Source organism: Fibrobacter sp. UWS1, from assembly GCF_002300445.1.
In the GTDB taxonomy this organism is placed as follows: domain Bacteria; phylum Fibrobacterota; class Fibrobacteria; order Fibrobacterales; family Fibrobacteraceae; genus Hallerella; species Hallerella intestinalis.
This window is the reverse complement of record NZ_NSGW01000001.1, coordinates 230,687-288,357: the sequence shown is the minus strand read 5'-3', so window position 1 is coordinate 288,357 and position 57,671 is coordinate 230,687. Positions and strand designations below refer to the sequence as shown.

Sequence of the window (57,671 nt, the reverse complement as noted above, 5' to 3'; positions counted from 1 at the left end):
GGGGGCGAGTCTAAAATAATTCCCGGCGACCCGTCGTGTATGATAGAATCGGTGGAGAGTCTTTTAAAATTCTCCGATAAAGTTCAAATACTTTATTGGCTTGGAAGCGCCTATTTGTAAATCGGAATGATTTTGTGAAATTTTATATTTGAAAGGAAAAGGAGTTTGCAAAAAATGACAAGTATTCATCAAAGAGAGCACCTGCAATCTCAGATTTGGAAAATAGCCAACGAAGTTCGAGGAGCCGTGGATGGCTGGGATTTCAAGCAGTTCGTTTTGGGAACCTTATTCTACCGTTTCATTAGCGAGAATTTTGCGGACTACATAAAAGGCGGCGACGATAGTATTGACTACGCTTCGTTAAAAGACAGCGTGATAACGCCGGAAATCAAAGATGATGCGATAAAGACAAAAGGGTATTTCATCTATCCGAAGCCAGCTGTTTGTCAATGTGGTCAAAAATGCCAATGCCAATCCGAATCTGAATACGGACTTGAAAGCCATCTTTGATTCCATAGAAAGCTCTGCCAATGGCTATGCCTCTGAAAAGAATATCAAAGGACTGTTTGCCGATTTCGACACCACAAGTACGAGGCTCGGCAATACGGTGGAAAGTAAGAACAGCCGTTTGGCTGCCGTCCTAAAAGGCGTAGAAGGATTGAACTTTGGAAATTTCGAAACGCATGAAATAGACCTTTTCGGCGACGCATACGAGTTTCTGATAAACAATTATGCAGCCAATGCTGGAAAGTCTGGAGGCGAGTTCTTCACGCCGCAGAATGTATCAAAGCTCATTTCCCGGCTTGCCATGCACAAGCAGGAGACTGTCAATAAAATCTACGACCCTGCCGCAGGTTCCGGCTCGTTGCTTTTGCAGGCAAAGAAACAATTTGAAAATCGCATCATTGAAGATGGATTCTTTGGCCAGGAAATCAATCATACGACATACAACCTGGCTCGTATGAATATGTTCCTGCACAACATCAACTACGACAAGTTCAACATCGCGCTTGGCAATACGCTTACCGAACCGCAATTTGGAGACGAGAAACCTTTTGATGCCATTGTCTCCAACCCGCCCTATTCGGTAAATTGGATTGGCACGGACGACCCGACGCTCATCAACGACGACCGCTTTGCTCCAGCCGGAGTTCTAGCTCCGAAATCAAAAGCCGATTTCGCCTTTGTTCTCCATGCGTTGCATTATCTTTCCGGAAAAGGTCGTGCTGCCATCGTTTGCTTCCCGGGCATCTTTTATCGCGGCGGTGCAGAGCAGAAAATCCGAAAGTATCTGGTGGATGGCAACTATGTGGAAACGATTATTTCCTTGCCCGCCAATCTTTTTTATGGTACTTCCATAGCGGTGAATATCCTTGTCCTTTCCAAGCACAAGACGGATACGAAAATCCAGTTTATCGACGCAAGCGGTGAAGGATTCTTTACAAAGGAAACCAACAACAATGTGCTGGAAGACAAGCACATCGAGAGAATTATTGATATTTTCGATAAGAAGGAAGATGTAGATTATATCGCGAAATCTGTAAATCAGGAAGCAGTTATTGCAAATGATTACAATTTGTCGGTAAGTAGTTATATAGAAGTTGAAGATACACGTCCAAAGACCGATATCAGGGAACTGAACGAGCGCATACGCCGTATCGTGGCGAAAGAGAACGAGCTGCGTGCTGAGATAGACAAGATAGTCGCGGAATTGGAGGAGGACTAGCGATGAGTGAAATGGCAATTCCCAAAGATAAATTTCTCGGTGATATCCGGGAGATTATAAATTCTGCCCGGGTGCAGGCTGTGAAGAGTGTGGATTTTTGCAGGGTACAGATGTACTGGCAGCTTGGTAAACGCATATTTGAAGAAGAGCAGCAAGGAAAAGAACGTGCTGATTATGGGACATACCTTATCAAGAACCTGGCTAAACAACTGGAGCCAGAATACGGCAGCGGCTTTTCCGTGCGCCAATTGGAACGCAGCAGGCAGTTCTACCGGATTTATCCGATTGCGACCGCACTGCGGACGCAATTGAACTGGTCGCAATATAAAATGTTGATAAGTATCGACAATCCCGAAAAGCGTGAATATTATGAGCTGGAAGCCGTGAATAACGCTTGGACCGGTCGGGAACTTGTCCCGAAAAGCGTGAATATTATGAGCTGGAAGCCGTGAATAACGCTTGGACCGGTCGGGAACTTGAAAGGCAAATCAATTCGCAGCTTTACGAGCGTCTGTTGCTGAGCAATGACAAGGAAGCCGTCCTTGCAGTTGCCCGTAAGGAACGTATTCCGCAGTCTCCTTTGGAAACCATCAAAGATCCAATGTATCTGGAGTTCTTAGGCTTGGAACGGAGACCATCATATTATGAAAGAGATTTAGAGCAGGCCATCATATCACATTTGGCTGATTTTCTGCTTGAGATGGGGAACGGTTTTACTTTTGTGGCACGGCAGAAACGTATCTTGCTGGAAGATGACGAGTTCTTTGCAGATCTTGTGCTTTACAACCGTCTGCTTCATTGTTTCGTAATAATTGAATTGAAGACCGAAAAGTTGACGCATCAGGATTTGGGACAATTGCAGATGTATGTAAACTATTATGACAGATGCGAAAAACTTCCGGATGAGAATCCGACCATAGGGATCTTGCTTGGAACAAGCAAAAATGATACAGCGGTAAGAATGACCCTGCCTGAAAATAATACAACAATACTCACAAGTGAGTACAAATTGTATTTGCCGACTCAATCGCAGCTTATCAAAGAAATTAACAGTGTGCGCCAGTCGTTCACTAAAGAAATGGAGGATGAACAATGAGCAAATTACAGGAACTGATACAGGAACTTTGTCCTGATGGGGTGGAATACAAGACGCTGGGGGAAGTGTCTTCTGTTATTCGTGGAGAAAGAATCACAAAAAATGATTTAATTGAAAACGGAGAATTTCCTGTAATGAGTGGAGGAACCTCATTTTTTGGAAGATATAACAATTGGAATAGAGAAGCAAATACCATAACTATTGCACAATACGGAAGTGCTGGATATGTTGATTTTATAACAGAGAGATTTTGGGCAAATGATGTTTGCTATTCGGTTTTGCCCGATGATTTTATTGACAAGAAGTTTTTGTATTATGTTCTTTGTAATAATCAAAAATTGCTTTATAAACTCACAACAAAAGCAATCCCGGATTGCTTACCAAAGGAACGTTTAGAATCAATCCAAATCCCCGTTCCACCTCTTCCTGTACAGGAAGAAATCGTGCGCATACTCGACAAATTTACGTCGCTTACAGCGGAGCTTACAGCGGAGCTTACAGCGGAGCTTACAGCGCGCCGCAAGCAGTATGAGTACTACCGCGACGCGCTTCTAACGCCTCCGTTCAGTTCGACAGGCTCTCTGACCGAAGCACGGTTGCAGAGCGAAGTCGAAGGCACCTATTCAACAGAAGTTGTTTACAAAAAGCTTGGGGAGATTGCGACAATTACACGAGGCGGCAATTTTCAAAAGAAAGATTTTGTCGAAAATGGCTTGCCATGCATTCATTATGGACAGATGTACACGCATTTCGGAACGTGGACAGACAAAACGCTCACCTTTGTTTCAAAAGAAGTTTTTGAAAAGTCCAAAAAGGCTGACACAAATGACATCGTGATGGCAGTTACAAGCGAAAATGTCGAAGATGTTTGCAAATGCACGGCATGGATTGGAAACGAGCCAATTGCTGTAAGCGGACATACGGCAATTATCCATCACAATCAAAATGCAAAATACTTATCATATTATTTTCAATCCTCAAGTTTTTACAGCCAGAAAGTAAAACTTGCACACGGAACAAAGGTGATTGAAGTTACGCCCGACAAATTGAAAGACATCGCCATCCCCCTTCCTCCTCTCCCCGTTCAAGAACGCATCGTGAACGTCCTCGACAACTTCGACGCCATCTGCTCCGACCTGAAAATCGGGCTTCCGGCGGAAATCGAGGCACGCAAAAAACAATATGAATATTACCGTGATTTGCTTCTGAATTTTGAGCCGCTTGGCACGGTTCTTGCGCAAGCAAGCAAGCAAGCAAGCAAGCAAGCAAGCAAGCAAGCAAGCAAGCAATAATTAGCCTCTATCAGTATGTGTTCGGGTATGTTTTTCTTCCTTTGAGTGACATTTCCGCGATGTTTCGTGGCGAGTACATTACAAAGAAAAATGCGCATGAGGGCAGTGTGCCTGTTGTTCTTGGTGGGCAGGAACCGGCATACTATATTGACAAATCCAACCATGACGGAGAAATCGTTGTTATCGCCCGAAGCGGTGCTTCTGCGGGCTTTGTTTCGTATTGGAATCAGCCCATTTTCGTGACAGACGGCTTTGGCTATGAAAACATTGAAGGACTGACTTTAGCAAAATATCTCTACTATGTTTTGAAGAATATCGAAGTGGATTTGAATGCGATGAAGCGCGGAGCAGGCGTTCCTCATGTAAGTGGTGAGGCTCTGGGAAAAATCATACTTCCCGTTCCCCCTCTCGCCGAACAGGAACGCATTGTCAAAATCCTCGACCGGTTCGACGCCCTGTGCAACGACATCAGCACAGGGCTTCCCGCCGAAATCGAGGCACGCAAAAGGCAGTATGAATATTACAGAGACAAACTGCTCTCGTTCCGCACTTGAGCGGTTTCCCCCTCATTGCGAGCAGTACGTCCTTGCGAGGAGCGTCAAAGACATAGCAATTCATACGGACTCTTCGTCATTGCGAGGAGCAAAGCGATGAAGCAATCTTGGCTGGCTTCCCGTCCTTGCGAGGCGCGATAGCACCGTGGCAATCTGTGCGGGTTTCCCGTCATTGCGAGCAAAGCGAAGCAATCTTGTCAGCAGGAAAGGATTGCTTCACCCCTTCGGGGTTCGCAATGACGAATACCACCAGTCCCCCCGAAGAGTGCAAGCACCACTCGTCCTTGCGAGGCGCGATAGCACCGTGGCAATCTTGGCTGGCCCCCCGTCATTGCGAGGCGCGCTAGCACCGTGGCAATCTTGTCAGCAGGAAAGGATTGCTTCACCCCTTCGGGTTCGCAATGACGAATACCACCAGTCGCCCCGAAGAGTGCAAGCACCACTCGTCCTTGCGAGGAACGTCAAAGATATAGCAATTCATACGGACTCTTCGTCATTGCGAGGAGCAAAGCAACGAAGCAATCTTGGCTGGCTTCCCGTCCTTGCGAGGCGCGATAGCACCGTGGCAATCTTGGCTGGCCCCCCGTCATTGCGAGGCGCGATAGCACCGTGGCAATCTGTGCGGGTTTCCCGTCATTGCGAGCAAAGCGAAGCAATCTTGTCAGCAGGAAAGGATTGCTTCACCCCTTCGGGGTTCGCAATGACGAATACCACCAGTCGCCCCGAAGAGTGCAAGCACCACTCGTCCTTGCGAGGAGCGTCAAAGACATAGCAATTCATACGGACTCTTCGTCATTGCGAGGAGCAAAGCAACGAAGCAATCTTGGCTGGCTTCCCGTCCTTGCGAGGAGCAAAGCAACGAAGCAATCTTGGCTGGCTTCCCGTCCTTGCGAGGCGCGATAGCACCGTGGCAATCTGTGCGGGTTTCCCGTCATTGCGAGCAAAGCGAAGCAATCTTGTCAGCAGGAAAGGATTGCTTCACCCCTTCGGGGTTCGCAATGACGAATACCACCAGTCGCCCCGAAGAGCGCTAGCACCACTCGTCCTTGCGAGGAGCGTCAAAGACATAGCAATTCATACGGACTCTTCGTCATTGCGAGGAGCAAAGCAACGAAGCAATCTTGGCTGGCTTCCCGTCCTTGCGAGGCGCGCTAGCACCGTGGCAATCTTGGCTGGCCCCCCGTCATTGCGAGCAAAGCGAAGCAATCTTGTCAGCAGGAAAGGATTGCTTCACCCCTTCGGGGTTCGCAATGACGAATACCACCAGTCGCCTCGAAGAGCGCTAGCACCTCTCGTCCTTGCGAGGAGCGTCAAAGACATAGCAATTCATACGGACTCTTCGTCATTGCGAGGAGCAAAGCGATGAAGCAATCTTGGCTGGCTTCTCGTCATTGCGAGGAGCAAAACAACGAAGCAATCTTGGCTGGCTTCCCGTCCTTGCGAGGCGCGATAGCACCGTGGCAATCTGTGCGGGTTTCCCGTCATTGCGAGCAAAGCGAAGCAATCTTGTCAGCAGGAAAGGATTGCTTCACCCCTTCGGGGTTCGCAATGACGAATACCACCAGTCCCCCCGAAGAGCGCTAGCACCTCTCGTCCTTGCGAGGAGCGTCAAAGACATAGCAATTCATACGGACTCTTCGTCATTGCGAGGAGCAAAGCAACGAAGCAATCTTGGCTGGCTTCTCGTCCTTGCGAGGAGCAAAGCAACGAAGCAATCTTGGCAGGCTTCCCGTCCTTGCGAGGCGCGATAGCACCGTGGCAATCTGTGCGGGTTTCCCGTCATTGCGAGCAAAGCGAAGCAATCTTGTCAGCAGGAAAGGATTGCTTCACCCCTTCGGGGTTCGCAATGACGAATACCACCAGTCGCCCCGAAGAGTGCTAGCACCTCTCGTCCTTGCGAGGAGCGTCAAAGACATGGCAATTCATACGGACTCTTCGTCATTGCGAGGAGCAAAGCAACGAAGCAATCTTGGCTGCTTTCAAACGCCAGGCGCAATGGCGGAAAAAATCGCTAAACCTAGCGAAGGTGAACGTCAGAATGGTCTTACATTGCCTATATTGGTACCATTCTAAAAATGTGGGAAACATCAAAAGGAGGAACGAATGAGCAAAAAGTCTTTCGTTTACATTATGACAAATTTTACCAATACCGTATTGTATGTCGGCGTTACAAATGACCTTGTCCGTAGAGCCTATGAGCACAAAAATAAACTGTTTGAGGGATTTACAAAACGCTATAATGTGACAAAGCTTGTGTATTTCGAAATCTTCGATGATATCACGCTGGCCATTCAGCGAGAAAAGCAATTAAAGGCCGGCTCCCGGCAAAAGAAAATCGAATTGATTGAAAAAAACAATGCAGAATGGAAGGATTTATACGAAAGCATTGTTCAATGACGGCAACCCTCAAGAAAGATTGCCGCGCTCCGCTCGCAATGACGAATACCACCAGTCCCCCCGAAGAGTGCAAGCACCACTCGTCCTTGCGAGGAACGTCAGCGACACGGCAATCTCACCTGCCCCCGTCCTTGCGAGGAACGTCAGCGACACGGCAATCTCACCTGCCCCCGTCCTTGCGAGGAACGTCAGCGACACGGCAATCTCACCCGCCCCCGTCCTTGCGAGGAACGTCAGCGACACGGCAATCTCACCCGCCCCCCGTCCTTGCGAGGAACGTCAGCGACACGGCAATCTCACCCGCCCCCCGTCCTTGCGAGGAACGTCAGCGACACGGCAATCTCACCCTCCCCCCGTCATTGCGAGGAGCGTAGCGACGTGGCAATCTTACCCTCAAAAAAAAGGATTGCTTCACCCTTTCGGGGTTCGCAATGACGGCAGCATTCAAGAAAGCCGAGATATCAACCGATCGAACAGGAATTCACATTCTTTTTTGGATATTATTGTATCTTTAAAGAAGATGAATTTGTTTTTATTGTCACAAAGGTGAATGATGAGCACAGCAACAAAAGAACCCATAACCGAAGCGTCCGATATAAAAAAACGCCAATCGATATATTCCAAGGCGGGTATTGCTGCTTACAAGAAGGCTCTCTCAAGCGGGGTTCCAGTCTGTTTTACTGAAGGGACTGTTATCTATAAAATGTTCCCGAACGGAAGAAAATTGAATATCGGTCAAGTAAACCCACCGGTGAAACTTGCTCAAAAAAAATTCTCCATATGACAAAGAAGCGTTTTAGAGTATTTGCAGGGCCTAATGGCTCCGGTAAGTCCAGTTTGTACGATTTTCTCGTGAAAAAGAAGTATTTCACAGAACGACTAGGTGTCAATGCGGATCAAGTCTATTGTTTTGACAATTCGGAATCGGGTCTGACCTCTTATCAAAATTTTGCCGAATGTCGGAATGGCAAAATAACAATAGAGATCGATGAAGTCCCCGAATGGTTTGATACTTATGTTCTTAAAAAACTGGAAAATCGATAGATTTGCACGTTCCGGCTGATTTGAGAGGTTCGGCTGCCTGTTAAAGAATCTCGCATAGTCTGCTTTGGCGACTTTGTTTGAGAAATTTCCGTCACCCCGAGGAGTGAAAGTCATCCCGAACACGGTCTGAAATTTTCTTGACGGGTCGTTTTCGCATGTACACGAGCCGAAACTTTCCGCGGCAGCCAATGTTCAGATGTACACGAGCCGAAACTTTCCGCGGCAGCCAATGTTCAAATGTACACGAGCCGAAACTTTCCGCGGCAGCCAATGTTCAGATGTACACGGGCCGAAACTTTCCGCGGCGGCCAATGTTCAGATGTACACGGGCCGAAACTTTCCGCGGCGGCCAATGTTCAGATGTACACGGGCCGAAACTTTCCGCGGCGGCCAATGTCATCCTGCACAAAGCGTTTTTGTTGCTGGATGGGAATGGTTTATTGCCGGGGCGTTGCTGTTTTTGTGAAAAATCCTCAATTTCTGTGTGAATTATACAAATTTGTTTAAAATTTTACATACAAATTTTTCCTGAATGTTGAAATAGATTTTAATTTGTGCGAGTCCTAAAATGGGACATTAAACTTCAATGGAGGATAAATGAATAAAATAAAAGCTGCAGTTCGAGTCGCGGAAATCGCCGGGCTTTCGGACACTTTGTTAAGGACTTTCCGTGCCGATGCCGGCGCACAGAGTGATGCCTATTTGCCCAAGATAATGGCAGAACTCGAGTCGCTGTTCGGGAATATCACCACGGCGATTCTGCAAGATAAAGTCCTGTCCACTCTGGACGAGGCGGATTCCGCGCGGGACGAAGCGATAAAATCGCTTTTTGCCGTGGTGGCGGGCTATGCGGCCATGCCGATCGAGGCGAAAAAGGCGAGTGCCGCTCCGCTCAAGCTGATTTGTGATAAATATGCCAAAGCGTCTATCACCAAGGTGAATTACACCAGTGAATCTTCGATGATAGAAAGCTTGTTGCAGGATCTGGCCGTAGAGGATTTGAAGGCGAACATCAAAGAATTGGAAGGGGTTGGGCCCGCCATCGAATGGATTCGCCATACGCAAAATGCCTTTACCCAGGCAAATGACATTTATATAAAGGCGATGGACAGCAAGGGCGAAAGCGCCACGAACTGTAAAAAGCAAATCCTGTCGCTCATTAACGATAAAATCGTTCTGTATCTGGAAACCATGAAGGTGCTGGGGAACGAATCGCTCCTTGAATTTTACAGGGTTGCCGACGCCGAAATTAATCGAATGAACGATGCCGTCGATAAGCGCAGAAAGAAGGACGGTAAGATCCCCGAAGAATTGCCGGATTCCCCGCAGTAACTGTTTTGCTGCTTCCCTTTACGGCTGAATCTCGAAAGTTGCGGCTAATTTTCGGGGTTCAGTTCAAAGTCGTGCAATAGAGTGGGGGAAATAGGTGAAACAATCGGTTATTCCTCGTCATTTTCCGAGTTGAATGTTTTGTCGGAACATTGACCACTTATCTTTACGTTGAAATTTTTTTTGAATTTGTATGTGTGAGTTTCTTTAAAAGACCACTTTGGATGTTTTGTTATTTCAAGAATGAACCTCCCTTCTAATTCTCGCCCATCAATTTGCTTTTCACTGGTTGTACAATTATGTGAAACGCCTTTTGAGAGGGGAGATTTTTTCTTGTTTTTAAAAAAATCTTGGACTTCTTCGCACGTTTTGACATACCAAAGAGGCACGAGAGTAGTACAATTCCACTCTTCAGGGAAATCAACTTCATAGATCTCGTATAAGTCTATTTGGGGGTTCCACTTGTCTTCACATTCTGTATGTTTCGCTATTTCGGACAAAGGCAATTCGATATCTACATTATGTTTGATTTTCAAGTCAAGAGAATTGTCTTTTGCAATATGATAACAGAACTCCGCCGTATTTTCTACCGCAGAAATTTTTGCAGCTCCGACGCTAGCCGAAAAAAAACATATCAAGATTATTGTAGATACATTCTTTATCACTTTACAACCTCGCAACCAGTTAAATCATAGTTCTTGTTTAGCAACGTTTCCTTTGTTGGACATGTCAATGTTGCGGCGTAACCCGGTCCTCCAGGGCCATCGTTATGAGAATATTCGCTGTGATACCATCCGCACATTTTTTGCCATAAATTATTATTGTAATCAACCAATTTATTTGTCCCCGTTTCTTTCTGTTCTTCTAACGCGGATCTAATGATTGATGCGAACCCTTTCAAAACATTATTTTTGTCGCATTTGAAATCTTTTTCGCATATATTTTCCATTTCAAAAACATATTGGGTCTTGAACATGTTATTCTTTTCAAGGCACAAATACGATTCCTTATGTCCTTTTTCATGACGTTCTCCGGCATTGTAATCTTCTTCTGTAACATAGTTGTCGCCCAGTTTATACCCTACAGGAGCCACGTAATACTCGTTCCCCCTCATTATCGTTGTAGTAGCAGAGATTTTAAAAGTAATCGTATATTTGGGATTGTTTTCACCACAAAATCCTATTTGCTCTTTATTTGTAATTTCTACTCTAGTAAATCCGTTTTCCACATTCAATTTTGTACAAGGGTATCCGCAATAAACCCCTATATCATTTCCTACGCCATAGTCCTTCCCTAATTCTCCACATATATAAATGGGACAAGTAGCACCTGCTTTGGCCAAAATATTTCGAGAAATCCCTAAATTTTCTATGGGAATATTAATTACGCTCCCTATATCAAATGTGGAATTTAACGAAGATGTGTTTTTTGTTTTGTTAGTTGTGAATGTAATTTGATGCAGGCGTTTTATTCCATTGAGACGACGCCCCAACACATCAAAAGTTTTGGGAATTGGAGAAAAACCATTTGTATAATTCGTTGATTCATAGTTATTTTCAGTTTCTGACATAGCGGATTTTTTAAATATAAATTCATCTGGACATTGCCCATCAAAATTTTCATTTTCAAACGGATTGTAGCAGTCAACTTCTTCATACCACCAGCCAATATTGTACGTTCCAAAGCTGTCTCCCGTCCAAAGCCAGTCGTAAGAACAATCAACATTGTTGTTTTCTGATTTACATCTGTAACATTTCCCATTGTATGCTATGCATGCCCGTTCTGGGTAATTCGGAAGATTTTCCATTGGGAATCCGGGACACTGGCCTATCCTATTGTCATCCCTGCGTTCTCCGCTTTCACAATCGATTTCAGTGAAAAAATACTTATCCGGGGTGTAGGGATAAATCCACATCCAGTCCTTATCGCATTCATCTGCTCGACGGGCAACATTACATCTATAGCATTTACCATTGCTTTCAAAGCAGGTATTCTTCGGATCATTGGGAATATAGCCAAACGGAAGAGATTTGCACAGACCATATTCGCTAGATGAGCTTAGCTCCTCGGACGATGAAGATTCTTCGGAACTAGAAGTATCCTCTTCCAAGGAACTTGAATATGACTCCAACTTACTTGAACTACTTGATTCTTCGGAAGACGAATTAAATTGGCTAGAAGAAGATTTTATAGAATTATAGTACTTCAATTCGCTTACGCATCTTTCAAAACTAGAAACAATTTCACTTCTGTTCAGTAAATCATAAAAGTTAAAATTGACTCTATCCATAAAACTGTGTCATTCACCACCAAGCATCATTTGAAAAATGATGTAAATTGAGGAACTATGATGACACACGAAGAATATAAAGAGATGATCAAAAAAGCAGCATCTCAGTTCAAAACAGGAAAGCCAATTTTTGGCAAAGACGGAGCATTTCACCAAGTATTGGAAGATTTTTTGAATGCTGCATTAGAAGCGGAAATGGATGTTCATTTGGAAAAAACAAAGCCCGAAAATCGAGAAAATCGGCGCAATGGGAAAATGCCGAAAGAGATAAAAACGGCATACGGAGCAGTCCAAATAAACACGCCTAGAGACCGCGAAGGAAGCTTTAATCCTGAGATTGTGAAGAAACGTCAAACCGTGCTTGCCGAAGGTCTTGCAGACCGAATTATCGGCCTTTACGGACTCGGACAAAGTATGCGCGATATTCAAAAATATTTGGAAGATGATTTTGGCGAATACATTTCAGCCGATACCATTAGCAACATCACAGAACGCGTGTGGCCAGAGATTAACGAATGGAGAACGAGACGTTTAGAAACGGTTTATCCCATCGTTTGGATGGACGCAATTCATTACAAAGTAAAAGATGAATCAGGCATCGTAACAACGCGAGCAATTTACAATGTCATCGGTGTTGATTCAAATGGTTACAAAGATTTGCTAGGCATGTATGTGTCGCAAAGCGAGGGTGCAAAATTCTGGATGCAAGTCCTTTCCGATTTGAAAAATCGCGGAGTGGAAGACATTCTCATCGCTTGTGTAGACGGACTTTCAGGCTTTCCGGACGCAATAGAATCCGTGTTTCCAAAGACCAATGTTCAGTTGTGTGTAGTGCATCAAATTCGAAATTCACTCAAGTACATTAACGCAAAATCACAAAAAGAATTTTTGAAAGAACTGAAGTTAGTTTATGCGGCATCGACCAAAACGGAAGCCGAAATTGCACTAAAAAAATTAGAAGAAAATTGGGCAAAAAAATATCCAATCGTCATTCAATCTTGGAAAGAAAAATGGGATAAACTTTCGTGTTATTTTGATTATCCAAGTGAAATTCGTCGCATTATTTATACGACAAATACTGTCGAAGGTTATCATCGCCAAATTCGAAAAGTGACAAAAACAAAAGGTCTGTTTCCAAATGATGACTCGCTTGTAAAACTCGTGTACTTGGCGTATCGAAATATCAAAAAGAAGTGGAAAAAGCCATTGCAAAACTGGACAACTTGCGTACAAAAATTATCGATTCTTTTTGGTCAAAGATTTAATCCACTCAACTTAAATCAAATTCCAAAATGAATTTTCTCCGCCCCCAAACGGAAACACAAAAACTTTAATTGGATGATTTTTTTTCAAACAAGGAATGATAATTTTATCATTTCTTGTTATATTTGAATTGCTTCAAAAGGAGAAATTTGAAGTTGTCGCAAAGACAAAATCGAGTTGAAAAAACATCGCTTTGATTTTGCTTTTCGCTTCTTCAATTTTGAAATTTCAAAGCTCTTTTTTTAGCTAACAAAAACTAAATGACACAGTTTATTTGACAGAACCTTAAAATTTGCAGGAAGTTGATCTGCATTTGCACCTGCAAGCCAACTCAAATCACTCAACGTGGACGCTTCTGTCACTCCTAGACCCCAAAATACCATTCCATAACTATCATTATCTGTATTCTTCGTTACTGAGCACCCTTTTGCAGGATCAACCGAGACTGTATAATTTAAGGAATTCGCCCTGCAATTATAAATAGTCGGTATTTTTACATACGTAACATAATTACTGTTCCAATTTTGTTTACAGGTCTCAATATCGTTAAAACAATAAGCAATAGCATTGTTTGTGACTGTGACATAGGGTAGATTTGTTTTTATCATTATAGTTGGATTGCTTTGCCGCACAAAACACAATAAAGAGTATTCCAACTGCCCATAATAATTAGGCCTTTTCGTAAAGAATTTTATCCTCGTAGTATTTGAATTATAACATTTGCAGAAGCCTGTTTCCTTACAATAATTGCCGTCCAAATTAAAATAGGAGGTAGCTTCAGTTGGGCACAAATGCAACCCTTCTGTGTAGCCAAAAAGATTATTAGCTATACTAGATGATGATGCTTTAGACGAAGAACTCTTTGTTTTGAAAGAACTTGATGAAGAGCATACTTGAGATGAAGAACTCTTAAGTTCGGATGAACTTGATGACTCTTCGCAGCCAGGAAGAGTGTGATCATTTAAACCACAAGACTCCCTAGATCCATTCAACGTGCTTCCCCAAGAATTCAAAGTTGTCATACAAGTCATCATAGCAGTTTTGCAAATTTTATTGCAATATTTTTTATTCTCTTCCAGTTCTTCTTTCATTTCTAAAGAATTGCAAGTGTTGCATGAAACTCTCAAAACAAATGCGTTCTCAGCAAATGCCCCATCACATGTATTATTAGAAGGACTTTCAGAGACCGAATAAGAAAACTCTCCTCCACCGCCACCATAGCTTTCACAACTTTCTCGATACGCCTCTACACCTTCATTAGCGTATTCTTTAGATTCATAAAGCAAACAATCTGCAAACACCAAATGGCAAAAAACAATAAAACCGCAAATAATATCTTCATTATCTCTCTTCTTCTGCAAATTTTATATTTGGATATTTGGCTTTAACACAGCCCTTGTAATCTTCTGTTCCTACTTTGAATTTTGCTTTGCATTCACTAAAATCATAAAGACCTTTAGTCACAGGCCTAGGAGGAATCCCTTTAACATTACCTAAAGGGTTATTAAATCCCTTCTGGGAACGGTCAAAATCCTTTTCAGATGGAAGGGTTTTACTTTCCGAACAAGCAAGAACAAAGGCTGTCAAAATAAATAGAAGCAGAGCTTTTTTCATATCGCATTAATATAATCCTTGTTCTAAAAAATGCGTGTAAGATAATGTTAAATTTACATCAATTTTAAATATAGGACGGAAAAGTCCCGGTGAAAGGGAACTGAATCTCGAAAGTTTTTTGGAGATTCGTTGAAAAACGGCCCCTGGATTGAATCCGGGGGCTTTTTGATTGCTATATTCTCGGTAAAAATTCAGCCATATCGCAGAGGGTTTTGCATGCAGTATAACACCATCGCAGAAACAAACCATTTTATCGTTCTTGACGACTATACCAAGCATAGCGAGCTGCACGAACCGTCTGTTGCATACCAGACCGAAGCGAATCTTGAAAAAGAGTTTATCCAGGATTTAGTAAGTCAAGGCTACGAATACCGCAAGGACATTTCGACTCCCGAAGCTTTGCTCTCGAATGCCCGGGTGCAGATTCAGTCCCTTAATGATATGGCGTTTACCGATAAGGAATGGAATCGGTTTGTGGAGGAATATCTGGACAAGCCGGGAGATTCGCTGATTGATAAAACCCGCAAGATTCACGATAACCACATTTACGATTTTGTCTTTGACGATGGGCATATTCAAAACATCTATATCGCCGACAAGCAAAATATTGCCCGAAATAAAGTGCAAGTCATCAACCAGTTTGAGCAAGTTGGAACGCAGGCGAATCGCTACGACGTGACGATTTTGGTGAATGGCTTGCCGCTTGTCCAAGTGGAATTGAAAAAACGCGGCGTCGCTATCCGCGAGGCTTTCAATCAGGTGCATCGCTATAGCAAGGAAAGTTTCAATGCGGAACATTCGCTTTTCAAGTATCTTCAGGTGTTTGTCATTTCAAACGGCACGGACAGCCGCTATTTTGCCAATACCGTGGAGCGCAACAAGAACAGCTTCGACTTCACGATGAACTGGGCAAGGGCTAATAATGCGCCGATAAAAGACCTGAAGGATTTTACGGAAACCTTTTTTCAAAAAAACACGCTGCTGAATGTGATTTTCACCTATTCGGTGTTCGATGTAAACAATACCCTGCTGATTATGCGCCCTTACCAGATTGCCGCGGTGGAGCGGATGCTCTGGAAAATCCAAAGTTCTTTTATGGCAAAAATATGGAGCAAGCCGGAGAGCGGTGGATTTGTTTGGCATACTACAGGTTCCGGAAAAACGCTTACCAGCTTTAAGGCGGCAAGGTTGGCTACACGCTTGGATTTTATCGATAAGGTTTTCTTTGTCGTGGATCGCAAGGATTTGGATTACCAGACGATGAAGGAATACCAGCGGTTTTCGCCCGACAGCGTAAACGGATCGGAAAGCACGGCGGGTTTAAAACGCAATATCGAAAAAGACGACAACAAGATTATCGTCACCACGATTCAGAAGTTGAACAACCTGATGAAGAGCGAAGACAATTTGCCGGTCTATCAAAAGCAAGTCGTTTTCATTTTCGATGAATGCCATCGCTCCCAATTCGGCGAAGCGCAAAAAAATCTAAAGAAGAAATTCAAAAAATTCTATCAGTTCGGTTTTACGGGAACGCCGATATTTCCGGAGAACGCTCTCGGTGCAGAAACGACAGCCAGCGTGTTTGGCCGTGAATTGCATTCGTATGTCATTACCGATGCCATACGCGACGAGAAAGTGTTGAAGTTCAAGGTCGATTACAATAATGTGCGTCCGCGATTCAAGGATGTTGAAACGGAGCAGGACGAAAAGAAACTGACCGCTGCCGAAAATAAATTGGCCCTGTTGCATCCTGCCCGCATTCAGGAAATTTCACAATACATTCTGCAAAATTTCAGAATCAAGACGCACCGGAACCAAGGCGATAGCAAAGGATTTAACGCCATGTTCGCCGTGAGCAGCGTCGATGCCGCCAAATGCTATTACGAAGAACTGAACCGCTTGCAGGTGGGCTTGGAAAGACCGCTGAAGATAGCGACCATATTTTCTTTTGCCGCAAACGAAGAACAGAATGCCGTAGGCGACATTCCCGATGAAACTTTTGAAGTGTCGGCAATGGATTCTAGCGCCAAGGAGTTTTTGGCAAAAGCGATTGGTGATTACAATGGAATGTTTGGCACAAGCTTTGGCGTAGATGGCAAAGAATTTCAGAATTATTACCGCGATCTTGCCAAGAAAGTGAAAAATAGGGAAGTGGATTTGCTGATTGTGGTGGGAATGTTCCTGACTGGTTTTGATGCGCCTACATTGAACACTTTATTTGTGGATAAAAACTTGCGTTATCACGGATTGCTCCAGGCTTTTTCAAGAACCAACCGCATTTATGACGCCACCAAGACTTTCGGCAATATCGTCACTTTCCGCGATCTTGAAAAGCACACCATCGACGCCATTACTTTATTCGGCGACGAAAGTACCGCCAATGTCGTGCTGGAAAAGAGTTACAAAGAATATCTGGAAGGTTTCAAAGATCTTGTTTCGGGCGAAGTGCGTAAAGGCTATGTCGATATCGTCAAGGAATTGAAAGAAAAATTCCCGGATACAGATAACATCGTGAAGGAAAAGGATAAAAAGGAATTTGTCAAGCTGTTTGGCGAATACTTGCGCGCAGAAAATGTGTTGCAGAATTATGACGAATTTACAGCTCTTCGGGATTTCCAAAAGATAGATGCCAATAATTCGGAAGCCGTTGAAGCTTTCAAGGCGGCGCATTTTGTGACGGATGAAGACATTGAAAAAATGCAAAAAATAGAAATGCTCCCGGAAAGAGTCGTTCAGGATTACAAGTCCGCTTACAACGATATTCGGGAATGGATTCGCCGGGAACAGCGTGGAAATGATTCTGAAAAATCAAAAATAAATTGGAATGATGTCGTATTTGAAGTCGATCTGCTGAAATCGCAAGAAATCAATTTGGATTATATTCTGGAACTGATTTTTGAACACAACAAAAAGAAAATGGACAAGTCTTCGCTTATCGAAGAAATCCGTCGCATGATTCGTTCAAGCGTTGGCAATCGCGCCAAGGAAAGTCTGATTGTGGATTTTATCAACGATACCAATCTGGATTCCATTGGCGACAAAACGGAAATTATAAAAGCGTTTTTTGAATATGCGCAAAAGGAACAGCAAAAAGAAGCGGCGGATTTGATTGAAAGTGAAAAATTGAATGAAAGGGAAGCAAAGCATTTTCTGAAAATTTCTTTAAAGCGGGAATACGCAAGCGATAACGGAACGGATTTCAATAGCATTTTGCCTAAGATGAGCCCGCTAAATCCGCAATACCTGACAAAGAAGCAGACGGTGCTACAGAAAATTGTGGATTTTGTCGAAAAATTTAAAGGTGTCGGCGGGGAGGTTTAACGGGGGCATTTTCCCGCCCGCAAATCCTTTTGGTCGGGCTGTTTCATGAATGTAATTTTCTATATTCTCGCCGAGGTTTGTATGAAAAAAATTCTTTTATTGCTTTTGCTTGCGCTTTCCGTTTCCTTTGCGGAAAATTTGACCATTCAAGGGAAACTGACGGAAATCCCGGGCAAGATGCCGCCGAACGATTTGTACAATTACGTCTATATTTTGAAGTATAAAGTCACGAAAGTGCTCGAAGGGAAATTTGCCGGCAAGGAAATTCTGGTGGGCGTCTATAATCCGCTGACTCCGCGCGGAGCATCTGCCGATAAAATGGCCAAGCTTTTCCAAGGGGATGTGCGGGCGTTCAAGGCGGGCGATTCCCACGTTTTGAAACTGCTCCCTCTGGAGGGCAATTATTCGGGTGCGGTCGAAGACGAATATTTTGACGACGAATCGGAACGCTATTTGGCTGTCGAAGTTTTAAAGGCGAAGTAATTTGGTTTTCTCGTCCCAGATTTTCCTTTTCTACTTTCTCCCGCTTTTTTTCGCCGGCTATTATTTTTTGCTCTGGCGAAAGGCGAAGCATTCCACGCTGAATTTTTTCATCACCGTATTCAGTTACATTTTTTACGGGTGGATGGAGCCGCGGCTCGTCCTGCTGATGTTCGGGACGACTCTTTTGAATTATGTCGCTGGCAAATGGATTTCTGCGCCGGGAGCTTCGTCTTTGAAGCGCAACTCTTCCTTGACGATTTCGATTCTGGTGAATTTGGGAACTCTCGGCTTTTTCAAGTATTATATGTTTGCGATGGGCGGGGTCAATGCGGTCGTCCAATCTTTGGGCGGGGAGCCGTTTACCGTTCTGCGGGTTCTGTTGCCGGTGGGCATTTCCTTTTACACTTTCCAGGCGATGAGCTATACGGTGGATGTCTGGCGCGGGGATGCGCCCCCGGTCAAAAATTTTGCGACTTTCGCCTGCTATGTTTCGCTTTTTCCGCAGCTGGTCGCCGGGCCGATTGTCCGCTATAACACTGTCGCCGAAGAGCTGGATTCCCGAAAGCATTCGTGGGAAAATTGGATGCGGGGCATGACCTATTTCTGCCTGGGGTTCGCTAAAAAAATTTTGATTGCGAATCAGGTCGGGGTGATTGCCGACCGTGTGTTTGAAGCGGATTCTCCCGGCATTTTGAATGCCTGGTGGGGCTCTCTCGCCTACATGATGCAGATTTACTTTGATTTTTCCGCTTATTCCGATATGGCCGTGGGACTGGGACTCATGCTGGGTTTCCATTTCCCGCGGAATTTCAACGGGCCGTATCGTTCGGGGAGCATTTCCGAATTCTGGAGCCGCTGGCACATTTCGCTAACGACGTGGCTTAAGGACTATCTCTATATTCCGCTTGGAGGAAATCGGGTCGCTCGCTGGCGGGTCTATCTGAATCTTTTTTTGGTGATGTTCGCATCGGGAGTCTGGCATGGGGCGGCGATGACGTTTATCTGCTGGGGACTTTATCATGCGTTCTTTATGATTGTGGAACGCGTCAATGGAAAACGCGCTCTCTATTTCAAATTCCCGCGCCTTGCGCAAGTTCTTTTGACGCAGGTTATCGTGCTGTTTGGCTGGGTGCTTTTCCGCGCTGCCGACATTTCGTCGGCGTTGAAAATGTGGAAATCCATGCTGGGGCTTTCCGCTGTGAATCCGGCGGATCCGATTCTTTTTGCCGAAGTGTTCACGCCGACTTCCGTCGTGTTTATGCTGTTGGCTCTTGTCTATGCGTTTTCGCCGATTCGGGCTTTTGAATGGTGCCAAAAAATCAGCGTTCCCCGGTTGGTGACGGCGTTTGCCCTATTTGCGTTTGCCGTTCTCGCCCTGTTTACGCAGACTTATAATCCGTTCCTGTATTTTCAGTTCTGAACCCGTTTGAGAATGCAGCGGTAATCGGCTTTTTGCAGAAAATCTTCCTGGTGCTCGATGGCGATGACGGTATGTCCGTTTTGGCAGAGTTCCTGAATGAGGGCGAGCATTTTGTCGATATCGCTTTTGTGCAGTCCTCGCGCGGGTTCGTCAAAGAGAAAAAGGGTGTTCGGGAATTTGGCGCGGGCAAGTGCCTGCGAAAGTTTGAGGCGAGCCGCTTCTCCGCCGGAAAGGTTTGTGGTGGGCTGCCCCAATCGCAAGTAGCCAAGCCCGGTTCGGATAAGCGGGGAAAGCTTGTCGGTGAATTTGTTTGCAAAATGGAAAATCGTGGCGGCTTTTTCGATGGTCAGGTCCAGAACGTCGGCATAGGAAAGGGTTTTGAACCGGATTTCCAGAATCTCGTCGCGGAAGCGTTTTCCTTGGCAGACGGGGCAGACGCTTTCTTCGTAACCGGACGGGTCGCGAATGACGCCTTCGCCCTTGCAGGTTTCGCAACGCCCGCCGGGAATTGCCGTGCTGAATCGGGACGGGGAATATCCCTTGATTTTGCTTTCGGGAAGTTGGGCGAAGAGGTCGCGAAAAAGCGGTGCGATGCCGATGGCGCTCGCGATGGTGCTGCGTCGATTTTTGAAGAATCCGCGAGAGCTCAACAAGGAAATGTTTTGAATCCCCAGAGTTTTAAATTCGCCGCGAAAAAATCGCGGAAGAATGTTCTGGAATAAAAGAGTACTTTTGCCGCTGCCGCTTTCTCCGGAAATGACGCTGAACTTGCCTATGGGAAAGTCGGCGGATACGGGCAGCATGTCGTAAAGGCGGAAGTTCTGGACGGCGATGCGGGATGGGGATTTGCCAGCGTTTTTCGTCGCTTGCGTTTTTTTCGCCAGTTCCCGCAACCATTTTCCCGTGGGGGAATCCGCTTGGCGAATCAGTTCTTGGGGCGTTCCTTGAAAAAGAATTTCGCCGCCGAGTTCGCCGGACCCTGGACCCATTTCAATCACTTTGTCCGCTTTGCCGATCAAGTAGGGATTGTGTTCGATAAGGACCAGCGTGTTGCCTCGGTCGCGGATTTCTTCAAAGATTTTCCACAGCTTTTCGACATCGGTTTTGAAAAGCCCGCAAGAAGGTTCGTCCAGACAAATGCACATCCCGTCCAAGTGTCCCGTCGCCAAAGGGGAAAGTCGCAAGCGGCTGAGTTCGCCTCCGGAAAGGGTGCTGCCGATGCGTCCCGCTCCCAAATAGCCTAGCCCGATTTTATTTACGGCTCGAATGCGGGCGAGCAGCGTTTCGGCGGTGCTCTTTAGGTATTCCGGCAGAAGGCCTTCAAAAAGATTTTGAAAACGCGATTCCAACTCCGAAAAGGAGGATTCCAAAATTTGCTTCCAGCTCGTTTCGCGAATGCTGGAGGCGAGGATTTGCGGTTGCAGGCGGAGCCCGTGGCAGTCCGGGCAAAGGATTTGCACATGTTCTTTGTTTTCTCCCTGCTCGCTTTCGATTTCGCCGTCTCCATGGCAAGTCGGGCATTTGTATCGCGGAGAATGCGGGGACAGGTCGGCGGGATCGATGGGCGCAGAAGTCGTGTGGTGTTCGGCGCAATAAGGCACCGTGCTGAAAATCTCTCGGTTCTTGCCGTTGTCCAAAATCACTTGTGTGCGGGAAAAACGCAAAGTGGCATCTACCGCTTCGGCGATGCGGGTCCGGACTCCTTCGCGGATAACGACGCGGTCCAGTACGACAAAGATTTCTTGCGGTTTTAAAAGACGTTCGGCGGAGGTCAGGTCGCCCAGGGAATAGTTCACCCCGTCGGCGATAATCCGGGCGTAACCTTGCGAGAGAAGAGTTGCGGAAAGGGCGTCCAGCGTCAGCCCTGCGGATTCGATTTTGGCCAGAAATTGCAGCCGACTGCCCGGTTCGCTCTGGCAAATTTTGACGATGATTTCTTCGCGGGAAAAACTTCGCATCGGCTTTCCGCATACAGGGCAGGCGGGACTTGCCAAAGCCGCCCAGAGGATTCGCAAGGGAAGGCCGCACTCGGAAAGGGAAAGCGGGCTGGACTTTGCCGAAGCTTCGCCGCGGGATGCCGAAATGGCGATGCTCGGGTGAAGCCCGTCGGCGCTGTCGAGGGGAATGCTGGTTTTTCCGCCCAGGATCCGGATGGCAAAAGGACTGAGCGTTTCCAGATAGCGCCTTCGGCTTTCGCCATGGAGAACGTCCATGACCAGAGTCGATTTTCCACAGCCGGAGGGACCGCAGACGACAGAAATTTTTCCCAGAGGAAAATCCACATCCAGATTTTTCAGATTGCGGAGGTGGGCTCCGCGCAGGGAAATCGGGCGTTCTTCGGCGGGCTTCAGAATTCGCTCCAGTTGATAAAGACGGCTCCGAAGGGCGTATTGAAATCGCCGTTGGAAAAACCGTCTTCGGAAATGCCCAGGAAGAATCGATAACCGCCGCCGATACCGATTTCGAGGGTACGGGTGATTTTATAGTTGAAGTGCAGAGCGGCGTCGCCCATAAAAAATCCATCGTCCGCTTTGGAATTTTCGGAACCCTGCTTGCTGATGTTTGTGAATCCCGCACCGGCGGTCAGTGGAACGGAAATCGAAAAATCGTTGTAGGCAAAGGGTTTCAGCTCGGTAAAAATGCCCAGCGATTTGTAATCCACCGAAATTTTTTTCCCGCCTTTTTGCAGATTGACGTCATTTGCGACCGTAGAGGCGTATAATCCCAAGCGAAAGAGCGGATGGAAAGAAACGCCGCCGTGGATGGAAAAAGCAATCGATCCGTCTTCGAGAAGCAGGATGTTGTTCGCTTCAAATCCGACAAATGTCTTGACCGTTTTTTCGGAACGCGCCACTTCGTCCGTGTCGGTGAGAACGGTGATTTCGGCATTTGCCGTGGAAATGCCTAACGCTAGAGCTAGAATCCAGAATGTTTTTTTCATAGGTTCCCTTCGGTTTTCACCCAGTTCCATTTTTTGGAACCCGATTTCGGCCAGGAATAGATGGTCCACACCAGACAGTTCCCGTAGAGCATGATTGCCCAAAAACCAAAGGCAAAGAGCAGCACGAGCGGAATGAATGCCAGCGACCCGTAAAACAGCGACATCCTGCTGACCAGATTTTTTTGCAGCATGATGAGGATGATCAAATAACCGCAGGTGCAGACCCAAATGCCGAGGCTCACGACCAGCGATGGCCAAAAAAGTTTTTTATACGAATAGTGGCCTTTCCGGTAGGGGAGCAGGTAGAGGGCGAAAAAAATGAGAGCGACAAAAATCACGTTCATCGTAAACGTCCAAAAAGTGCTCATGATTTGCGGAACGGTTTCGGCGGTTAGAAACTTTCCGTTGTGCGCGATATCCAAAAGCCCGATTTTCAGATGATTGACGAACATGGCGAAAAAGGCGAAGCCTAGAGCGGCGATTAAAAGCAGCGGCGTGTAGGCGACAAATTGCTTGAAGAACGGCCTGGATGTCTGGTTTTCCCAGACGACGTTCATATTGACTTCCAGATTGCCAATGGCAAAGATGTAAGTGATGAACAGCGATATGGAACCGATGGCGCCCAGGGTCTGCAAATGGATGTGCTCGGTATTTTCCAGAAGCGGCATGATGTCGTCCAGTGGAAGCCCGAGCGAAAAGAACTGGTCCAGAACGGGCAGGTAGGTGTTGAAAAAAGAACCCAGCCCCAAAGAAAGCGAAATCGCGGTGAGCAAAATCAGAAAAGGAATGACGGCGAGAAAAGACGTGTATGTCATCGCCGCAGCCCGGATGGTGCCGTGATGAAAAAGAAACGCCTTTGTCGAAACGATGATCACGCGAAGCGGAATGGGCCATTTATGGGTGATTCTGTCAATCTTCTGTTCAAGAGGCATTTCGCAGGATTCCTAAAATCTGAAAAGTAAATATTAGCAAAGTTTGTTATACTTGTTGTGTGAAAATTCGAGTTTTTTCCTGCTTGCTGCCTGTTGTATTTCTTTTCGCCTGTGGTGGAGAATGGGTCGCTGAAGAATCGTCGAAAGTTTCTTGTGATATTTCGGATGTGCCTTTTTCGACCGCACAAAAAATTTCCCTTTCGGCGGATGGAGAAAAGCTTTATATTTTGGATCGTTACGGCCATGCCTACGCGTATTCGCGGAACGAGGCGAGAACTTGCGCTTATGAATTGGACAGGACTCCGGAAAATCCCGACGGCGAAATTCCGGTATCGATGGCGGAGAATATCGAAAAGGTCGGATCGTTCCTGTATTATTACGACGGCATTTCCGTTTTGCGCTATGACGATGCGGAGTTTTCTTGCGATATTTCTTTGAATGCTTTTGCGCTGACTCCTTCCTTTGTTTACTATGCGCCCTCTGCGGGACTGGGAAAAAATCGCATCACGGCGACGGGCTGCGTCAAAACAAATGTTTCCTTTTCTGCCGCGCGGGTGATGGCTTTGGACGCTTCTGCGGACAGGATTGTCACCGTGGAAACTTCTGGAGCCTTGTCGGATCCGCCACAGCGTCTGGTGATTTATGATGAAGATGGGAATGCGCTCGCGCGTTCCGCTTTGGCTGCGGACGATGTGAATAATTCCCTGCATTTTTGTTCGGCGACCCGGGTGCGTTTTGGCGCGGCTTTTGTGGCGCTTCTCGATGTGAAATGCGGCTATCTCGGCGTTTTTAGTTTGGACGGAGAATTGATGCATCGTCTGGATCTTTCGGAAATGGGAATTCGCAACGCTGTGGATATGGACATTGCCCGGGACGATCTTTTCCTTTTGACTTCCAGCTCGGTCTATCCGCTTTATTTTTTGGATTTCTCGTCGTTCGCTTTTGGCGAAGAAAGAATGTAGATTGTGACTATATGCTCAAGTTCAGCTTTTTAATCAATCCGATTAGCGGAGGCGGACAAGGAAAATCCATTCTCAAGTTCGTTCCCGAAATTATGCATTCCATGGATTTTGACGATGCGGAATGGAAAGCGGAATTGACAGAGGGGAGTCGCCTGCGGGAACAGATCCGGGAATGCGCGGAAGAAACGGAAACGCTGATAGCGGTTGGTGGCGACGGCACGATGTCCACGATTTTATCCGTCATGCTGGAATCGGGACTTGCCGATAAAGTGCGGCTCGGCTTGATTCCGCTGGGTACCGGAAACGATTTGGCGCGAGTCTTGAATTTATACGAAACCTTTGTCAATAAGGGACTTCTTTTTTTGGTGAGGAAGCTTGTGCAGGCAAGGCACAGGCCTTTCGATATTTGGAAAGTCAATGGGAAATTTGTGCTGGCGAATTATTTTTCGAGCGGAATCGACGCCCGGATTGCGCACGATTTCAATGCGGACAGGGCTTCCGGAAAAATTTCCAGCTCGTCGGTTCTGGCAAATAAAATGCACTATGTGAAACGATTTTTTGCGGACCGGCGGCATTGCCTGGGCGAAGCGGAGCTCCGTTTTTGCGACAAAGAAGGCTGTTGGAAATTCCGGGATGTGTCCGGTTTTCGGACGGTGATTGTCGGCAATATCCCGAGTTTTGCTTCGGGGGCGAATCCTTTTGACGGCGGCGATATGGCGGACGGGCTTTTGGAAGTCGTTCCCGTTCCCAACATGAATTCTTTTTTCGGCGCTTTGGCTCTAGGAACCTTTCCGCTCATCGGAAAACTTTACAAGCGTTTCTTTTTGAAAACCTATCATGCGAAAGAAATCATTTTGCGGACTTCTCAACAGGAATTTCACCAGCTCGACGGCGACGATTTGACGCACCGCGTCGGCTCGGAGATTCGCATTGAATATGGATGCCGCGTGCAAATGCTGACTCTGGAACCGGGAAACCGCTTTCCTTCGAGTAGAGAAAACAGGGCTGTTTTATGAAAATGACGACGGCGGAAACTCTGGCCAATTGGCTCGGCACGAAAATCGAATACCAGCAAAGTCCAACGAATTTTGCGATTTCGGGATTTGCCCCGCTTTCCATGGCTCAAAAAAATCAGGTTTCGTTCTGGACGGGAAAATCGGTGGCGGGGGAATTGCGCAATACTGAAGCAGGACTCCTTCTGGTTCCTAAGGATTTTGCGGGTGCGCCTTCTGTCGGCGCTTTGGCGCGGGTGGAAAATCCCTATGCGGCGATGGTTCGTGTGGTCGAATTTCTCCATGAAGAAGAAGCGTTGCCGCGTTGCGTGCCCGCTTCGGCAAAAGTACACGAGTCTGCGGTCGTCGAGGGCGTTGTCGAAGAAAATGTGCAAATCGGGCCGCATTGCGTGGTCATGCGAGGCGCAAAAATCGGGCGGGGAACGGTTTTAGAGGCCAATGTGACTGTTTACGGAAATGTGCAAATCGGAGAAAATTGCGTTTTGCAGGCGGGGGTTGTCATCGGTTCGCGCGGCTTTGGATTTTACACGGATACGGATGGCGTGCGAAAAATGGTTCCTCACCGGAGCGGAGTCCGCATTGGAAATTTTTGTGAATTTGGAGCCAATTCTGTTGTGGCGGCGGGTTTTCTGTCTCCGACAACCATTGGAAACCATTGCCATTTCGATTCCTTTGTGCAAATCGGGCACAATTGCCGGGTGGGAAACAATGTGTATATGGCGTCCCAGTCGGGGCTTGGCGGGACGACGCTTGTGGAAGACGATTGCGAATTTGCCGGGGGAGCGCAAATTGCGGGGCATTTGACTATTGGGCGCGGGGCGGTTATCGCGGCAAAAGCCGGAGTGACCAAAAGTGTTCCTGCGGGGGCGTTTTATGCGGGTTTTCCTGCCGAACCGGTTGATCGGTGGCGCAGGGGAATTGTCGCCGTCCGTCGTCTAGCGGAAAAGAAATAGGGATTAGGGGTTAGTGCCCTTCGGCTAGTTCGACAAGCAGTTGGAAGTTGGAACTGAGAATTGAGAATTGAGAACTAAGAACTAAGAACTAATTTTCCCTTGTGAAAAGAAATTCTCGTTTTGAAGAAAAAATTTAACGGCGAGTATTTCGTGGAGGATTGTATATAGTCAGCCCTTAAAAAGGCCACTTTGCGAGCGCAGGATAAGGAGGTTCGCCGTTTTTATTCACCCCTTCCCGGCAAAGGAAGCAACAGTATAGCCATTCCAACAGAACAAAAAAGCGCCTCATGACCCTCTTGAAGTTGAACGCTGCTGCTGCAAGCTTTGCGTTGAGCATGTCGCCAAAGATTCCCTTGTAGAAGTTGCGACCCATGCGGTGGTCGCTTTTCAAGTGACCATTGATTGGTTCGATGCCAGCCCTCTTGCAAAAAAGCTTGTGAGCCTTTTTCTTCTGGTAGTAAGTCGCGTTTTTCTTCGGAACGTCCGGTATCACGATCTTTGTCGTGCCGGATTCCTTTTGTCCGCGGTAGCCTCGGTCGCATGCAGCCCGGCTAGGCCTGAAACCGAGCATTTGTTCAACATGGTCAAGCGTATCGTCTATCGTATGTCCGTCATACTCGTCCCTGAACGCGACCGCGCCGACAATGATGCCGCTGTAGCTCCGGGCGATTGACACCTTGTTGCCGAACTCGTATTTCTTGTGTTCCTTGCCCTTGCCGATGCATTTTACTTCGGGCTCGTGTAGCGAATAGACCTTGTCCTTGTCGCACCTCTTCTGCTCCAAAACTTTTTTGAAAAGCTCGATTTTTCCTTTGTACGTACCCGACAGATTTTTCTTCGAAAGATTCCGTTCCATTTCGCGGACGAGCCGACCCGCGATGGTTTTCAGTCTGCGGAAGGCCGTGTTCTTCCACTATTTTCTGTACCTGTTCTATTATCTTGTTTGTAAGTTTGGCGTCTGTAGGGAACGTGATGTTCTTTTCCTGCACGGTCGTGTCAAGAAAGACCGTGCCGCATCCTGTCGGTCCTTGTTTATCGTGGTCATCGTTGACACGGATACTTTCCTTGAGGATCATGTCCATGCCCGCTTCGCCAATCATGTGCCGGAAGTGAACAAGTTCGCTCGGGTCGCAGGGTTGCTCCGTCGAGAAGAACCGTTCTCCGCAAAAATACTGGTAATAGGCGTTTTCCTGAAACTGCTCCACGACGGACTCGTCCGATACGTTGCGGATGTGCTTCAGGATGATGAGCCCGGTCATGAGACGGATCGGCTTGTTTGGCGCACCCATTTTGTCGTCAAACCGTTTCGAAAACTCGGTCTCGAACTTGTTCCAGTCAATCTTGTTCGCGAGAACGTAGAGGGAATGCTTGTGGTTCAACTGCTCCTCAAGGGAACAGAAAAGGCTTGTCTGTGCGTGGGATTTTGGCGGTCTGTACATGGGAAAAATTGCAAGGTTTTCAGTCATATTTTAGAAACCCTTGCAATATTTTCACAGGGTAGAAATCAGTTTTTCCCAATAGTTATGCGGGCTGGGCGGGATTTTAAGGGATGACTAAATATACTCTAAAGGGGTCATAAAGTCAAGCCTTTTTCGAGGCCTGTTGTTCAGTTTATCCTGTATCCAGCGAACTTTCCGGGGAGAGATTCCCTTGAACGACTCCTTCTTGGGAAGATATTGGCGTATTAGACCGTTCATGTTCTCGTTGGCACCGCGCTCCCAGGAGTGGTACGGGTTCGCAAAGTAGTAATCCGCCTTCATAGCTTTCGCTATTTCTGCGTGACAGGCGAACTCCTTCCCGTTGTCCGAAGTGATTGTGAGAATCTTGACTTCGAACGTTTTCTCAAAGTCCTTCAGCGCCCTCACAAGCGTTCTCTTCAGGTCTTTCGCGTTCTTCGTCGGAAGATACCTTATCAGGCTGTAATTCGTCATCCTGTCGTTGATCGTGAGCAGGTTCGCGTCATGGTCCGCGCTGTTTATCAGGTCTATCTCGATGTCGCCTACGCGTGATTTCTCGTCCACGATTGCCGGACGTTCCTCGATGGGCACGCGGCCTACAATCTGGCCTCTCTTGTCCTTCTTCTCCCCGCGCTTACGGTATGGTTTCTTGCCGTGCCGCAAGTGCTTCTTCAGGTCCTCGTCCTTGTTCACATGCCTGTATATCGTGGCGACGCTAGGGACACCCATCCCATCGAGTTTCGCGCGTCCGTTCACCTGTTCGGGAGAGTAGTCTTCCTTGATTTTCCCGTCCACGATTTTCCAGTCGTCCTCGTCGTAGTCGTAATGCAGGTGACTTGTCGCGGCAAGGAGGTCTGCCCGTTCCTGCGACTTGACCGGGTCGTAATGCTGGCGGCCGCCGCCCCTGTTTAGTTCCCTGTAGATTGTGGATTTGTGGACCTTCAGCTGCAAGGCTATGTTTTTCGGGGGGATCTTTGCCGCATTGAGCGCTCGTATTTCGTATCTTTGTGCTTGGTTGAGACTCACCGCCATGTCCTTTTTTGGTAGAATCGGCAAGGTAGAAAAGTTTCGGCCAGGTTCCCCAGGGGCTAGCCCTAGGGAACTTTTTTTCTTCCCGATTCAACCTATATCAGTCGCATTGACGGTGAAAATTCGCGTGGTTCATGTTGTTGGTGTTCCTGCTGGCGGGGCTTATGCGCACCATCAAGGAGCCTGTGCTGGCCGCCTGGATGAACGACCATGTGGATGAGAAAATGCGCGCCACAGTCTTTTCCACCAGCGGACAGCTGGACTCTTTCGGGCAGATCATCGGCGGGCCTATTGTGGGGCTGGTAGCCCAGCAGGTGTCCATACCCTGGGGGCTGGTCTGTACCGCTTTCCTGCTGTTGCCCGCGCTGTTCTTAGTGCCGGTGGCGGGAAAGAAGCGGGATTGATATGGCATAGTTAAGTTTACTGACGAGCGGGAGATTACTTCCGCTCGTCTTCATTTAGTAGCGCAAAATTTGAGGACTCTTTATTTCCTTATTCGGTATAGCGGAGGCGGCTGCCGTTTTTCCTATGAACCCTAACAACTGACAACTAGCCACTATCTACGGACTTCTCTTCCTCTTTGCTCTTCGGAGAGCGGAAATCCTCGTTTTCAACAATCTGCCTCCCGAACTTATTCCATGTTTTCTTTTCGGAATTTTATTTTTGTGGCGTCTTTAAGGGCAATTAAGGTAAACGCTGTATGTCAAAGATCGAATCCCATCCATTAGAACCCTTTTTGCCGCAAGGCACGAAATTGCTGATGCTCGGCAGTTTTCCGCCTCCGCAGAATCGCTGGTGCATGCCCTTTTACTACCCGAATTTCAACAATGATATGTGGCGGATTTTGGGAAAGGTCTTTTTTGACGAACGCGAACATTTTGTGCTGCCCGCCAAAAAATGTTTTGACAAGTCTTTAATCGAAAGTTTTCTGAAAAAAGTCGGCATCGGTATTTTTGACACGGCTTCTGCGGTCATTCGGGAAAAGGGAAATGCTTCGGACGCATTTCTTCAGGTGGTGACGCCGACGGATGTGCGCTCTATGCTTTTGAAAATTCCACATTGTCTGGCGGTCAATACGACGGGGACTTTGGCGACCGAAACGGTTTGTGCGCATTTTGGAATCGAGGTTCCGCGCGTGGGGGAAAAGGTGCAGTTCTTTCTTGGCGAACGCAAACTTTTCCTTTATCGGACGCCGAGTTCTAGCCGCGCCTATCCGCTCGCATTGGAAAAGAAAGCGGCTGCTTACCGGAAAATGTTCGAAGAACTCGGAATGCTTGCGCTTTAGACAACCTATCAATTTACCCAAGCCGTTTTTAAGCCGCCATCAATCGTCGGCTTAAAATTGGAAATAGATGAACGGCGGCGAGTCGGCACTGGAAAACTGGTAAATGATGACGCAAGAAATGACCGCGCAGACGATAATCGCCCAAAGGGGAAGTTTGCAGAATACAATCCGGTAGAATCGTTTAAATCGGTCGGGAAGCCAATGGATGAGCATTCCCAACGCAAAAACCAGAATAATGGAAAGGTGGGAGTACGCCATTTGCGGGAGGAGCGAAAGGTCCCACGGGCTTCCGATTTGGTGAATCATATTGCGGGCGGTTTCCCAGGCGACTTGATTCGCTTCGGCAGGGTCGAGATTGGAACCGGCTCGGAAGAACAGGCGCGTCGAAGTGATGAAGATGAATGTCAGAATGACGTTCCAAGCAAAGCGCAGGCGGGGGAGCGCTTTTTGGAAAAAAAGTCCGTAGAGCAGCTTGGCGTAAATACCTGCAAAAATGAGTCCGCTCCAGACGGCGACAATTCCCCAAAGCGGCGTGTAATGCCATTTGCAGGCAATGGCCGCGATGGCGGCGATAAAGAACATCAGGATGGCGCGCACTTCGATTTTCTGCTTGCTCCATTGCGTGTTCGCTATCATCCCGAGTCCGTTCAGTCCGCCCCAGATGATGAAATTCCAGCTGGCGCCGTGCCAGAGTCCGCCGATAAGCTGCGTAATCATGGCGTTCATGTGTTTGGCGATTGTCTTGCGGGAGTCCTTTTTGAAGAATGCGCTCAGACCGAGAATCAGGTAAAGAATCCCCAGGGCGAGAGCGACCCAGACGCTTCCCGAAAGCATAATCGCAATGGCGGAAATGATTGCCGTCCAAAAGAACGTGCCGAATCCTGCGCCCCGGTTTCCGCCGAGAGGAATATACACGTAATCGCGTAGCCAGCGGGAAAGGGACATGTGCCAGCGATGCCAAAATTCCGAAGGCTTGTCCGCCTTGTAGGGGCTGTTGAAGTTCTGCGGCAGATGAAATCCCATGAGAAGGGCGACTCCCGTGGCGATGTCCGTGTAACCGGAAAAATCCGCATAGACTTGCAGCGAATAGGCGAAGAGGGCGAGCAGATTTTCAAAACCGGTGAAGAGCAGCGGCGTTTCAAAAACCTTGTCCACAAATTGCGTGGCGAGAAAATCGCTCAGGATGATTTTTTTGGCGAGCCCGTTCAGAATCCAGAAAACGGCGATGCCGAAAGCATGGTGCGAAAGGAAAAATTTTCGGTGCAGCTGGGGAATGAATTTGTCGGCGCGGATGATGGGACCGGCGACGAGTTGCGGAAAGAAGGTCAGGTAAAATCCGAAGTCAAAGAGATTGGAAATCGGTTTGACGGTCTTTTTAAAGACATCGACGCAATAGCTTATCGCCTGGAAAGTAAAGAACGAAATGCCCACGGGCAAAATAATCTGATCGACGAGAGAATGGGCATGGAAAAAGTGATTTCCAGCGGCGGCAAAGAAATTATAGACTTTCAGGTCGATGCCGAAAAGTTCCCGAAGGACGTCCAGAAAAAAGTAGGCATATTTAAAATAGCCGAGAGTCAGCAGATTGATGATGACAAGGACGACCAGCGAAAAGATTTTTTTCCCGCGGTGATCAATCCGGTAAAGAATGTGCCCGCCGATAAAATTGGCCAAAACGCAGAAGGCGAGCAACACCAGATAGCTGCCGCTGGTTTTGTAGTAGAAAAAGAGGCTCGCAAAAAAGAGGAAGGCGTTGCGAAGCAGAATCTTGCTGTGCACCAGGGCGAACAGCGCAAAGACGACGGCAAAAAATGCCCAAAAATAAAACTGCGTAAAAATCAGCGGTTTAGAGGGATCGAACAGGAACAGGCTTTGAAGAAGGCTTATCGGATCCATCATTTTTTGACCTTCTTGGGTACGGTTCGTTTGGATTTGGTTTTCGTGCCTTTCATTTTTTTGGCGGGGGAATTGGCCGTTGGCAAATTCCCGATAGCGGGAAGATTCTGGGGAATTTGCGTGACTTTCGGGGATTCCGGAAGCAAGATCTCCTTGATGGCATCGTAAAAAAGATCGCCCAGAAGTTCATAACCCGCATTTTTGAAATGCACACGGTCTTTTTTGGCGTAGTCCGCAAGCTGCCAGATTTCCATGGATTTGAAACCGCCCATGATGCCGTATAAATCCCAGAAACCGCCTTTGTATTTTTGCGCCAGTTCGCGCATCGCCTGGGCGACGAGAACGCTGTTCAAGTTGGGCTGATTGGAAGACGTCAGATAGCAGTCGTTGTTCGATACGAAGAGGAAGGCGGCGTGGGGCGAGACCGATTGGATGCGCGAGAGGAGAGTGTCGTAATGCGCCTTGAAAAGGTCGGGATTAAAGATATTGACATTCGCGTCGTTGATGCCGATGGCCAAAATGACCAGGTCGGGCTTGGAATATTGCAAATCCCGTTCCAAATTTTCCAAGGAGAGATAGGCGTTCAAGTCCGCGCCATTGACGCCGATGGAGTTATAGGTGAGGCCTGGAAGCGTGTCGCTCAGAAGAATTCCCGTCAGGGTAAAGGAAACCGGAGCCGAAAAAAAGAATGACGAATCCGCAAACAGGGAGTCCACCTGCGGGGACGTGAGGTTCGCGAAAATTTTTCGGAAGTTTTTTTCCTTCTCGGCATTTTCCCAAGGGAAGGTGAGAATCAGCGAATCGGCGCGTCGGGGGAGCGAAAAAACGAAACTGCTGGACGTGGAGTCGTATTTGGGCTTGTACTTTTTTCCGTTTTCGGCCAATTGCAGAACCGGTTCCGTAGAATCGGTCGAAGTGCCAAAGACCCGAACCTGCGTAAAATTCCAAAAATCTTCGCCCGGAATTCGCGTGTTGAGGACGATACGGATTTCGGCGTCCGGGTCGATGGTGGTGACTTCAAACCCCATAAGCCCCAAGGGATGCGGACGCTCCTTGAAAACGCTGCGTTTCCATTTGAAGTGGCCCTTTTTTCGGGAAACGTAACTGATGGGGGTGTTGGAATTGGCCGCCGTATAAGGAAATACGAATCCTCTTCCGGCGGCGGGAATCTGGAGGTCTTTGACCAGTCTTGCGCGAACCCGGTTCGAAATGACATCCGCTTGGATGTGGGACCCGCCGAGATGCAATATGTTGATGTTGCCTTGACCGGTGTAATTCAGGGAATCCAGTTTGTGGAGAAATGGGGCAAGGGCGGCGTTGCCTGCCGGAAATTCAATATGGTTCAGACTGGTGTCTATCGGCAGATTTACCGTTTTGACAGAGAGCGAATCCGCCCAGATGCAGGTGGCGAAAAAAAGCAGCGATACGAGAAAAGGCGTCGCTCGCAAAATCATGGTTCGCTTTCTCCGACGTTATCCAAGGAATCTTCAGTGGAAATTTGATGGATGGGTGTCAGAATCAGCGTGTCGTTTTGCGCGATCAGCGTGTCGGCTTTTGCCGTTTCTTTTTTTAACTGCTGGATTTCTTTGAGCTGGTCGTTTCCGATGTCGTGCTTCTTGCGGAACTGGTAATAGTCAAAGTGGAGCTTGATCGCATTGTAGAAAAGTTCGCCCATGCGCGCTGCGCCGTTGCGGGTGAAGTGGATGTAGTCCGGACCACCGAGCTTTTGCTGGACCCAGGATTTCATCGAATTGTGCCCGCCCATGACGCGATACATATCCCAGTAGGCGCATCCGTTTTTGAGGGCGATTTCCCGGATTTTTTCGACGGTCATTTTCAGGCTTGGAAAGCTGGTCCATTTGCCATTGATTTTTTTGGACATGTCCGCCGGACCGATGAAGAGAATGTCGGCATCGGGTGCCGCTTTGCGAATGGCTTGGATTTGCTTTTCCAGAATGCGTTCCACCCAGTCCAGATTGCTCGAATTGACGCTGGGAACCAGATTGCCTCCGTATTCCAAAAGAATCAGTTTGGCGTTCATCGCTTTCAGTCCAGTCCCCAGAAGCGCATTGTCCATTTTGGTAAAGATGGTTCCGGAGCTGCCGCGCATCGCCACGTTATCGACGGCGATTCCGGATTCCGCGTCCAGAGCGATAGTGTAAAGTTCCGCGTTGCCGGAAACGGTGAGGGTGAGCGATTCGGTTTCGTGCTGCAGATTCCAGGTGTAAACGGACATTCCGGGAAGCGTCGTGATTTCCGGGTCGTTCGCCTGGAATTTCCGCTTCTTTTCGCGCACAAGAGGCGGGAGCGTGTCCTGCGGAATCGTGTCGGAGACAACGGCGGAGTAAATCAGTTTGGTTTTCAGATTGGCCTTGTTGGCGAGCAGGCGAACCTTTTGGAATCGTCCCGCTTGAGGGAAGCCTTTTTGGTGCAGACTCTTTTTGAACGAAAAGGAGGCGCTTCCGTGCAAGTCCGTGACCTGCGCCAGGGGACCATATTTGTTGTGGCGGGCGTGTTCCTTTTCAGGGCCGAAAATGCGGTGTCTTTGTAGGCTGCCCACGCTGTGACTTCCGATGACGAACGTCGGGATGTCGGCGAGGGGCGGAAGCATTCCCGGGCCGGAGCCGCCCCAAAGGGTTTGTGCAGATTCTCGGATGCTCGAAGTGATGCGGTCGCCTTCCAGCTGGGAATCGCCGTAGTGGACAATCCGGACGACTTCTCCGGAGTCTTTCGCTTTGGACACGCGGTCAAAGAAACGGTCGAACCAGCCGGGATTGCTGTCGGGAAAATCGAATCTTGTGGGACCGTTGTTGAAAAAGTCTTCGTAAAAAGCCAGCGAGTCCGCGTATTCGGCGAATTTTCGTGCGCGGGTTTCGGCGAGCATTTGCCGGATCTGCTCTTCCGGATCCACTTGGAGGGAATCTTCCGATGGGTTTTGCGGAAGATTTTCGATTAGGGACGGAAAGCGGAGCGTCAAAGAACCCACGGAAATGCCATTGCTCGGGAAAAAAAGCGAAATGAGCCCCAGCAAGGCAAAAACGGCAAGGATGGCAAAAAGGGTGCGAAAAGGCGACATGCGTCTTTTGCCCTATTTGACAAGCTGCGTGATTTCGTGGATGGAGCCCGCGCCGGAAGTTCCCGATGCGAGAATCTTGTATTCGAATCCGCCTTCGGGAGCCTTGTCGCCATCGACATAGACGACGATTTTGGCGCCTTGGGCATTGGCCTGTTCCATCTGTTTGCCGAGCTTTGCCGCGGAAAGCGGATGATTGACGTTGAATCCCAGATTGCGGAGCTTGCTCGCTACGGCAAAAATCTTGTCCAGATCGTTGGTGAAGCTTGCCACGAAAAAATCGACGGATTGCTTGGAAGAGGGGAGAAGGCCGCGTTCTTCGAGGAGATTGGCCAGCACGACGTCGCCCATGCCAAAGCCGACCCCGGGGACTTTCTGCCCGCCGAGTTTTTCCGTGAGGCTGTCGTAACGTCCACCGCCGGCGATTGCCCGCATGGATTTGCCCTTGTCAAAAACTTCAAAAACGATCCCGGTGTAATAGGCGAGTCCGCGGACAATGGAAAGGTCGAGGGCGACCGAGTTTCCCGCTCCAGAAACTTCGAGGGTGTGGAAGAGCTGCCGGATTTCGTCGAGCGCGGCTTTCGATTCGTCGCTTTGAATTTTGGCGGCGACGTCGTCGATGCTTTTGCAGTCCATCAGGGAGTCGAGCTTGCTTGTCTGCTCGTCGGAAAGCCCCGCGTCGGCAAGTTCCGCGTAAAAATCCTTCTTTTCGATTTTCAGGCGGCGATCCAGAACGGGATAGACTTTGGAAACGTCGGCGACTCCGATTTCGGAAAGGTAGGCGTTCAGCAGTTTTCGGCTGGAAACGCCAATGCAAAAGTCGTCGTCTTTGAGACCGAAATCCTTGAGCATGGAGGCGATCGCCGAGAGCAGGTCCGCTTCCGCATAAATGCTTTCTGTGCCGATAATGTCCAGATTCAGCTGGAAGAATTCCCGCAGACGTCCTTTCTGGGCGCGTTCGTAACGGAAAAGGCGGGGCATGCTGAACCATTTGAACGGCTTTCGGAGGGAGTTGCCCTTTTGAATGACCAGACGGGCAAGAGTCGGCGTCATTTCGGGGCGGAGCGCGATATGGCGGTCGCCTTTGTCTTTAAAATCGTAGAGCTGGCTAACGATTTCTTCGCCGGATTTTCCGGTGTAAAGTTCCAGATGCTCGAACATGGGACCTTCGTATTCTTCGTAGCCAAAACGGAGAGCGGCTTTGCGCCAAGTGTCAAAGATATAGTTTTGAATCCGCATGGATTCGGGATAAAAATCGCGCGTTCCTTTGGGAAGCGGTGGAGTCTGCATCTTGAGGTTGTTCATACGCACGCAAATGTAGAATTTTTCTACATTTAATGCGCAATGGCTACAAATGCGAAACCAGAAATTTTACTTGTAAACGATGACGGATACACAAGCGCCTATCTCGAACGATTTGCGCGAGCGCTTTCGGAAGTGGCTAAAGTCTATGTCGTCGCTCCCAAGACGGAACAGAGCGGCGTTTCGCATTCCTTTCAAGGTTTTGCAGGGCATTCGCTGGAAAAAATTCCGGGCAAAATCCCGGCGGATTTTTATGCGCTGGACGGATCGCCGGCGGACTGCACCAAGTTCGGCTTGCAGGAGCTTTTCAAGGATCGCCCTATCGAGTGCGTTTTTTCGGGACCCAACCACGGGGAGAACGCGGGGGTTTCGTCGCTGTATTCGGGAACGGTCGCCGGAGCTCGGGAAGCGGCGCTTTGGGGTGTCCCTGCGGTTGCGCTCTCGCTCTGTTTCGGGGCGACTTCCGTTATGGAAAACGAGGCCGCGCGGTTTGCGCAAAAAATCATCGAGGAACGGCTCTATCGCACGATGCCCGCCCATTCTTTCTGGAACGTGAATTTCCCCGACGAAAAGAAGGCCCCTTTTGCCGGCTACCGGGTGGCGAGGCAGAGCGTTTCCATGTTCACGGACCATTACGAAAAAAAAGACGGCAAATTCTTTTTGGATGGCTGCAAATTGCCCGAAACCTTTGCCGCCAATTCGGACGATCTGGCTTTGCACAGGGGATATGCGTCTATCACGCCGATGACGGTGGATCAGACCCTGGAAAGCGACCTCTCCCCGCTATTTCGGCTTGTTCAACAGAATTTTTAAGACAAAAATCGAGGAAAATCAATGGCTGATGAAAAAATAAAATTGACTCCGGGAATGCATTACGATTCCCTCATCGAACGCGAAATGCAGGACTGCTACCTGCGTTATTCCATGAGCGTGATCGTTGCTCGTGCGCTGCCGGACGTTCGCGACGGACTGAAGCCGGTGCACCGCCGGGTGCTGTTCGCCATGCACAAGCTGGGACTGACTGCGGACAAGGCGACCATGAAGTCGGCGCGTATTGTCGGTGAAGTCATCGGTAAATACCACCCGCACGGGGACGCCGCCGCTTACGATACGCTGGTCCGGATGGCCCAGGATTTTTCGTTGCGCTATCCGCTGGTTCGCGGGCAGGGCAACTTCGGTTCTGTCGATGGCGACAGTGCTGCCGCTATGCGTTACACCGAAGCCAAGATGACCCGAGTCGGCGAATTGATGCTGGACGACTTGGACAAAGAAACCGTGGACATGGGCAAGAACTACGACGAGACTCTCGACGAGCCGCTGGTTCTTCCTGCTGCGTTGCCGAACTTGCTCGTGAACGGCTCTTCGGGAATTGCCGTCGGTATGGCGACGAACATCCCCCCGCACAATTTGCGCGAAGTCACGCGGGCGATTCATGCCTATTGCGAAAACAACGACATTACCGGCGAAGAACTTTTGAATTACGTCTCGGGACCGGATTTTCCGACGGGCGGCATTATTTGCGGTCGAGCGGGTATTCGCGATGCTTATCTGACGGGGCGTGGAAGGGTTCGTGTTCGCGCCCGTGTCGAAATTGAAAAGGACGCCAAAGGCCGGGAACGTTTGATTATCAGCGAAATCCCGTATATGGTGAACAAGGCCCTCCTTGTCAAGAACATGGCGGATCTGGTTCGCGACAAGCGAATCGATGGCATCAGCGACATCCGCGACGAGTCCGACCGGGAAGGGATGCGCGTCGTCGTCGATATCAAGCGGGATTTCCAGGGCGACATCGTCCTGAACAACCTGTACAAGTACACCCAGCTTGAAGACACGTTCAGCATTTACAACCTCGCTCTGGTGAACCGGACGCAGCCGACCCTTCTTCCGTTGAAGGACATGATTCGCTACTATGTGGATCACCGCTTGGAAGTCATCCTTCGCCGGACGCAATTCGATCTGAAAAAGGCGCAGGCCAGAATGCACATTTTGGAAGCGCTCCGCGTGGCGTGCAGCAATGTCGATGAAGTCGTTGCGATTATCAAAAATTCAAAGAGCACCGAAGATGCCAAGCTGAATTTGAAAGACAGATATGCGTTTGACGACATCCAGGCGCAGGCCATTGTGGATATGCAGCTCAAGCGTATCACGGGGCTGGAAATCGAAAAGCTCGAAAACGAATACCAGCAGCTGGTCATTACGGTCCAGGATTTGGAAGACATCATCGCCCGCAAGGAACGCCGGGTGCAGATTCTTTTGGAAACCCTCGATGCGATTACCGAGAAATTCGGGGACGAACGTCGTACTTCGATAGAAAACGCCGTGCAGGACTACGATTCCGAAGACTTGATCCCGGAAGAGGAGCAGGTGATCACTTTGAGCCGAGAAGGCTACGTGAAGCGGCTTCCCATCGGGACTTTCAAGGCGCAGAATCGCGGCGGCAAGGGAATCATCGGTGCAGGCCTTAAGGACGAAGACAATATCCAGTCGATTTTCACGGCGAGCACCCACAGCTACCTTCTCGTGTTTACGAATAAAGGTCGGGTCTATTGGACAAAAGTGTACAACCTGCCGGAAGGTTCGCGGAACGGCAAGGGCAGACCGATTGTCAATTTTGTCAATCTGACTACGGGCGAAAAAGTTTCGGCGATTGTCCCCGTGCGCAAATTCGGCGGCTATAATTGCCTCGTTTTCGCCACTAAAAATGGCGTTATCAACAAGATGGATTTGAAGGTTTTCTCGAATCCGCGCCGTTCGGGAGTCAATGCGATTACTCTGGACGAGGGTGACGAACTGGTGAAGGTCCTCTTGGTGGGCGTCACCGCCGAAGAAATGGAAGCTTCTGCCCGCGGCGAAGACATCGACGACGATGCGAATGTTGCCGAAGTGGAAGAATCCGATGTGGAATCCGCCGACGAACCGGTGGACAGCTCGAATATGGCGAAGGACTTGTTGATGCTGGCGACAAAGAACGGCCAGGCGATTACCTTCCCGATTTCGAGCTTGCGCACCATGGGACGCGGGACGCATGGTGTTCGGGGCATCCGTTTGATGGACGCTGACGAAGTGATAGCCCTGTTGTGGCTTAAATCCGAGCGCAAGGTTCTGACCATTAGCGAAAACGGCTATGGCAAACGTTCTGAGCCGGCGGCGTATCGCATTACGCGTCGTGGCGGCAAGGGAGTTCGCAATCTGAACATCACCGAAAAAACGGGCAGTGCCGTATTTGTCGATAGCGTTGCCGACGACTACGATTTGATTATCACCAGTCGTGAAGGGCAAGTGATTCGCATTCCTGTAGAAAGCATCCGTTTGACCGGGCGTGTTTCTCAAGGCGTAAAAGCGATTACCTTGGCAGAAAATGACAAGGTTCAAGACGCGACAGCATTGCCGAGCGATGACGATATCGAACAGGAAAGTGCCGAGGCGCAAGCAGGAGCGGAAAGTTCGGAAGGAGAATCGCCGGTAGAAATCGCCGAAGATGCTCCTGATGCGGAAAATCCTGCGGACGGCGAATCCGAAAACTAAAGCGCATTTTTTTTGAAATCCTGTGCACGACTTCAGCGGGGCTATCCGCTGCCGGAATGCATGGGATTTTTTGTTTTATAGATGTAGATTCAAGGCGGCACAGAAACGAAATTACGCCTTTGGGATGCAACAGTTTTCTCCCCATTTTAACTTATATTTCCCTTGTATGTCTATCCATTTTATCCATCCAAAAAAGTCCGTCAATTCCGCATTTTTGAAAATTCCCGTGTCCGTTGAAAATATGGAGCGGTTCAGTGCGTCCCTCGTGAACTTGTACAAGAAACGCAATCCCGAGCGCGATGAAGAATATCACAAAGGGGAAATTTGGAAATTCCTACGGGGACTTTTCGATCCGGATTATTCGGTGCAGGTGAAGCGTCCCATCGATTTGGCGATTTTCAATGGGAACGATACCAATGCAAAACCCGCCGTGATCATCGAAGTGAAATCCCCGACGAATGCAGCGGAAATGTTCAGCGCGTCAAAGCCCAACGTGAAGTCTTTGCAAGAGCTGGTGTATTACTTTATGCTGGAATACATCCGTTTTGGCAATCGCGAAATCAAACATCTGGTCATCACGAATTTTGACGAATGGTTCTTTTTTGACGTGAAGGATTTTGTGCGCTATTTTGCGTCCAAGTCGAACCCGGTTTATGAGCAGTTTCAAAAGTTTGAAGCCAATCAGATGAGCGGAAACAAGACTTCCGATTTTTACAACGAAATTGCAAAACCCGCCATCGACGACTTCCTTAAAACCTGCGACATCAACGTCGTCCGTTTTTCCCTTGCGGATGTGGCGATTCAAGCCCACGACAATGATGACAAACGCGTCATTGCGAGCGATAGCGAAGCAATCCATTCAGGCTCCTCTGCGAAAGCAGGAGTAAATGGCGAGAAACAACTTCTCCCGCTTTACAAATTCCTCTCGCCCGAAACCCTCCTTGCCAAGCCATTCGCGAACGACAGCAACAGTCTGAACAAGAACTTTTACGCGGAACTCCTGCACATCATCGGTCTTGAAGAAGTCAAGGACGGCGGTAAGAAAGTCATCTGCCGCAAAAAGCCCGGGAGTCGCGACAAGGCGAGCCTCCTCGAAAGCGCGATTTACCAACTCGAAATGGATATTCCCGACGAAGCCAAGTGCGAATCCATGGCACTCCGCCTTTGCATTACCTGGGTGAACCGCTTGCTGTTTTTGAAACTGGTGGAATCGCAAATTCTGATGTATCAAAAGGGCGATGCCGCTTACCGGTTCATGAGTATCGATAAAATTGCGAATTTCGATGAACTGAATATTTTCTTTTTCAAGGTGTTGGGCAAAAAAATCGAAACTCGGGACAAGGAAATTCTGGAACGCTACCCCAACGTGCCTTACCTGAACAGCAGTTTGTTCGAACCCACCGAAGACGAAGACAAACTGAAAATCCGCGGCATCCCTGATGTGCCCATCGAAATTTTCAATAGAACCGTGCTCAAGGACGAGCGGGGCAAACGGGCGAAGGGTTCCATGCACAACCTGGAATACATCTTCCGCTTCCTCGATGCCTACGACTTTGCCAGCGATTCTCAAGGCGGCGTCACATCCACCAGCAAGACCCTCATCAACGCTTCCGTTCTCGGGCTCATTTTCGAAAAAATCAACGGTTACAAGGACGGCAGCTTTTTTACTCCCGGATTCATTACCGACTACATGGCCCGTGACGTGCTGGAAAGATGCGTCGTCCAGAAATTCAACGAAACGAAAAATTGGAACTGCAAAAATTTGGATGAAGTCTCCGGAAAAATCGACGACGTGGAAGAAGCCAACAAAATTGTGGACGATATCCGCATAGCCGACATTGCCGTAGGTTCGGGGCATTTCCTGGTCTCGGCGCTGAACCGGATGCTCGCCATCAAATCGCAGCTGAACATTTTCCGCGATGCCCACGGTAAACGCATCAAGCGCATGGACTTGGAACTCAAAGTCGAAAACGACGAACTTTCCGCCCTCGACGACGAAGGCGAACCCTTTGAATACAAGCCCGGAAACGAAGAACGCCAGCGCATTCAAGAAGCGCTCTTTCACGAGAAAAAGAACATCATCGAAAAATGCCTTTTCGGCGTGGATTTGAACCCCAACTCCGTCCATATCTGCCGTTTGCGCTTGTGGATTGAACTTTTGAAAAATGCCTATTACACCGAAGAAAGCGGATTCACGCGGCTGGAAACCCTTCCGAATATCGACATCAACATCAAGGTGGGGGATAGCCTGCTCTCCAAATATCCCGTACAAAACGGGCGGGTCATCGCCGACTATCTCACCCATGACGAACGAGCGGACCGCAAAAAGGACAGCCTGAAAAATTCCCTCGTCGAATACCGCAACTGCGTGCAGGAATACAAAGCCGGAGGAACGCAAAATTCCAAAATTGCCCTCCGTCAAAAAATCGCCAGCTTAAAAAGCCGCATGGTAGAAGAAGGCGTGCTGGAAATGTTCGAGGAATACGCGAACAAGGCCGACGACACTATCGACTTTTCCAACTCGCTCGAATGGATGTTCGAGTTCCCCGAAATCCTGGATGACCAGGGACGCTTCGTGGGCTTTGACGCCGTGATAGGGAATCCGCCGTATGGCTTGTTTAATAAAAAGCAAAATCAAAATGTGGCACTCACGCAAGAAGAAAACGTAATCGACTTGATTAGAAAACGCTTCCCTGAAGCCGACGAGGGAATGATAAATGCAGCAAAAGTCTTTTACGCACAAGGTTTTCGATTGCTAAAAAAGAATGGCTTTGTTAGCATGATTGTCCCCTTTGGCATTCTTACGGATACAAGTTCTGTGAAAATCAGAAAGAAAATTTTAGAGCAGCATTCCTTGTTAAATGTTGATGTGTTCCCAGAAAGAGATTCCGTTCGTCGCCGTGTTTTTGAAGATGCCAAAATGTCAACAGTAATATTGCTGAGTTCTAACCAAAAAACTAGCGAGATGATAAAAATCGGCACATCATTTGAACGAAAAATTCCCTGCAATTATTCTTCATATTCTGTTGATGATGTCAAAGTCTATAGTCCTTTGCTGATGCAACTCCCATTGTGTTCTCGTGCAACATATAACCTATTGATAAAATTGCGCAATCCTCAATTATATCAGCCCTTAGGCTCTATTGCAAAATGCTTGACAGGGGAACTGGACATGACAATGGGTAAAAAGTTTTTGTCGTTTGATGAAAACCAAACGATGCTAATCAAAGGCGTTCAAATTGCACCTTACATTTTAAAAACGACTAATGAGGAAATTTCGCAAGGAGAAATTGAATATGTGGATGTTAAACGATTCTTTGAACAATGTTCGGAAGAAAAAATAAAGCAAATAGGATATGCTCGTGTTGCCATTCAAGGTTTGACCGGAATTAATGAAAAGACTAGATTGAAGGCAATGATTATTCCACCAAATATGATTTTGGCGAATTCTGCCAACTATATGAAACATCAGGATGTTTTGCCAAACTCCGTTTTGATGGCTCTTTTGAATTCAAAACTACTCAATTTTGTTTTTAAGGCCACGAGTACATCCAGCAATGTAAATGGTTATGAAGTGGATTCGCTGCCAATTCCAAAGCGAACTGAAAACAATGAGTCAATGTTTGAAGAACTGGGTGCGGTTGCCGACCAAATCATCGCCGCCAAGAAAACTGGCGAGTCCTCCGCGGATCTGGAAAAGCGAGTAAATGAAATTGTGTATAAACTCTATGGGGTGACCGATCGAGACGAAATCGAAGCCGTGGAGAAGAGGTGAAATCTTGAGAGTCTTAAAAAATTAGCCTGATGTCTCCAACCGTCAAAAAACCAAAGCCAAATCTCATTTATGCCCTTGATGCAAATGGGAAACCGGTACACATTGATAGCGTGCCGAATGGTTTTTCTTGCGGTTGCAAATGCCCCCACTGTGAAAGTCCCCTTCAGGCGAAAAACGGAGGCAATGAAAGGGCGCACCATTTTGCTCATAAGGATGGAGCCGATTGTGTTGGCGCAGTTGAATCGGCGATACATTGTTTGGCAAAGGAAATTCTTAAAGAATCTTTTTGCGTTAATTTGCCCGATAATGCAGGCGTCCTGCAATTTGATCGTGTCGATACCGAGAAAAATTATCCGGAGTTGAAATTAAGACCCGATTGTGTCGGCTATTATGGCGGTAAATACCTTTGGATAGAATTTAAGCGTTCCCATGAAGTTGATGCACAAAAGGCAGGCAAGATAATTTCTGCTCGCATTGATTGCGTTGAAATAGATTTGAATAAATGTGAACAGGATAAAGAAAAACTTCGCGAGTTCATTACGCAAAGCTCCGAAAATAGAAAATGGATATACAGCGAACAATATGGCGTTGGCTTGTTGGAGCGTCCATCATTTGCCCGTAATTCTCAGAAGAAAGATGAAGATGAAACCGATGACGAAGAAATCGTACGTCATTTTGCGATAGATGATTCGGACAAACTAATTGACTTTAGGGTTCCAGGAGAATTCGATGCAATAAAGCATTCCTATTCTTGTCCTCATTGTGGAAAAGAAGTTGTTTTGAATGTTAAAGACGATGGTAATTACGCTTTTGCTCATGTAGAAAATAATGATTACTGTAAGGATGAGATGTATTTGAGAAGTGCGGCTGTTGCTGCCATTCATCGGGCGTTTCTTGAATCTACGGAGTTCATAATTACGCTCCGTCAATCTCGTCGCTGTAGTCAAGCTGACCAATGCCCTTGTTATAGTCAAGATTGTAAAGTTTCAACAACGCAACAATATGATTTGAAATCGAAATATCACTATTTAAAGTGTGAAAAAGACCATAAATTTCAAGACGTTTCGTATCGGACGGATTTGGTTTTTTATAAAGATGACATTTCGAAGGATTCTTCTATAGAGGTTCGTGTCAGTACAGAAAATTTTGAGCTTGAACTCGAAACACCTCGTCGCTTAATCGATGTCACTGTACACAATGAAAAAGACATTTGCCAATTGAAAAAGGGCCTAAATGGTTTCGATAATGTTCGTTTCCCAGGCTTTAAGCAGGATTCCAAACGCGAATTTTCACCGTCAATGCGACTGATATAGGTTGAATCGGGAAGAAAAAAAGTTCCCTAGGGCTAGCCCCTGGGGAACCTGGCCGAAACTTTTCTACCTTGCCGATTCTACCAAAAAAGGACATGGCGGTGAGTCTCAACCAAGCACAAAGATACGAAATACGAGCGCTCAATGCGGCAAAGATCCCCCCGAAAAACATAGCCTTGCAGCTGAAGGTCCACAAATCCACAATCTACAGGGAACTAAACAGGGGCGGCGGCCGCCAGCATTACGACCCGGTCAAGTCGCAGGAACGGGCAGACCTCCTTGCCGCGACAAGTCACCTGCATTACGACTACGACGAGGACGACTGGAAAATCGTGGACGGGAAAATCAAGGAAGACTACTCTCCCGAACAGGTGAACGGACGCGCGAAACTCGATGGGATGGGTGTCCCTAGCGTCGCCACGATATACAGGCATGTGAACAAGGACGAGGACCTGAAGAAGCACTTGCGGCACGGCAAGAAACCATACCGTAAGCGCGGGGAGAAGAAGGACAAGAGAGGCCAGATTGTAGGCCGCGTGCCCATCGAGGAACGTCCGGCAATCGTGGACGAGAAATCACGCGTAGGCGACATCGAGATAGACCTGATAAACAGCGCGGACCATGACGCGAACCTGCTCACGATCAACGACAGGATGACGAATTACAGCCTGATAAGGTATCTTCCGACGAAGAACGCGAAAGACCTGAAGAGAACGCTTGTGAGGGCGCTGAAGGACTTTGAGAAAACGTTCGAAGTCAAGATTCTCACAATCACTTCGGACAACGGGAAGGAGTTCGCCTGTCACGCAGAAATAGCGAAAGCTATGAAGGCGGATTACTACTTTGCGAACCCGTACCACTCCTGGGAGCGCGGTGCCAACGAGAACATGAACGGTCTAATACGCCAATATCTTCCCAAGAAGGAGTCGTTCAAGGGAATCTCTCCCCGGAAAGTTCGCTGGATACAGGATAAACTGAACAACAGGCCTCGAAAAAGGCTTGACTTTATGACCCCTTTAGAGTATATTTATACGCAAGTTAAACTACAAACCTAAGTCGCGTTAGCGACGAAAATCCGCCAAAGAAAAAGCCGAGCCTGGAGAAATTCAGCATGAAGTTTTCAAATTCACAATTTACGCGAGCGGAAAAATTCATATAGGTCCGAAAAAATGCACTGAATTGACATCTTCCCCCAAAAGGCAAAATGTTATAAAAGAGGGAATCTTTACAAGAACGAATGGCGGAATGGAGGATATGTATGTTTTTCTCCTTTTGTATTACAAAGCATTACAAAAAGACTTGTGTTGTTGCCGGTTATGTTGGTCTTTGAAGAAATCAAATAGTGGGGATTATATTTGCATACGATACAAAAAGGCGGGAAGGCCGAAAAATCCGTTACGCGAAAAAAATCCGCCAAAAGAATGCCCATATTTCAAAAAAGATTTGAATATAAGGGAAGATGAATTGAGAAGGGAAATGGAAATTGTGGAACTTGGGTAGAGAAAGTGGCAGACAAGTTATCCCCCCTTCTTCAGGTCAAAATGTCCGCTTTCGACTCCTAAATTTGGGGCGGATAGGGAATCATTCATGTCCAAGAAAACAACCGACAAGTCGCTTCGGGACGAATTCCTTAAGCGCATAAAGAATCCCAAACAGTTTCAGGGACTGAGATATATAATGTTCCATCCGATTTGTCTATGTCTATAAACGTTAGAGTTTTTGGTAACGTATATTTTCTTTTGCAAATTCCAGTAAGGGGGAAAAATAGGATGTTTCAATTTTTAGATTTGAAATAACTACAAATCAACCCTAAAAAAGAAGCATCCTATGGAAAGAAATATAATCAAAATCGACGAAGCCGGGCTCAAAGGCGACCTATGCGCAGGAGGACAGGGAAGCGACGCTGGCAAAGATAAAGGACGTCGAGCGCAAGCAGCGCGAGATGAAACTGAACTCGACCGCGGATGTGTACGCCAAAGGCGTGGGCGAAACGCTGACGTACCTAGAGCTCCCAAGCCTGCTCTGGCGCAACATCCGGACGAACAATATCCTTGAGCGCCTCAATCGGGAGATACGTCGGCGGAACACGGGTTGTTGGCAGCTTCCCGGACGGAGAATCGGCCCTGATGCTTGTCTGCGCCAAGCTGAGACACCTCGCATCGAAGGAATGGGGACCAAGAGGCACCTGAACATGAAGCATCTCTACGAGCTGGAAAAGGAAAACGAGCTAAAACGGGAACAGGAAAAAATCGGAAAGAAAGGAAATGTAGCCTAAATCTGATGTTGGAACAAACTATTTTTGCGAAAAAACCTTGACACTACCTACTTTTTATTTCAAGAAAATCGTTCTTTGAAAAATCTTGCATTGATGTGATTGATACAGTTTTGTGCTTTTAATCGATATAAACTAATGCGTTTCCCGAATTAAATTTTATTTTAAAATGGACACGGTTGCTCAATTTTTTAAGGAAATTCTGCAACAAAAAAAACGACGAGGTCAATATGAAATGGAAACATCTTTTTTGGGTTGCAACAATGGCAATGACATCTGTTTTGGCTAAAGATTATTCCGGTGCTGAACTTTTCAGCAGCGAAACATTTATGTACGGCAAATTTGAGGCCAGAATGCGCATGGCTGCCGCTTCGGGACTGGTCAGTTCCATGTTTCTTTACTACAACGATTCCTACAAGGGCGACCCGGAACCTTGGGTGGAAATCGACATCGAAGTGCTGGGAAAATCCCCGGCAAGTTTCCAGTCCAATATCATCAGCGGCTCGGCGAATGCCAAAAAGACGAGCGAGAAGCATCACTCGATTTCTCCGGCGGCAAATGAAACTTACCACACCTACGCTATGGAATGGACGCCTAACTATATTTCTTGGAGCATCGACGGGAATGAAGTCCGGCGGACGGTTCGCGATTCCAACGATACGAAAAAACAGGTCGAAGCCATGGTTAAACCGCAGGACCTGCGTTTCAATCTCTGGTCGTCGGAGGTGACTTCTTGGGTGGGAGCCTTTGACGACGCCGTGCTTCCGATGTATCAGTACATCAACTGGGTGAAGGTTTATGAATACACGCCGGGCGCTGGGGAAAACGGTTCGGATTTTACGCTGAAATGGACGGACGATTTCGATACTTTTGATACGGATCGCTGGAATACGGGCAACTGGACCTTTGACGAAAACCGAGTGGATATGCACCCGGACAATGTGATTGTCAAAGACGGCACTCTGATTTTGGCGATTACCCGAGCCGGCGAAGAAGGCTTTGACAATTCTCCCATTCCGCAGGACGACGCCTATTCTGCGATTTTGTCGGGAATCTCTAAAACCCCATGGCGTCCGCAGCTTTTTCAAGAAACCCTCTTTTTGCCGAAAGCCTTGTCGGGATGTTGCTCCTGGAAAATCTATTCTTCGTCGGGAGAAGTGCTGATGCAGGGAGTTCATGAAAAGTCGGGAGAAATTTCTATCCGAAATCTTCCTGCGGGGCATTACATTTTGAAAGTTCAGGGGAATTCCCAAAGTCATTCCTATCCTTTTCGGAAACTTTAAGCGATTTTCGCCCGCTTTTGATCCAGAAAACATATAAAAGTCTATATTCCCCCAGGCTTATCCGTAAACGTCAAGATTATTTGTTTCGCCAAGCCTCCTGAATCCTGACGACAGGCGCTAAGCGGCAAAATAATCTTTGCTCTGAGAATTGCTTCGGCAGGTTCAGCGACCGATTCCAGCCAGCAAAGCTTCCTTGGAATGGAATCTTTGATTCCGTAGTTGAAGTATCCCTGGAAGGGGCAATTCGCTTAAAGGAAGCGTTGCCTATAAAGTGTGGCGGGGGATAGGGGGCAGGTCTTGGGTTCGGAACAAGCGCTCCCTGATGAAAAATCACCCGCCATCCAAAAGCGCATTTTGGCCTGAAGTCCGTCGCCCATAAAATTTTCCACAGAATTCTCGTGTTCAAAAAAAATTCCTTTTCAAGCGGGTTCAGGCGTGTTTAAAAAGAAACCGTCCACCTGCGCATTTTATAGCCATTTTTGCTCGCCCACGGGTCGCCTGAAGATTTTCGGGCGTTTTTCCGTTCGTTCATGAACTGCCTGAACATTTTTGAAATGTTTTAGAAATACTGAACTGGTCGTTTTTTTTTTCGACAGGAAAAACCGATTTCTTAGTTGAACTGTTTTCGTCATGCAGCCACCTTTAGGACCACATGGTTAAAATATACCTCCGAAGGGGTGTGATTTTCAAGGGATGAGTGTCTGCGACGGTCATTATACCGGTCAATGAACGACTTGATTCCCTTGAAGCACTCCTTCATGTCCATGTAGCCTTTCAGATAAATGTCCTCGTACTTGAGCGTTCGCCAGAACCTCTCGATATACACGTTATCCAGTGAACGGCCCTTGCCGTCCATAGACAGCTTCGCCGTGCAGCCCTCGTCCTCGAAGCACTTCGTAAACTTCTCGGAAGTGTATTGCGAACCCTGATCGGTATTGAACACCTCCGGCCAACCGTACTTGCCTACGGCCTCCAGAAGCACATCCACGCAAAAGTCCGACGACAGCGAGTTTGAGAGCCTCCATGCGAGTATCCGGCGGCTGTACCAGTCGATAATCGCGGTCAGGTACACGAACCCGTGCTTGAGCCGGATGTAGGTGATGTCGGTACTCCACTCCTGGTTCACATGCGTTACTTTCACGCCCCGAAGCAGGTAGGGATACTTCCGATGCGTCGCGTTCGGCGGATTTTCGCTCGGCGAAGCGGCGTCCATCGGCATCATCGGCGGGGCGGACGGTCCCACGTCCATCTTCACGGCGAATAAGCTTGCTCCGCACCTGATAGGCCCTATCGCAGTCGCCGCCTACACCTACATGGCTCTCGTTCCGCTGATCCAGCCTCCCATCATGCGCCTGATGACCACTCCGAAAGAACGCGTCATTCGCATGAAGAGCCTTCGCAAGGTCGGCAAGCTCGAACGCATCGTCTTCGCCGTCATGGTGATGGTCATCTGCGTCCTGGTCGTTCCCGATGCATCCGCACTGATCATCATGCTTATGCTCGGAAACATTTTCAAGGAATCCGGCGTGGTCGACCGCCTTGTCAAGACTTCGCAAAACGAGCTGATGAACATCGTCACGATTTTCCTCGGAACATCCGTCGGATTGACCATGGCTGCGGACATCTTCCTCCAGCCAAAGACCCTGCTGATTATCGCAATGGGGGTCGTCGCATTCGGATTTTCGACTTTTGGCGGTCTTCTGCTTGCGAAAATCATGAACAAGTGCACCCCGAACAATCCGGTAAATCCGCTAATCGGTTCCGCCGGAGTTTCCGCCGTTCCGATGGCTGCCCGTGTTTCCCAGCTCGAAGGCGCCAAGTACGACCCGCAGAACTTCCTCCTCATGCACGCCATGGGACCGAACGTTTCGGGAGTCATCGGCACGGCGATTTGTGCGGGTTACATGATTTCTCGGCTCGCCTAAAGATTCGTACGGAATTCGAGAGAACCCGGCATTGAACGGGTTCTCTTTTATTTTTCAAACAAAAAAGCAAGATTTCCGCAATCAGAACATCAACAATCGTTGAGATCGCCAAATAAAGAACTTATTTTTTAAAATGTAATTTAACAAAATCTTTTGGAGTTCTTATGAAACATAACCATCTCCTTTTCCGCATTAGCGGGCTAATCAGTTGCGCAATAATCAGTTGGGCAAGTATCGTTTCATGTGGAGACGATTCTTCTTCCGGTTCAAAAGACGGCGGTGAAACAGGCAAAGTAAAGACTGTCGCCGATTTGGGGACATGCCTTTCTGCGTTCGAGGGTGACACCTACTTTGTCGAAGAGATGAACGGTGATTACACCTGCACTTCCGGGACGTGGACTCCCCAGCCAAGCGTCGGAACCTGTACGGACTCGCTTGCAAGAGAGGGGGCAATCAGACGGGAGGGCAACAAGGGTCTCGACTCCTACGGGACGACCTTCGCATGCAAGGATTCATCCTGGACTCCTGCGACAGACACCGAGAAGGCGCTAGGGCGCGTATGCGTCAAAAAAATAGACGGACGTCTCGCAGACGACACAACGGGCAAAAAGCCGAAGACGTATATTTGCGCGGGAACGCTCTGGCGCGAGGCGACCGCAGCGGAAAAGGCGGCGAAAGCAATCTGTGCGAAAAACAACGAGGGGACGTTCGTGACCGATTCGAGCGGCGGCAAAAAGAACACCAAGGTCTATGTCTGCAGGGATTCGCTCTGGCAAGAGGCGACCGGTGTAGAAAAGGCGACGAAGAAAGTGTGCGCGGCAAACATCTACGGGATGTTTGCGGCAGATTCTGCGGACAAGAAGCTTCCGCTATACGTCTGCAACGGCAAGAGTTGGAGACCGGCCAGTGCGGCAGAGAAGGCCACAGGGCTTCTCTGCGACAAGTCCATAAATGGAGATACGGTGGCATTCTATATCTGCAAGGACACGGTATGGACGAAGGACACATCGTCCTCGCTCAAGAAGTGCACGGAGAAGCTCGAAGGCGAGGTCGCTAAGGAAGTGAACCCGTTCCGCACAGTCGGGCTCTTCGCGACAGCGACGGACTCTAGTTACGTCTGCGACGGCAAGAAGTGGCGCGTAGCCACCGCGGGCGAGGCTGCGACGGGCAGGCTCTGCACGGAAAAGCTCAACGGCGATACACTCAACTGGTATGTCTGCGACGCGTCAAGGAACGACTGGGACCCCGTCCAAGGAAGCGGTCTCGGGGAATGCACGGCGGAGAACATCGACAGCGTATCCGTCGAGCCAAACCCGCACATGGAGAAGGGCGACAGCCTGTTCGTGTGCGACGGGAGTACGTGGAACATCCTCACGAAATCCCTCCTCGGCACATGCGACGGAACTCTCCAAGACAGCGTACGGCGCGAGACCAACTACAACCTGAAAAGCTTCGACAGCCTGTTCGTATGCGACGAGAGCAAGTGGGAACGCGAGAGCAAGTACGCCTTCGCGGACGGCGTACCGTGCACAAACAACCTGAACGCGAAAGTCGTCGGAAACAACCTCTGCCTCGATGGCGAGTGGCGCGAAGCGACGGAAGGCGAAATCGAGATGGGGGCAGCCTGCAACGAAGCGACAGAAGGCGTCGTCTCTACGGAGAAGAAAAAAACCTGCAAGTCCGGGAAGTGGGAAAATGCAAGCGCTGGCGAGCTGGCGACCGGGAGAACTTGCTCGTGGGCAATCCGCGACACGCTCCTCAAGGGATGGGTATGTAAATCCTACGTGAATCCGGACACGACCCAGAACGAAATCGACGTAGGATTCGAAAAATGCGCAGAATCGGACGATTCGCTGATGATGAAGTATTTTGATGGCGAACTATCCATTTCCGACTGCTCCGTATGGCGGCATGCGAGCGCCGGAGAAATCGCCAACGGAAAGATTTGTACGGCAAAGCTTCAGGACAACAAGGTCCACAACGGATTCGTGTGCGAGGATAGTTTGTGGCGAGAAGCGGACGCCGGGGAAAAAGCGAACGGTTTCGTGTGTATCAAGGACAGCCTCTACAGAGTGAGCAAAGGATATGTATGCGAAAAGACTTCATCGACATCTTACGGCTTCAGGAAGATAAAAGAAGGCGAGGAAAAGGGATATATATGCGGCAAGGATTCCGTCCGAAGGCGTGATGCTTCCTCAGTTAATACATACCAATTGCCTTGGGTAATGCGGTTTGGCCACGATTACATATGCGAAAGGGGCTCCGGCTCCTGGAGAAAGCCGACAACCGCAGAAATAAAGACACAGAGACTCTGCAAGCATAAGGCCGACAATAGTGCCTATGGAGACTCTGTCTATTCCTCGTATGATGCAGTCAAGCAGCCGTATATGGACATCCACGGAGAAGATATTTACATCTGCGACTCCAGGGCGTCGGATTGGCGAGAACCGGATGCCGGAGAAAGAGCGACAAGGAAATTCTGCAACGACTCCCTGTACCTGACCGTCAAAAACGGCTATGCATGCGATAAAACCAACTCCAATTACAGGTGGAGAGCGGCCTCTACGGCGGAACTCGCCACAGAATACGTCTGCAACCCGACCAAGCAAAACGAGCTAACGAACGGTTACGTGTGTGACGGCAAAACGTTCCGCACAGCCAGCGCGGCAGAAATCGCGATTGGCGGCATCTGCTTCAAAGCTATTTCCGGAAGCCACTTTTTGGGAAAAGGCGAAAATTACGCCGAAACTTTAGAATATATGCTATACAAGTGCTCCTGCGCAAGCAACGTCTGCAGCTGGAAAATGCAGGACTACATAACAGACGAAAGGGACAATAACAGATATCCCGTCGTCACAATTGGCGGAAAGACATGGATGGCAGACGACTTGCGCTATAGCACAAAATACGGCAGATACCGATATTACTGGTCAGATGCAATTGACTCTATCGCTGCTTTTTCCAGCTCCGCCAACAAAGCGGGATACGGCAATGACACAAAAACTACGAAGCCCACCCGGGGAATCTGTCCCCAAGGATGGCACATACCTTCTACATCCGACTGGAGACAACTCCTCGACTCTACCGCCGCCATCTTTGGATTCAACCCGATTATTGGCAGCTCTGAACGCGATTTAGCCACAGTGAAGGCTCTAAGGGATTGCGGGTATTCAAAGACCAATACGGAATCCTGCAATACGCTCGGTTTGAGCCTAGACCGCAACTCGTACTGGACGTCGTCTCGCTATAACGAATCACAGATCCAAGCAGGATGTGCGCCCAATTCCGATCTTAACCGGTCGGACTGCGAAAAAAGATATGCGGAAGTCGTAACGGTCTCAACAAAAAAAGTCGAGACAATGGAACACAAGAACAAAAACGACAAACTCTTCGTTCGTTGCGTCAAGGACTAGCCGCCACCCGGTCATTTTTATGCGACACAAATCGCCTAGACGTGAAAACCGTCTAGGCGATTTTTTAATTTTCTAAATTTTCCAAATGTTGTTTTCCAATCGCCTTACCAAAGCGGCCCTTCTCCTTACCGCACTTCTTTTTACAGCGCCGTACGCCGCTTCGCCGTTTTTTTTCCGCCGAGCGTAGCCGCAACCTAAGAACACTCGAAACGACCCCGCTCCTTTTCGAATATCACCGCGAAACGGTCTCCGGCTCGGAACAGGTTTTCTAGTACCCGCGGCGCGACACCGGCTTTCGGAAAGGTTTTGCGCAAAGCGAAAAGCGCGCACTGCTCGGCTACCAAGATGAAAAACAGGCGATAGCGGCAAGCCTCGTCGGCGGTATCGATTACCGCGGCGGCGAACGTCTCGGCGACACGATCTGGCCCGGAATCGACGGGGGAATCTACCTGCGCGGCTACCGCGATTCCGTAGAGTTTATGCTCGATGCCAGGATCTACATGGAAAACCACAGCTCGGACTATCCGAAATCCTTTGACGGCGAATTCGTCGAGTTTCAAAAAGAGGAAAACAACAGCGGCGTGGAATACGCTAGCTATGCGCGTTACCGCGGGATGTTCGCCATCAACATGGGATTCGGACGCCTGATGCTCGTCCGAGACGTTTTCCATTTCGGTCCGGGCTACTTCAACAACCTGACGCTCAACCAGTTCGCCCTTCCCTACAACACGCTTTCATTTGAATTTCACGTCGGCCCGCTCTCGGTCATCAGCCTCTACGGCGACCTTCGCATCTACAAGAACAGTATGAGCCGCAAAAATACCAACGACCGCAATCTGTATGCGCACCGCTACGAACTCAACCTCGGCAATCTGGTCCTCGGCATGAGCGAGACGCAAATCCTCTACAACGAAAACAAGCCGTGGCTCTTTGTCCCGATCGTTCACAGCATAAGCCCGAATAAGAATCGATGGCATCTGAATAGTCAGAGTTTAGTTGAAAGCAGGAAATTCCGTTATGGCAAAGATGCAAGGAGGGAGGGGGTTCCGACCGACTGACAGGCTCACTGACTGATGCCTCGACGAGTTCGGCAACCGATTTCGAAATTCCAGCGGACTGCAAAGCGTCCCTAAAACTTGAAATCTCTAATCCCATAGTTGGAGCGTTCCCGGAAGGGACAATTCGAATTCCCGGATTCTTAAAAAAGAAAATTTTTAAGCGGGCGTCTGCTGGAGGACTAGAATTCCCCTAAAAAAAGACCCAGAATGTTCTGGGCCTTTTGCGTGGAGATAAGGGGAGTCGAACCCCTGACCTATAGATTGCGAACCTATCGCTCTACCAACTGAGCTATATCCCCGATTCGGCGCATCAAATATATTTTATCTTGTTCGATTTGTCAAGGTGTCCAGTCGATTTCCGCAATTCCTTTGCTTTTTAAAAAGGCGTTTGCCCGGCTAAAATGCTTGCAGCCGAAAAATCCTCGGTAGGCGGAGAGCGGACTGGGGTGCGGTGCTTCCAAAACGAAATGCCCGCGATGAGGAGAGATGAGCGTCTTTTTCCGGATGGCGAAGCTTCCCCAAAGGAGAAAAACCAGATTTTCCTTTTTTTCGGACAGACGCTGGATAATGGTGTCGGTAAATTGCTGCCAACCGATTTGAGAATGCGAGGCCGCCTGGTGCGCACGGACGGTAAGGCTGGCATTCAAAAGAAGAACGCCTTGCCTTGCCCATTTTTCCAAGTTGCCGCTTTGAGGCATAGGAATGTTCAGGTCGTCATGCAGCTCCGTGAATATATTGACAAGGGATGGCGGGGGAGCGACGCCGTCGGCGACGGAAAAGCAGAGGCCGTTTGCCTGGCCGGGATTGTGGTAGGGGTCTTGTCCGATAATGACCGCTTTAACTTTGTCCAGAGGGCACTCGTCGAGGGCGGCAAAAATTTTAGAGCCTGGAGGGTAGATGACGAATTTCTTTTTCTCTTCGATCAGGGTCTGTTTCAAATGCTGAAAGTAGGGCATATCAAACTGGTCTTGGAGAAGTTCGAACCATGTAGGATCTAATTTTATCATGAGTAAAAAATAGAATGTTTTGCTGTGTATAAAGAGCGATGATACGGGAATAGAAGTAGAACTGGCTTTTGAGTACAAAAATGTATTACAAGAGAGGCTAGCGACCAGTAGTCAGTGATTACTGGAAATATTCTTTTCTCGAGCTTCGCTTGTTGTCCGAGAAATTCCCGAAGTCGCTGTTCTTACGCTTTCGCTTGAACTTTCCTTCTTGATGTTTTTGTCTATGTCGTTCAACATTTTTGTTGTAAAAAAGAGGGACGCTTTTTTTTGAGTTTTGTGTTTTTCGCGAAATTTCGCCATTTGATGTGTTTGGCATATCTTTTGCTTTTCTCCCTGCGGAAAGGTCCTCCGATCTTTTCGAACACTGGAGAATAAAACATGAAAGTCGTCACTGCATATATTCAACCCGAAAGACTCGGCGCCGTCAAGGAAGCTCTTTGCGAAGCGCAGATATACAAGATGAGCGTTACCAACGTGCTCGGGTGCGGCCAGCAAAAAGGTTACACGTCCACATACCGTGGCACAGAAACCGAAGTGCAGCTGCTCAAGAAAGTTCGTCTGCAAATCGCTTTGAACGACGAGTTCGTTCAGCCCTGCATCGATGCCATCATCAAGGGCGCCAGAACGGGAAACATCGGCGATGGAAAAATTTTCGTCGAAAACTTGGAACAATGCATCCGTATTCGCACGGGTGAAACCGGAGAAGCCGCTATCGGCTAAGGAGTCAAAATGCTAGATACACTCAATACGATTGCAGAAAAGGTAACGGGTGCTTGTGGCGATGGAAGCGTTCTGATGGGAGACTGCTCCGTCATTACGGGCGGAGCGGACTATTCCGTCTTTATGAGCGAAAACATCTGGATTATGATCAGTGCGATGCTCGTGTTCATCATGGGACTCGGGTTTGCCTGTGTGGAATCCGGGCTTTGCCGCGCTAAAAGCAGTGCCAACATCTGTTTTAAGAACATCGCGGTTCCAGCGATTGGCATTACGGTCTATGCCCTTGTCGGCTTTGGCCTGATGTATCCGGGCGAGTTCAATGGGATCCTTGGATTTGCCGGTTTTGGAATCGGTGATTGGTTGAATCCGGAAAGCTTCACCAGCAAATACAACGGGCACTTTACCCTCTTTTCGGACTGGCTTTTCCAGGCGATGTTTGCGGCTACCGCGGCGACAATCGTTTCGGGGGCTGTCGCGGAGCGCATTAAGCTGAACTCGTTCCTCCTCTTTACGCTTCTCTATGTCGCCTTCGTTTATCCGATAGTGGGAAGCTGGGTGTGGGGCGGTGGCTGGCTTTCGAAGCTCGGCTTCCACGACCTTGCGGGTTCGGAACTGGTGCATTCCGTTGGCGGCTGGGCGGCTCTTGCGGGCGTCATCATCTTGGGACCGCGTCTGGGCAAGTATTCCAAGGGCAAGTCCCATGCGATTCCC

General features: G+C 48.3%; 39 protein-coding genes, 1 tRNA gene and 6 pseudogenes (1 of these 46 cut by a window edge). 29 read left to right on the top strand and 17 right to left on the bottom strand.

What is annotated here, in order from left to right:
- The first annotated feature begins 174 nt into the window (after window positions 1–174).
- The 4 genes and pseudogenes from BGX14_RS01165 (at window position 175) to BGX14_RS01150 (ending at window position 4,668) form a co-directional block, all read left to right on the top strand.
- A pseudogene (locus BGX14_RS01165) lies at window positions 175–1,726 on the top strand (type I restriction-modification system subunit M).
- An 11-nt stretch (window positions 1,727–1,737) separates the two neighbouring features.
- Window positions 1,738–2,822, top strand: a pseudogene (locus BGX14_RS16370) (YhcG family protein).
- Window positions 2,819–4,114, top strand: a complete 1,296-nt coding sequence (locus tag BGX14_RS01155; RefSeq protein WP_095878824.1) for a restriction endonuclease subunit S — start codon at window positions 2,819–2,821, stop codon at window positions 4,112–4,114. Before BGX14_RS16370 ends, BGX14_RS01155 begins: the two are co-directional and overlap by 4 nt.
- A gap of 59 nt (window positions 4,115–4,173) precedes the next feature.
- A complete protein-coding gene (locus BGX14_RS01150; RefSeq protein WP_095878823.1) occupies window positions 4,174–4,668 on the top strand; it encodes a restriction endonuclease subunit S in 495 nt (164 codons plus the stop codon).
- A gap of 633 nt (window positions 4,669–5,301) precedes the next feature.
- Here the strand turns inward: BGX14_RS01150 and BGX14_RS15425 are convergent.
- A complete protein-coding gene (locus tag BGX14_RS15425) occupies window positions 5,302–5,448 on the bottom strand; it encodes a hypothetical protein (protein ID WP_158223188.1) in 147 nt (48 codons plus the stop codon).
- A gap of 1,323 nt (window positions 5,449–6,771) precedes the next feature.
- Between BGX14_RS15425 and BGX14_RS01145 the strand changes: the two genes are divergently transcribed.
- From BGX14_RS01145 to BGX14_RS01130, 4 genes are all read left to right on the top strand, one after another.
- Complete coding sequence (locus tag BGX14_RS01145) at window positions 6,772–7,065, top strand: GIY-YIG nuclease family protein (RefSeq protein ID WP_198950996.1); 294 nt, start codon at window positions 6,772–6,774, stop codon at window positions 7,063–7,065.
- Between the two features lie 550 nt (window positions 7,066–7,615).
- Complete coding sequence (locus tag BGX14_RS01140) at window positions 7,616–7,849, top strand: hypothetical protein (RefSeq protein WP_078776339.1); 234 nt, start codon at window positions 7,616–7,618, stop codon at window positions 7,847–7,849.
- Entirely contained in the window at window positions 7,846–8,109 is a 264-nt protein-coding gene (locus tag BGX14_RS01135; protein WP_143394071.1) for a hypothetical protein, read from the top strand. Before BGX14_RS01140 ends, BGX14_RS01135 begins: the two co-directional genes overlap by 4 nt.
- Window positions 8,110–8,706: 597 nt before the next feature.
- Complete coding sequence (locus BGX14_RS01130; RefSeq protein ID WP_073306456.1) at window positions 8,707–9,441, top strand: DUF6261 family protein; 735 nt, start codon at window positions 8,707–8,709, stop codon at window positions 9,439–9,441.
- A 107-nt stretch (window positions 9,442–9,548) separates the two neighbouring features.
- Here BGX14_RS01130 and BGX14_RS01125 read toward each other — a convergent pair whose 3' ends face one another.
- Window positions 9,549–10,103, bottom strand: coding sequence for a hypothetical protein (locus tag BGX14_RS01125; RefSeq protein WP_073306458.1), 555 nt, complete (start codon window positions 10,101–10,103; stop codon window positions 9,549–9,551).
- Complete coding sequence (locus BGX14_RS15170; RefSeq protein WP_143394070.1) at window positions 10,100–11,728, bottom strand: hypothetical protein; 1,629 nt, start codon at window positions 11,726–11,728, stop codon at window positions 10,100–10,102. The genes BGX14_RS01125 and BGX14_RS15170 overlap by 4 nt, the downstream gene beginning before the upstream one ends.
- Before the next feature lie 60 nt (window positions 11,729–11,788).
- On the opposite strand from BGX14_RS15170, the gene BGX14_RS01105 reads away from it, so the two are divergent.
- On the top strand, window positions 11,789–13,024 hold the full coding sequence (locus BGX14_RS01105) for an IS256 family transposase (RefSeq protein WP_095879753.1): 1,236 nt from the start codon (window positions 11,789–11,791) through the stop codon (window positions 13,022–13,024).
- A gap of 209 nt (window positions 13,025–13,233) precedes the next feature.
- Here the strand turns inward: BGX14_RS01105 and BGX14_RS15165 are convergent, their stop codons facing one another.
- Complete coding sequence (locus BGX14_RS15165) at window positions 13,234–14,352, bottom strand: hypothetical protein (protein ID WP_143394069.1); 1,119 nt, start codon at window positions 14,350–14,352, stop codon at window positions 13,234–13,236.
- Entirely contained in the window at window positions 14,333–14,605 is a 273-nt protein-coding gene (locus BGX14_RS01100) for a hypothetical protein (RefSeq protein WP_073306162.1), read from the bottom strand. The genes BGX14_RS15165 and BGX14_RS01100 overlap by 20 nt, the downstream gene beginning before the upstream one ends.
- A gap of 216 nt (window positions 14,606–14,821) precedes the next feature.
- Between BGX14_RS01100 and BGX14_RS01095 the strand changes: the two genes are divergently transcribed.
- The 3 genes from BGX14_RS01095 to BGX14_RS01085 all read left to right on the top strand — a co-directional run bounded on the left by BGX14_RS01095 (window position 14,822) and on the right by BGX14_RS01085 (window position 19,829).
- On the top strand, window positions 14,822–17,926 hold the full coding sequence (locus BGX14_RS01095) for a type I restriction endonuclease subunit R (protein WP_095878820.1): 3,105 nt from the start codon (window positions 14,822–14,824) through the stop codon (window positions 17,924–17,926).
- An 81-nt stretch (window positions 17,927–18,007) separates the two neighbouring features.
- A complete protein-coding gene (locus BGX14_RS01090) occupies window positions 18,008–18,409 on the top strand; it encodes a hypothetical protein (protein ID WP_095849636.1) in 402 nt (133 codons plus the stop codon).
- Between the two features lie 67 nt (window positions 18,410–18,476).
- Entirely contained in the window at window positions 18,477–19,829 is a 1,353-nt protein-coding gene (locus tag BGX14_RS01085; RefSeq protein ID WP_233126362.1) for an MBOAT family protein, read from the top strand.
- On the opposite strand, the gene BGX14_RS01080 is transcribed toward BGX14_RS01085, so the two are convergent.
- The 3 genes from BGX14_RS01080 to BGX14_RS01070 all read right to left on the bottom strand — a co-directional run bounded on the left by BGX14_RS01080 (window position 19,820) and on the right by BGX14_RS01070 (window position 23,702).
- Window positions 19,820–22,111: an ATP-binding cassette domain-containing protein gene (locus BGX14_RS01080; RefSeq protein WP_233126361.1), complete on the bottom strand. Its 2,292-nt coding sequence runs from the start codon at window positions 22,109–22,111 to the stop codon at window positions 19,820–19,822. The two genes, BGX14_RS01085 and BGX14_RS01080, sit on opposite strands and share 10 nt — an antisense overlap.
- Before the next feature lie 65 nt (window positions 22,112–22,176).
- Window positions 22,177–22,770, bottom strand: coding sequence for a hypothetical protein (locus BGX14_RS01075; RefSeq protein ID WP_095878818.1), 594 nt, complete (start codon window positions 22,768–22,770; stop codon window positions 22,177–22,179).
- Window positions 22,767–23,702, bottom strand: coding sequence for a YihY/virulence factor BrkB family protein (locus BGX14_RS01070; RefSeq protein ID WP_073306157.1), 936 nt, complete (start codon window positions 23,700–23,702; stop codon window positions 22,767–22,769). Before BGX14_RS01070 ends, BGX14_RS01075 begins: the two co-directional genes overlap by 4 nt.
- 83 nt (window positions 23,703–23,785) lie before the next feature.
- On the opposite strand from BGX14_RS01070, the gene BGX14_RS01065 reads away from it, so the two are divergent.
- The 3 genes from BGX14_RS01065 to BGX14_RS01055 are packed head-to-tail and all read left to right on the top strand — an operon-like array spanning window position 23,786 to window position 26,630.
- Complete coding sequence (locus BGX14_RS01065; protein WP_143394068.1) at window positions 23,786–24,664, top strand: hypothetical protein; 879 nt, start codon at window positions 23,786–23,788, stop codon at window positions 24,662–24,664.
- Between the two features lie 11 nt (window positions 24,665–24,675).
- Window positions 24,676–25,680 (top strand): diacylglycerol kinase family protein, encoded by a 1,005-nt coding sequence (locus BGX14_RS01060; RefSeq protein ID WP_073306155.1) that lies wholly within the window; start codon window positions 24,676–24,678, stop codon window positions 25,678–25,680.
- A complete protein-coding gene (locus BGX14_RS01055; RefSeq protein WP_078776347.1) occupies window positions 25,677–26,630 on the top strand; it encodes a UDP-3-O-(3-hydroxymyristoyl)glucosamine N-acyltransferase in 954 nt (317 codons plus the stop codon). Before BGX14_RS01060 ends, BGX14_RS01055 begins: the two co-directional genes overlap by 4 nt.
- A 175-nt stretch (window positions 26,631–26,805) precedes the next feature.
- On the opposite strand, the pseudogene BGX14_RS01050 reads toward BGX14_RS01055, so the two are convergent.
- Window positions 26,806–28,069, bottom strand: a pseudogene (locus tag BGX14_RS01050) (transposase).
- Between the two features lie 114 nt (window positions 28,070–28,183).
- Window positions 28,184–29,119: an IS30 family transposase gene (locus BGX14_RS01045; protein WP_095878816.1), complete on the bottom strand. Its 936-nt coding sequence runs from the start codon at window positions 29,117–29,119 to the stop codon at window positions 28,184–28,186.
- Between the two features lie 125 nt (window positions 29,120–29,244).
- On the opposite strand from BGX14_RS01045, the pseudogene BGX14_RS01040 reads away from it, so the two are divergent.
- Window positions 29,245–29,520 (top strand): annotated as a pseudogene (locus BGX14_RS01040) (hypothetical protein); the annotation flags it as partial.
- Between the two features lie 296 nt (window positions 29,521–29,816).
- On the top strand, window positions 29,817–30,401 hold the full coding sequence (locus BGX14_RS01035; protein WP_073304602.1) for a uracil-DNA glycosylase family protein: 585 nt from the start codon (window positions 29,817–29,819) through the stop codon (window positions 30,399–30,401).
- Window positions 30,402–30,452: 51 nt separating this feature from the next.
- Here BGX14_RS01035 and BGX14_RS01030 read toward each other — a convergent pair whose 3' ends face one another.
- From BGX14_RS01030 to hisS, 4 genes are read right to left on the bottom strand one after another with little or no spacing between them, the layout of a single operon-like run.
- Window positions 30,453–32,300 carry an MBOAT family protein gene (locus BGX14_RS01030; RefSeq protein WP_073304604.1) on the bottom strand — a complete coding sequence of 616 codons (1,848 nt, stop codon included), beginning with the start codon at window positions 32,298–32,300 and terminating at the stop codon, window positions 30,453–30,455.
- Entirely contained in the window at window positions 32,297–33,751 is a 1,455-nt protein-coding gene (locus tag BGX14_RS01025; RefSeq protein ID WP_073304605.1) for a GDSL-type esterase/lipase family protein, read from the bottom strand. The genes BGX14_RS01030 and BGX14_RS01025 overlap by 4 nt, the downstream gene beginning before the upstream one ends.
- Window positions 33,748–35,373 (bottom strand): GDSL-type esterase/lipase family protein, encoded by a 1,626-nt coding sequence (locus tag BGX14_RS01020; RefSeq protein ID WP_073304607.1) that lies wholly within the window; start codon window positions 35,371–35,373, stop codon window positions 33,748–33,750. Before BGX14_RS01020 ends, BGX14_RS01025 begins: the two co-directional genes overlap by 4 nt.
- A gap of 12 nt (window positions 35,374–35,385) precedes the next feature.
- On the bottom strand, window positions 35,386–36,675 hold the full coding sequence (gene hisS / locus BGX14_RS01015; RefSeq protein ID WP_073304609.1) for a histidine--tRNA ligase: 1,290 nt from the start codon (window positions 36,673–36,675) through the stop codon (window positions 35,386–35,388).
- A 39-nt stretch (window positions 36,676–36,714) separates the two neighbouring features.
- Here hisS and surE point away from each other — a divergent pair, with 39 nt between their 5' ends.
- The 7 genes and pseudogenes from surE to BGX14_RS00975 all read left to right on the top strand — a co-directional run bounded on the left by surE (window position 36,715) and on the right by BGX14_RS00975 (window position 48,837).
- Window positions 36,715–37,485: a 5'/3'-nucleotidase SurE gene (gene surE / locus BGX14_RS01010; protein WP_095878815.1), complete on the top strand. Its 771-nt coding sequence runs from the start codon at window positions 36,715–36,717 to the stop codon at window positions 37,483–37,485.
- Between the two features lie 21 nt (window positions 37,486–37,506).
- Window positions 37,507–40,197, top strand: coding sequence for a DNA gyrase subunit A (gene gyrA, locus BGX14_RS01005; RefSeq protein ID WP_095878814.1), 2,691 nt, complete (start codon window positions 37,507–37,509; stop codon window positions 40,195–40,197).
- A gap of 166 nt (window positions 40,198–40,363) precedes the next feature.
- Window positions 40,364–43,972 (top strand): Eco57I restriction-modification methylase domain-containing protein, encoded by a 3,609-nt coding sequence (locus tag BGX14_RS01000; RefSeq protein ID WP_158223187.1) that lies wholly within the window; start codon window positions 40,364–40,366, stop codon window positions 43,970–43,972.
- A 29-nt stretch (window positions 43,973–44,001) separates the two neighbouring features.
- The gene (locus BGX14_RS00995) at window positions 44,002–45,285 is read left to right on the top strand and encodes a competence protein CoiA family protein (RefSeq protein ID WP_095878812.1); all 1,284 of its coding nucleotides are present in this window, start codon (window positions 44,002–44,004) and stop codon (window positions 45,283–45,285) included.
- Between the two features lie 92 nt (window positions 45,286–45,377).
- The gene (locus tag BGX14_RS00990) at window positions 45,378–46,337 is read left to right on the top strand and encodes an IS30 family transposase (RefSeq protein ID WP_095878741.1); all 960 of its coding nucleotides are present in this window, start codon (window positions 45,378–45,380) and stop codon (window positions 46,335–46,337) included.
- 824 nt (window positions 46,338–47,161) lie between these two features.
- Window positions 47,162–47,557 (top strand): annotated as a pseudogene (locus BGX14_RS00980) (transposase); the annotation flags it as partial.
- A gap of 227 nt (window positions 47,558–47,784) precedes the next feature.
- Window positions 47,785–48,837: a family 16 glycosylhydrolase gene (locus tag BGX14_RS00975; protein WP_095879751.1), complete on the top strand. Its 1,053-nt coding sequence runs from the start codon at window positions 47,785–47,787 to the stop codon at window positions 48,835–48,837.
- 628 nt (window positions 48,838–49,465) lie between these two features.
- Here BGX14_RS00975 and BGX14_RS00970 read toward each other — a convergent pair.
- Window positions 49,466–50,050 carry an IS3 family transposase gene (locus BGX14_RS00970; protein WP_369833014.1) on the bottom strand — a complete coding sequence of 195 codons (585 nt, stop codon included), beginning with the start codon at window positions 50,048–50,050 and terminating at the stop codon, window positions 49,466–49,468.
- Between BGX14_RS00970 and BGX14_RS00965 the strand changes: the two are divergent.
- The 3 genes and pseudogenes from BGX14_RS00965 to BGX14_RS00950 form a co-directional block, all read left to right on the top strand.
- A pseudogene (locus BGX14_RS00965) lies at window positions 50,019–50,762 on the top strand (sodium ion-translocating decarboxylase subunit beta); the annotation flags it as partial. The gene BGX14_RS00970 and the pseudogene BGX14_RS00965 overlap by 32 nt on opposite strands.
- Window positions 50,763–50,926: 164 nt before the next feature.
- Window positions 50,927–54,175, top strand: coding sequence for an FISUMP domain-containing protein (locus tag BGX14_RS00960; RefSeq protein WP_095878809.1), 3,249 nt, complete (start codon window positions 50,927–50,929; stop codon window positions 54,173–54,175).
- 479 nt (window positions 54,176–54,654) lie between these two features.
- Window positions 54,655–55,233 carry a hypothetical protein gene (locus BGX14_RS00950; RefSeq protein ID WP_158223186.1) on the top strand — a complete coding sequence of 193 codons (579 nt, stop codon included), beginning with the start codon at window positions 54,655–54,657 and terminating at the stop codon, window positions 55,231–55,233.
- 226 nt (window positions 55,234–55,459) lie between these two features.
- Here BGX14_RS00950 and BGX14_RS00945 read toward each other — a convergent pair.
- A tRNA-Ala gene (locus BGX14_RS00945) sits at window positions 55,460–55,532 on the bottom strand.
- A 39-nt stretch (window positions 55,533–55,571) separates the two neighbouring features.
- Complete coding sequence (gene ung, locus BGX14_RS00940) at window positions 55,572–56,240, bottom strand: uracil-DNA glycosylase (RefSeq protein WP_095878806.1); 669 nt, start codon at window positions 56,238–56,240, stop codon at window positions 55,572–55,574.
- 378 nt (window positions 56,241–56,618) lie between these two features.
- On the opposite strand from ung, the gene BGX14_RS00935 reads away from it, so the two are divergent.
- Together BGX14_RS00935 and BGX14_RS00930 are read left to right on the top strand one after the other, a co-directional pair.
- A complete protein-coding gene (locus BGX14_RS00935; protein ID WP_073304646.1) occupies window positions 56,619–56,960 on the top strand; it encodes a P-II family nitrogen regulator in 342 nt (113 codons plus the stop codon).
- Window positions 56,961–57,035: 75 nt separating this feature from the next.
- Window positions 57,036–57,671, top strand: the 5' portion of a protein-coding gene (locus BGX14_RS00930) for an ammonium transporter (RefSeq protein ID WP_073304680.1). Its footprint extends 624 nt past the window's final position; only the first 636 of its 1,260 coding nucleotides appear in the window; it begins with the start codon at window positions 57,036–57,038; its stop codon lies beyond the right edge, outside the window.

What these genes read in the sequence shown, in the direction of transcription:
- BGX14_RS01155 (WP_095878824.1), top strand. Translation starts at nt 2,819, where the DNA reads ATGAGCAAATTACAGGAACTGATACAGGAACTTTGTCCTGATGGGGTG.
- BGX14_RS01030 (WP_073304604.1), bottom strand. Translation starts at nt 32,300, where the DNA reads ATGATGGATCCGATAAGCCTTCTTCAAAGCCTGTTCCTGTTCGATCCC.
- BGX14_RS01020 (WP_073304607.1), bottom strand. Translation starts at nt 35,373, where the DNA reads ATGTCGCCTTTTCGCACCCTTTTTGCCATCCTTGCCGTTTTTGCCTTG.
- BGX14_RS00970 (WP_369833014.1), bottom strand. Translation starts at nt 50,050, where the DNA reads ATGGACGCCGCTTCGCCGAGCGAAAATCCGCCGAACGCGACGCATCGG.
- BGX14_RS00975 (WP_095879751.1), top strand. Translation starts at nt 47,785, where the DNA reads ATGAAATGGAAACATCTTTTTTGGGTTGCAACAATGGCAATGACATCT.
- BGX14_RS15170 (WP_143394070.1), bottom strand. Translation starts at nt 11,728, where the DNA reads ATGGATAGAGTCAATTTTAACTTTTATGATTTACTGAACAGAAGTGAA.
- BGX14_RS01025 (WP_073304605.1), bottom strand. Translation starts at nt 33,751, where the DNA reads ATGATTTTGCGAGCGACGCCTTTTCTCGTATCGCTGCTTTTTTTCGCC.
- BGX14_RS01130 (WP_073306456.1), top strand. Translation starts at nt 8,707, where the DNA reads ATGAATAAAATAAAAGCTGCAGTTCGAGTCGCGGAAATCGCCGGGCTT.
- BGX14_RS01055 (WP_078776347.1), top strand. Translation starts at nt 25,677, where the DNA reads ATGAAAATGACGACGGCGGAAACTCTGGCCAATTGGCTCGGCACGAAA.
- BGX14_RS01000 (WP_158223187.1), top strand. Translation starts at nt 40,364, where the DNA reads ATGTCTATCCATTTTATCCATCCAAAAAAGTCCGTCAATTCCGCATTT.
- surE (WP_095878815.1), top strand. Translation starts at nt 36,715, where the DNA reads ATGGCTACAAATGCGAAACCAGAAATTTTACTTGTAAACGATGACGGA.
- BGX14_RS01140 (WP_078776339.1), top strand. Translation starts at nt 7,616, where the DNA reads ATGATGAGCACAGCAACAAAAGAACCCATAACCGAAGCGTCCGATATA.
- BGX14_RS01100 (WP_073306162.1), bottom strand. Translation starts at nt 14,605, where the DNA reads ATGAAAAAAGCTCTGCTTCTATTTATTTTGACAGCCTTTGTTCTTGCT.
- BGX14_RS01145 (WP_198950996.1), top strand. Translation starts at nt 6,772, where the DNA reads ATGAGCAAAAAGTCTTTCGTTTACATTATGACAAATTTTACCAATACC.
- BGX14_RS00960 (WP_095878809.1), top strand. Translation starts at nt 50,927, where the DNA reads ATGAAACATAACCATCTCCTTTTCCGCATTAGCGGGCTAATCAGTTGC.
- ung (WP_095878806.1), bottom strand. Translation starts at nt 56,240, where the DNA reads ATGATAAAATTAGATCCTACATGGTTCGAACTTCTCCAAGACCAGTTT.
- BGX14_RS01070 (WP_073306157.1), bottom strand. Translation starts at nt 23,702, where the DNA reads ATGCCTCTTGAACAGAAGATTGACAGAATCACCCATAAATGGCCCATT.
- BGX14_RS01035 (WP_073304602.1), top strand. Translation starts at nt 29,817, where the DNA reads ATGTCAAAGATCGAATCCCATCCATTAGAACCCTTTTTGCCGCAAGGC.
- BGX14_RS01075 (WP_095878818.1), bottom strand. Translation starts at nt 22,770, where the DNA reads ATGAAAAAAACATTCTGGATTCTAGCTCTAGCGTTAGGCATTTCCACG.
- BGX14_RS00995 (WP_095878812.1), top strand. Translation starts at nt 44,002, where the DNA reads ATGTCTCCAACCGTCAAAAAACCAAAGCCAAATCTCATTTATGCCCTT.
- BGX14_RS01060 (WP_073306155.1), top strand. Translation starts at nt 24,676, where the DNA reads ATGCTCAAGTTCAGCTTTTTAATCAATCCGATTAGCGGAGGCGGACAA.
- BGX14_RS01150 (WP_095878823.1), top strand. Translation starts at nt 4,174, where the DNA reads ATGTTTCGTGGCGAGTACATTACAAAGAAAAATGCGCATGAGGGCAGT.
- gyrA (WP_095878814.1), top strand. Translation starts at nt 37,507, where the DNA reads ATGGCTGATGAAAAAATAAAATTGACTCCGGGAATGCATTACGATTCC.
- BGX14_RS00990 (WP_095878741.1), top strand. Translation starts at nt 45,378, where the DNA reads ATGGCGGTGAGTCTCAACCAAGCACAAAGATACGAAATACGAGCGCTC.
- BGX14_RS01045 (WP_095878816.1), bottom strand. Translation starts at nt 29,119, where the DNA reads ATGGCGGTGAGTCTCAACCAAGCACAAAGATACGAAATACGAGCGCTC.
- BGX14_RS00935 (WP_073304646.1), top strand. Translation starts at nt 56,619, where the DNA reads ATGAAAGTCGTCACTGCATATATTCAACCCGAAAGACTCGGCGCCGTC.
- BGX14_RS01090 (WP_095849636.1), top strand. Translation starts at nt 18,008, where the DNA reads ATGAAAAAAATTCTTTTATTGCTTTTGCTTGCGCTTTCCGTTTCCTTT.
- BGX14_RS15425 (WP_158223188.1), bottom strand. Translation starts at nt 5,448, where the DNA reads ATGAATTGCTATGTCTTTGACGCTCCTCGCAAGGACGAGTGGTGCTTG.
- BGX14_RS01135 (WP_143394071.1), top strand. Translation starts at nt 7,846, where the DNA reads ATGACAAAGAAGCGTTTTAGAGTATTTGCAGGGCCTAATGGCTCCGGT.
- BGX14_RS01095 (WP_095878820.1), top strand. Translation starts at nt 14,822, where the DNA reads ATGCAGTATAACACCATCGCAGAAACAAACCATTTTATCGTTCTTGAC.
- BGX14_RS01105 (WP_095879753.1), top strand. Translation starts at nt 11,789, where the DNA reads ATGACACACGAAGAATATAAAGAGATGATCAAAAAAGCAGCATCTCAG.
- hisS (WP_073304609.1), bottom strand. Translation starts at nt 36,675, where the DNA reads ATGAACAACCTCAAGATGCAGACTCCACCGCTTCCCAAAGGAACGCGC.
- BGX14_RS00950 (WP_158223186.1), top strand. Translation starts at nt 54,655, where the DNA reads ATGCTCGATGCCAGGATCTACATGGAAAACCACAGCTCGGACTATCCG.